Raw genomic sequence first — 56966 nt, forward strand, 5'->3', positions numbered from 1 at the left:
ATTGCCAAGGAAGGCAATCCTTTGGCGATCCGGTTCCCCAAGGCCAATTTCCATGAGGATACCCTGGACTTCTCCTTTTCCGGTCTGAAGTCTGCAGTACTCAATCACCTGAACTCCGAGAAACAGAAAGGCCATGAGATTCCCGTGGCCGATGTGGCGGCCTCCTTCCAGCATGCGGTGGTTTCCGTGCTCACGGAAAACGCCATGCGGACCATTCGAAGCCGAAACCTGGACAAGATCGCCGTGGCTGGCGGAGTGGCCGCCAACTCCAGCCTTCGGGCCAGTCTTATGGCCGCAGGAAAAGCGGAGAATGTGTCTATCCTCTTCCCGGAGATGATTCTTTGCACGGATAATGCAGCGATGATCGGCAGCGCTGCCTACTTCCAGTACATGAAGGGACAGTTCGCGGACAGTGCACTCAACGCCAAGCCGGGACTGGCTCTGGGGGCGAGGTGAGGGCATGAGTTTCTTCCCGGAGTCCAATTCCGTGGAACGGCATCAGTTCCGAAAAATCATCAACAAGAAAAATATTATTCGTCTGTTTCTTCTGGGCGTGGCCCTGCTCTTTCTCTTGGGCTATCTCTATGAGGAGACCCAAGCGAGAAATATCCAGGGGGGCCAGGACCTCAGCCGCATCACCATCAACCAGGTGAGCTACGGCTATGAGGTGGCGGGAAAAGGGAAGTACACGGTTATCGTGGACCGCATGGCCGGCGAAACCTACCAGCAGCGGGAAGCCCTCAAGGCAAAGTTCAGTGGCAACGCCCGTCTTTTTTTCTACGATCGGCCCGGCTATGGCGCTTCCACGGGACCGGAGAAGACCCCCAAGGAAATTGCGGAGGATCTCCATTTCATGTTCCGAAAGTTTGGCTGGCCCATGTCCTTTATCCTAGTGGGGGAGGAGTACGGTTCCTTAGTCATGCAGGAGTATCTCCACCTGTACCCCGAGGAAGTCATCGGGGCCATCTTTATTCAGCCCATGGGCGAAAGCCTGGGCAGCGGAGAGGTTCATCGCTACGCGGATCGGAAGAGCGCTTCCTTCTTCTCCCGGGAAATGCTGGGCACCTTCGGGATTCCCCGTCTTCTGCAGAATTCGGGGCTGCTGGATTTCTTCGAAGAAGTCCGCTTTGAGGAGCCCGAGGCCAAGGCAGCCTACGCCAACCTCTGGCTGTCCAAGGATTTTCTAAAACCGGTGAAAAAAGAGCTGACCACCATGGTGGAGAGCCAGCCCCTGCCGGTGAAACCAGGTCTCCTGGGGGAAAACCCTGTGTACCTCGTCACCAGCAACCGGAACCAGACCATGTTCAAGCAGGAGGAGTATCTGGCCTATTCCAGCGACGCCCAGGTGTTCACCGTGGCGGACTCGGTCCAGGATGTCCTTCTGGAGCGGCCCCAGGATATCAGCTCCCTCCTCAATGACATGATCAAGAAAATCGTTCGACTGGAAAATCGAAAATAGGGGTCAATGACCGAACTGAGAGCCAGGGAAGGAAAATCTTTCCCTGGTTTTGTTTTATGGTATGATGGAAAAAAGAACCGCAGGGCAAAGTTCATTGCCTTTTGCGAAGGAAAAGGAGAATGACCATGAATCAGGAAAAACTTCTGCAGATTTTGGAAGAGCGATTCGTGAAGCATCCCCATCGCCATGAGGGCCTGACCTGGGCCGCCGTGGCGGAGAAACTGGAGAAGCAGAAAGACAAGCTCCGCACTTTGGGGGAAATGGAAGAGACCGGGGGAGAACCCGATGTGGTGGGTAGAAATCCCGACACCGGGGAGTTTCTCTTCATGGACTGTTCCCCGGAGACCCCGGAAGGGCGTCGAAATGCCTGCTATGACGGGCCGGCGGAGGAAAGTCGGAAGAAGAAAGGGGTATTCCCCGAGGGAAATGCCGTGGACCGGGCCCAGGCCATGGGCATGGAACTTCTGACGGAGGATGACTATCGCCTCCTTCAGGAAAAGGGACCTGTGGACTTGAAAACCTCCAGCTGGCTAAAAACCCCGGAGAAAGTCCGGAAGCTGGGCGGTGCCATTTTTGGAGACTGCCGCTACGGCCGGGTCTTTGTGTACCATAATGGGGCTCCCTCCTTCTATGGTGTCCGGGGGTTTCGGGGGAAGCTCTGGGTATAGGCAAAACTAGTATTTTTAGGGACTCTCCGAGGATTCGGGGAGTCCCTTTCCCATAGCGGCAAAACCTCTCCTGAAGTTCAGGGTTTCTTAATCTTTTTCCGGTATGCTGAAGATCAGAAATGAAATGCTAAAAAAAGTTTCCCTGACACGTTTTTGTAACATTGACCGCCTAAGATAAAACCAGAACAACAGAGGAGGTATGGATATGGAACCGAGAAATGAACATGAATTTGATGTGGAAAAGAAGAATATTCCCCTGGAGCCGGAGAGCAGCCTTCCCGTGGATCCCGAGGAACCCATAGCCGTAAGCCCGGAGGAGCTGCAGGAAGCAGAAGACCGGGTGGAGGAAGCCAAAAGCGCTGAGCCGGAAGAATTGGCTGAAGAAAGCCAGCCGGAGGCTCCTGTAGGGGAAGAACCCGCCGCGCCGGTGGAAAAGCCTCCGTATCTCTATCGCGGGGGATCCGTTTACCAGGGCCAGCGGGAACCGGCCAAAAAGAGCCCCCGGGGCTTCAGCCGTCTCACGCTCATCGCCGTAGCCCTGGTGTTCACCCTTCTGGGCACATCCTTAGGCATTTACAGCGCCTATAACATTCTGCCGGGCACCGCCTTCTTCCAGAACTCGGAGCTTGGAAAACTCATCGCCAAGAGCCAGGCCGTGGAGCCGGTGAAGATCACCGTGCCGCAGCTGGCTTCGGAGAAACTTACCATTCCGGAAATCGTCAAAGCCGTTCAGCCTGCAGTGGTCACCGTATCGGTGAAAGCCCAGGTCCAGGGAAACTTCTTCAATCCGGGAACCCAGTATGCCGAGAGCATCGGTACAGGATTCATCCTCAATGAGGAAGGGCTCATCGCCACCAATTACCATGTGGTGGAAAGCGGCGGCGAAATCACCGTCATCCTCTACAACGGAGAAGAAGTCCCCGCCAAAGTGCTCAACTACGATCAGGCCAGTGACCTGGCCGTGATCCAGCTGACGAAGACCGTGGACATTCCGGGAACCGTCACCTTAGGAAATTCGGACAATCTCCAGGTGGGTGAGTCGGTCATCGCCATCGGAAATCCCCTGTCCAAGGAGTTTGCCGGCACCGTCACATCCGGAATCGTCTCCGCCACGGATCGCACCGTCTCCGTAGACGGGGCTGAGTATAAATATATCCAAACCGATGCCGCCATCAACGGCGGAAACTCCGGCGGTCCCCTGATCAATGCCCGGGGCGAGGTCATCGGCATCAACTCCGCCAAGATCTCCGATGCGTCGGTGGAAGGAATCGGCTTTGCCATCCCCATCAATGTCCTGAAGAATGATCTGGAGTCCCTCTCCAAAGCGCAGCTCTATATCGGCATCAGCGGACGAAGCCTCAATGCGGCCATGTCCCAGCAGTACAATCTGCCCCAGGGCGTCCTGGTGGTGGAAGTGATGAAGGATTCCCCGGCATACGTTTCTGCCCTGGCCGTGGGCGATGTCATCACCGAGTTTGATGGAAAGGCCGTGGCCAGTGTCGAGGAGATCAACACCATCAAAAACACCAAGGCTGCCGGCGATACGGTGAAGCTCAAAGTGTTCCGGGATGGCACAGCCTTGGAGCTCAGCCTCACCCTGGTGGAAAAGCCTTAAGTTTGCTGAATATTTTCCCCTAAATAATTCAGAACCCTCCGCATTGGCGGCACAAGACGAAGAGAACCGAAGCTTAGCTTGGGTTCTCTTTGTTTTGTGGCGGTTTATTTATGCGGAGCCCCCTAGGGGGAAGGGGCTAGAACCGCTCGAAGAGAATACTGTTTTCCAGGAAGATGTGGCGAAAAAGATCGCTCTCTAAGGCTTCCAGATGATGATAGGTGGCCTTGAAGGTATTGCAGGCCCAGTCGGGAAGGGTGTAGTCCGAAGTGATGCTTCGAAGGGTGGCTAACAGCTTTCCTGCAGCGTCGTGTTCCTCTTCCGTGGCTTCGAGGAGCACCCTGGCCTCCGCATACCGCTCCCCCAGGATCAGGGGGAAGAGCTCCTCTTCTTCCTTGATGAGGTGCTCCAGAAGCTCCATGCGAAGCCCCCCATAGAGGCGGTTCACCTGGAGGAGAAGCTCCGGGGCATGGCGGTAATGGGCCTTCAGGATGGCGCTGGTATAGACATCCAGCTCCTTCAGCACCTGACGGGTGAACATATGGTGGTTTAGCCGGATATGGGTGATGAGCTCCTCATTGGTCATGGCGTTGAAGAAATCCTCCTTGGCGCCTTTGGCATCCAGGGCCGCCTTATGGGCTTCCAGCCGCTGGAAGAACGCCTCCGGATCCAAAGCCTTTTCCGCCAGGACCTCCTGGAGCTGACGGTGGCCGTTGCAGCAGAAATCGATGTTCTCGTCCTGGAAGAATCCGGCAAGGCGGATGTCTTCCTTCACGATGTCGGCAATTTTCAGGTTTTCCAAGGTCATGGGAATCTCCTCCTAATAGCGGATAGCGTCGGCGAATACCGCCGAGGCGGCTTTGATCATGGGCAGGCTGTCTTCGGGATTGAACTTTACGCGAAGGGGGAACGTCACATTGTCCATGCCCGTGCTCTTGATGACATCAGAGGAGCGCAGGGCCTTCATGCCGGCCGCCAGGAGATAGTCCTGAATGACTTCCGCGGCTTCTCCGGACCAGCCGTAGGATCCGAAGGCCGCGGCGACTTTTCCTTCCACTTCCAGCTCCTTCAGCTCCTTCAGGATGGTTTCCAGATTGCCGGAAAGGTCGGCGTAGCGGGTGGAGCTGCCAAAGAGCACCCCATCGGCTTCCTGAATCTTGCGGAGGACTTCGTCTTTATCCGCCTTCTCCGTGTTGACGGACTCCACCTGGATGCCCTGAGCCGTGAGCTCCCCTTCCAGGATCCTCGCCATTTTCTTGGTGTTCCCGCTCATGGAGTTGAAGAGGATGAGGGCTTTTACATTATTCTTTCCCTCATGGGCGCTCTCTTCATAGAAGCCGATGTATTTCTCCAGATCCTGATCCAGGACGTAGCCATGGGAAGTGGCGATCATCGTCAGGGGCAGGTTCTTCACCACATCGATCATGGGCAGGATGTAGCGGCGATGGGGATCCATGATGAGCTTGTAGTATACTTTGAAATCCTCCAGCATGGTCTCGGCATCGGGAAGCTCCGAGATTTTCAGGACCCCTTCATCGGCCACATGGGTGGAGAAGATATCGCAGGTGAAGAGCACCTGGGTTTCCTTATGGTAGGTGACCATGGTTTCCTCCGTGTGGAGGAAGGGGGTCTCATGGAAGGAGAGGGTGGTTTCCCCCAGGCTCAGTTCATCGCCGGTGGTGACCACCAGGAAGCGGGAAGCCTCGATCTTGTACATGGCCATGAGCTCCGGTACAGCCTTGGCGGTGCAGACCACCTGGGCGTTGGGGGCTTTGCGGATGAGGGCGCCCAGGGCTCCCGAGTGGTCGGGTTCCGTATGGTTGATGACCACATAGCTTAGGGTGTCCAAAGGGAGAACTTCGGCCAGGTTTTCCACAAATTCGCGGCCAAAGAGAAGATCCACGGTATCGATGAGGGCGTTCTTCTCATCTTTAATCAAGTAGGCATTGTAGCTGGTGCCTTTTTCCAGAATGAGCCGATGGAAGGGAACCTTCCGGTCATCCACTTTTCCCACCCAGTATATGTTTTTTGCAATTTCTTTCATCTTGCATCCCTCCAAGGATTAATCAAATGTGGTGTTCCGATGAGTTAAGGATACGCCCCAGGCAGGAAAAACAATTTGACCGCTGTCAATTTTCAAAAAAGAATTGAGAATTCCTCTCAGTTCTTTAGATGGAATGAAAAAGCCGCCGGATTCCACCGGCGGCAGGAGCTTTGGTTATTCGAGGTTCAGCTGGTGATCCAGGAAGTAGTGGGTCAGGAAGTAGAGAAGGACATTCTTCACCAGGAGATAAACCAGGGAGAAGAGGAAAATCACGGTGAGGGAGTTGATGATGGTGGCGGCTTCCGCCGACTCCAGACTCTGCACCAGATTGTTCACCCAGGCGCTGCTGCGCAGGAAGAATCCGCTGACGGTGAAGATGACGGTCTCCACCACGTTGAAGATGATGGAAATGACGATGAAGACGATGGTCCCTCCCAGGATGCGGTTCCTCGTGATGGCCCGGGCCTGGGCCAGGGCCAGGGAAGCATAGACCATGAGGAGGAAGTTCAGGGCGCCCATGAGGATGTTGGCCAAGATGAGAAACACCATGGGGAAACGGTCGAGAAGAGCAGGGATCTCCCGGAGGATAAATCCTACGTTTTCCTCCCGCCAGATGAGGAGTCCAATGGAGAGGAGGAAGACGAAAGAGCTGGCGAGGATCCAGAGGAGCGACACCAAGGCCTTGGACTGGATGAGGGCATGGGTTTTCACCGGCAGGGTGAACATGAGGTAGCCTTCGTCACTGAGAAGATTGGCATCAAAGCGTTTCACCACCATGATGAGGGTCATGACAAAAAGTCCCACAAAGGCCAGGCCTAAGGCCGTGGGGAGAATGAACTCCAGAAAGGGCAGCCAGGACTTTTGGAAACCCCGTACGCCGATGATGGCCGAAAGCACCAGAATCGCCCCATAGAGGGGAAGGAAGTAGCGTGCCGTGGCTTTGACTTCGTATTTCATGAGTTTTCCTAACATTTGAACACCTCCCGGAACAGGGCATCAATGGATTTTTCGTTTTCCTCCCGGAGATGGTCCACCCGGTCATAGGCATAGACCTCTCCTTCTTTCAGGAGGATCACATCGTCGAAGATCTGTTCGATGTCGTGGATGAGATGGGTGGAAATGATCATGGTGGAATCCTCCATGTAGTTTCCCAGGATGGTCTTCAGGATAAAGTCCCGGGCTGCGGGATCTACGCCGCCGATGGGTTCATCCAGGAGATAGAGCTTGGACTTTCGGGACATGACGAGGATCAGCTGTACTTTTTCCTTGTTTCCCTTGGATAGGGTCTTCAGGGGATGGTTTTCCTCCAGGGAAAGGACTTTCAGTATTTCCTTGGCTTTGACCTCATCAAAGTCCGGATAGAAGTCCCGGAAGAAGGCCAAAAGATCGCGGATTTTCATCCATTCGTTGAGATAGGTTCGTTCCGGCAGATAGGAGATGATTTTCTTGCTCTCCATGCCGGGGGCCAGGCCGTTGATGAGGATCTCGCCTGACGTCGGGCGAAGCAGGCCGTTCATCAGCTTGAAGAGGGTGGATTTTCCGCTGCCGTTGGGCCCGAGAAGTCCGATGATCTTTCCCTCGGGAATCGTGAGACTCACTTGGGACAGGGCCGCTTTTCGGCCAAAGGTTTTGGTCAGGTTCTTTAATTCAATGAGTGCGGTCATGGGGTTTCCTCCTTGAAGTACTGCGCAGTGAGTTCACCGAGTTCCTCCGGGGTGACCCCCAGATCCTGAAGCTCCTGAAGTAAGGGGGCCAGCCGTTCCTGAAGATAATTCTTCCGAAGGGCAGCCAGCTTTTCCCCATCGCTGGTGATGAAGCGGCCCGCAGTGCGTTCCGTGTCCAGGAGGCCTTCGGCTTCCAGGTCCGCCAGAGCCTTCTGCATGGTGTTGGGATTGACGCCGGCCTCTTTGGCCAGGTCCCGCACCGAGGGGATTCGCTCTCCGGCGCTGAGCTCATGGCGGATCATCCGGCGTTTCATTTCCTGGATGATCTGGGCATAGATGGGCAAATTTGGATTAAAGTTCCATGCCATGGCAATGCTCCTTTCATGTATTATTGTATTAAGTGGTTAATACAATAATACAGAAGAGAAGGGGAGAATGCAAGGGACCCCGCATTAAAACGAGGTTAAAAAAAGGATGCCTGAGATTTTCAGGCATCCTGGGGCTATTCTTCTTCTTCCATGAGGAGGGTTTCCCATTCCTCGTAGAGCTCGGCGAGTTTGACTTCCGCTTCATGGAGGGTTTGGGACACTGCCATGGACTTCTTGATGTCGGAGTAGACTTCCTCGGTGGTCAGGGAATCCTGGAGCTGGAGCTTCTCCGCTTCCAGATCCTCAATGGTTTTTTCCAGGGTCTTGAGGGCTTTTTTCTTTTCCCGCTCCTCCTTGTCCTTGGATTTTCGTTTCTTCTTCTCCTCCGTGGCCTTGGTCCGGTTCTTTTCCGGCTGCTCCTCTTCCTGGAGGTACCGCTGGGGGTTATTCTTCTTTTCCACGTAATAGGAGTAGTTTCCCAGGTACTTGACGAGACCGTCAGCCTGGAGCTCAAAGATCGTGTTCACCACTTTATTGAGGAAGTAGCGGTCATGGCTGATGACAAAGAGGGTGCCGTCATAGTCCAGGAGCGCTTCCTCCAAGGCTTCCCGGGAGGGAATGTCCAGGTGGTTGGTGGGTTCGTCCAGGATGAGGAAGTTGGAACGTTTCAGCATGAGCTTCAGGAGGTTCACCCGGCATTTTTCGCCGCCGGAGAGATTCTCCACAGTCTTGAAGACTTCATCGCCCCGAAAGAGGAAGCTGCCCAGATAGGTTCGCACTTCCCGCTCCGTGAGCTGGGGGAAGTCGTCATGGATCTCGGAAAATACGGTTTTTTCCGGAGAGAGATCACTCTGCTCCTGATCGTAATACCCCACGGTGACGTTCTTTCCCAGGACGATGTCCCCTTTGTCGGGTTTCACTTCGCCCAGAATCATCTTGAAGAGGGTGGTTTTCCCCCGACCATTTTCTCCGATGAGGGCAATGCGTTCGCCCTTGCGTTGATGAAAAGACAGGTGATCGAAGAGCTCCGTCTCCCCGTAGGCCTTGGCCAGATTTTCGGCGATGAGTACGTCGGTGCCGCTTTCCACATCGTTGGTGAAGGCGATTTTGTAGGGGCTGTGGGCCTTGGGAGGCGCTTCCAGACGCTCCACCTTGTCCAGCATCTTCTGGCGGGATTCCGCCGCCCGGATGCTCTTTTCCCGGTTGAAGGATTTGTAGCGCTCGATGATTTTCTCCTGGCGCTGGATTTCCTCCTGCTGATGGCGGAAGGCCTTGAGCTTCACTTCATAGTCCTTTTCCTTCAGTTCCAGGGATTTGGTGTAGGGGGCGTTGTAGATCTGGATTTCCCCCTGGATCATCTCGAAGGTCCGGTTGGTGATGGAGTCCAGGAAGAACCGGTCATGGGAAATGATGAGGAGGGTGCCCTTGTAGTTTTTCAGGTACTCCTCCAGCCATTCGATGGCTGTAAGGTCCAGGTGGTTGGTGGGCTCATCCAGGAGGATGATTTCCGGATTGGACAGGAGAAGCTTGGCCAGGGCCACTCGGGTCTTCTGGCCCCCGGAAAGGATGGCCACGGATTTTTCAAATTCCTCTTCGGTGAATCCCAGTCCCCGGAGGACCTTGTGGACTTCACCCCGGTAGGTGTTGCCGCCGCGCATGGCGTACTGCTCCTGGAGGGTCACGTAGTCCGTGATGGCCTTCTCATGGGCCTCATGGTGGGCTTCGTCATAGGGACGTTTCATTTCCTCTTCCAGGAGGAGCATCTTCTCCTCCATCTCCATGAGGGAAGCGAAGACCGTCAGGGCCTCTTCATGGATGGTCTTGTCCGGGTCCAGGGTCATTTTCTGGGACAGGTAGCCCAGGGTCTTGCTTTTGTCGATGAAGACCTCCCCGGAAAAATCACGGATTTCTCGGGTGAGGATTTTGAACAGGGTGGACTTGCCCGCGCCGTTGGCGCCGATGAGGGCCACTTTGTCCCCTTCGTTGATATGCAGGGTCACGGAAGAGAGGATCACGTCGATCCCGTAACTCAGTTTCACTTGGTTTGCCGATATGACAATCATTTTCTCACCTCTTACTTAACCCCTTCATTATACGGGATGAGCGGAAATGCTGTAAAGGTCCAATCCTTAAGGAAAGTATAATCATTCTGTGTTTCAATGAATCTAAACGGCTCCGGAAGTTCAGGCGCTCCTGACCTTACCGGACATTTCTCCCTCAGCCATAAAGATGCTGGGACAAACAACAAGGAGTGGAATAAAATGAACGGTAAAAATAAACTTATCGCCGGTGTGGTCTTCCTGGCCCTGGCTGGAGCCATCGGCTACTCCATCTACAATTCCCGGAAGGTGAATCCCGTGACGGTGAATACCGCCGTCCTGGAAAAGGGGGAGGTCAGTAACCTGCTCCTTTCTACAGGCAAGATCACCTCCAATCAGGAAAAAAGCTGGCAGGGCGTGAACCTCCAGGTGAAGGCCGTCCATGTGGCGGTGGGCCAGCGGGTGAAGGCCGGGGATCTCCTGGTGGAGTTTGACCGGTCGGATTTGGAGACGGCGGTGAAGCAGGCGGAAATCGCCCTGGAAAATGCGAAGCTGAATCTGGAGCAGACCAAGAGCAGCATTGCGGCAGCCAAGAAAACCAAGTCCAGCCTGGAAGCCCAGGTGAAGACCCTCAATGGGAAGCTGGCCCAGTCCAAGGCTCGGCTGGAAGAAGCCCTGAAGGATCCCCTGACCCCGGAAAATATTGCCATCGTGGCTACGGAAACCCAGGCCATTGCCGGCTATGAGTCCGCCCTGACCCAGATTCAGCAGAGTCTGGTATCCATTCCCACGGTGAATACCGCCCAGACGAAGCTTCTGGAAAATACCGTGGCGTCGGCCCAGCTGGCGGTGGATACGGCGAAAAACCGCCTGCAGAGCACGCCAGGAACCCTGACGGCTTCCTTTGACGGCGTGGTCACGGAGGTCAATGCCACAGAGAACACCATCGCCACCATGGGCGTCACCCTGGTGACGGTGAAGGACGACCAGAATCTTGTGGTGTCTCTGAACCTGGGAAAATTTGATGCCGCCAAGGTGAAGCTGGGCCAGGAGGCCACGGTGATCTACGGGGCCAGCCGGTTCAGCGGGGCGGTGGTCTTCATCAATCCTGCCGCCAGCAGCGGCGGCTCTGCCCTGGGCGCTCTTGGCAGCGTCACCACCGTTGGAGAAAGCAGTCTGGGCGTCAAGGTTTCCATTGTGAACCCCAAGGATATTATTCTGGATTTTGATGCCGATGTGGAAATTCTCCTGGAGAAAAAGGCGGATGTCCTCAGAATCCCCGTGGAAAGCATCCTCTACAAGGCCAAGGACAAGCCCTATGTCTTTGTGGTGGAAAATGGCCTCCTGGTGGAAAAGGATGTGACCTTGGGCCTTATCTCTGACAGTTACCTGGAGTGCCTGGAGGGCCTGGCCCCGGGGGAAAAAGTTGTGCTGAACCCACAGGATACGCTGAAAGCGGGAGATCAGGTGATCGTCAATGATTGAGCTCCGGAACGTGACAAAGACCTATGAAACGGGAAAGATCAGTTTCCAGGCCCTCAAGGGCATTGATCTGAAGATCTCCGAAGGGGAGTTCACGGGGATCCTGGGGCCCTCGGGTTCTGGAAAGTCCACCCTCATGAATATTCTGGGGTGTCTGGATCGGGCCACCACGGGAACCTATGAAATGGACGGACGGGATATCTCCAAGCTCCGGGATCAGGAGCTGGCCCATATCCGGAACAAGAAAATCGGCTTTGTGTTTCAGTCCTTTAATCTGCTGCCTCGGCTCACCATCTTTGAGAATGTGGAGCTTCCCATGATCTATGCCGGCGTGCCCCTGGGGGAGCGAAAGCTTCGGGCGGCGGAAGCCCTGACCAAAGTGGGACTTCTGGACTGGGCCAAGCACCGGCCCAATGAGATTTCCGGCGGGCAGAAACAGCGGGTGGCCATTGCCCGGGCTATCTGCAACAATCCCCGAATCATCATGGCCGACGAGCCCACGGGAAACCTGGACAGCAAGTCTGCCCTGGACATTATGCGCATTTTTCAGTCCCTCAACGATGAGGGCCGCACCATCATCATGATCACCCACGAAAAGGAGAATATCCAGTACCTGAAACGGGTCATCACCTTCCGAGACGGATCCATCATTGAGGACAGGGAAGTCTATGACCGAAAGGTGCTCAATGTGCCGGAGGATCTTCCGGAGCACCGGGCGATCCATGAGGACTAAGGGGAAAGGAGACCGCTATGCAGATCAAAGAAAGCTTTAAAATTGCCCTGGACAGCATCCTGTCCAATAAAATGCGCTCCTTCCTCACCATGCTGGGCATCATCATCGGGATCTCCTCGGTGATCACCATCCTCGCCCTGGGCGAGGGGGGACGCAACTACATCACGGGGACCTTTGAGAACATCGGGGCCACCACCATTGAAGTCAGCGTCATGGGCGAAGATTTGCGGGCCTCGGATTACTTCACCAAGGAAGACATCGCCTTTCTCAAGAACCGTCTTCCGGACATCAAGTACACCACCCCCGTGGGGCAGGCTCGAGGAAGCATCGCCACGCCCAATGGGCAGATGACCGCCGTGTACAGTGCCGGCAGCGGGGATCTCAAGTACATCGTCAATGCCGAGTTTCTGGAAGGCCGCTTCTTCACGAACCTGGAAGCGGAGGAAGCCCGAAGCGTCGCCGTCATCGATGAAAACACCGCCCAGGAGCTTTTCGGCCGGCGGGACAACATCGTGGGGGAATCCGCCCAGATCAGTTTCCGGAACAGTGTGCGCCGGGTGAAGATCATCGGCGTCACCAAAACGCTGAATCCCTTAGCCGGGTCCTCGAACTTCGGGTCCAACTTCCCGGCCTTTGTCTATATTCCCTATAATGTCTACCTGTCCATGCTTCCCCAGGCGGAGCCCATCGAGAGTTTCTTTGTCTCCTCCGTGAGCCGGGAAACTACGGATCCTTTGGCCCGGAACATCGTGAACCTCTTAAAGGTCCGAAAGAACAACATGGACCGGGAGGTCTACCAGGCCAACTCCTTCATCCAGACCCTGGATCAGGTGAACAGCATCATCACGATCTTCACCACCTTCATCAGCGCCGTGGCGGCCATCAGCCTTCTGGTGGGCGGCATCGGGGTCATGAACATCATGCTGGTGTCCGTGACGGAACGGACCCGGGAAATCGGCATCCGTAAGGCCATCGGAGCCACCACCACGAATATTCTCTTTCAGTTCCTCACAGAGTCCGTCATCATTGCCCTCATCGGCGGTCTTCTGGGGATGACCCTGGGGATTCTTTTCTCCACGGTGGGGGGAAGTTATGTGGGGATCACCCCTGTGATTTCCCTGGCCCAGGTGCTGGGGGTGGCGCTATTCTCTTCGGCCATCGGCATCTTCTTTGGCATCTACCCCGCCCGCAAGGCGGCCCGGATGGATCCCATCGATGCCCTGCGCTATGAATAAGAAAACCTTGGCTTTTTTCTCCGGCAAGAATCCGGTATAATGGCTCTAGTTAACCGTGGAAAGGAAGGGCGGAACATGGGGATTTTCAGAAAAAAGAAATCAGGACTCCTTTCGGAGGGATATTTGTGGATGGCCATGGCGGCTCTCCTTTACGGATTTTCCCTCTGGACCCGGAGAAGTCCGGCGCTGTTGGAGCAAATCTATCCTGCCCGGATCAACCGATGGATCATCCGCCTTCTGAGCCAGCTCACGGGGATTTTCCCCTTTTCTGTGGGGGAGCTCTTTCTCTATGTCCACGTCTTTCTCGCTGTCTTTCTCCTCCTTCGCTTTGTGATGAAGCTCTTCGGCGAAGGGGCCTTTACCCTGCTGTACCGGACGGTGTCCTACGGGGCAATGCTCTATGTGGTCTTTATGCTGGTCTTTGGCCTCAACTACAACCGGGCATCCGTACGGGAGGCCGTGGGGCTGGAGAAGGCCTACTATACGGCGGTGGAGCTCAAGGAGCTGAACCGTGCCCTCATTGCCCGGGCCAATGCCCTGCGAGCTCAGGTGGCCGAGGATGAAAAGGGCGTATTCACCCTAAAGGAAAGCACCGAGGCGACGCTTAAAAAAGCCCAGGCTGGATATGACGCCCTGGGGGATTCCCTGAAGGTCTATCAGGGAACCTACGGAAGGCCCAAGGGGGTCTTCCTCTCGGAACCCATGAACTATACGGGGATCACCGGGGTCTTTATGCCCTTCACGGGAGAGGCCAATGTCAACGTCAAGGGACCGGATCTTCTCTATCCCGCCACCATTCTCCATGAGATGGCCCATCAGCGGGGCATCGCCTATGAGGATGAGGCCAACTATCTGTCCTTTGTGGTGAGTACTGCCCACCCCGAGGTGAACTTCCAGTATTCCGGTACGGTGCTGGCCCTCATGAGCAGCATGAATGCCCTTTACCGGGCGGACAACAAGGCTTTCACCGAGCTCTACGGCACCTATTCCGAAGGGCTTCGCCGGGACATGAAGGCCTACCGGGAGTTCTATATCCCCTATGAGGGGAAAGTGGAAAAGGCCGCCACCCAGGTCAATGACACGTACTTAAAGAGTAACGGCCAGACTTCAGGTGTAAGCAGCTATGGGGAGATGGTGAACCTTCTCCTGGAGCAGTTTGTCCAGAAGGGATCGCTGTAAATTAAAAACATCAGTCCTGGGGTCAGGCGTGACCTTTCAAAAAGCGCAAAATGAACCCGCGGTCAAGCTCTTTTAAAGAGCTAGCCGCGGGTTCATTTTTACCCGGAATAACCTGATCCTGCCCGAAAAGGGCAGAGCAGTTTAGCTCGGGGATAAGAAAGGGATGGCTAACGAAAAATTAGGAAGACCACCAGGAGAAGAGCCCCCAGGGCATAGGTGATCCAGCCTGTGGCCTTCTTTTTGGCAAAGACGTCCCGGGTTCCTTCCAGGAGGGTCCAGAGAATCAGGGTACCGTAGCGGAGCCCATCCAAGAGGGGAGCATAGGCGGAATCGGAAAGAAAGAGAGAGAGGGCGAGGAAAAGGATAAACAGGACGCGGACCAAAGGGATTCCCTTCTTGTAGATCGGAGCATCTTCCTGACGAAAATTCATGAAATCGACCTCCAAATAAATAATGGATATGCTTTGATTATAGCATATCCATCGTTTTATTGCGTCTTCTTTTCCCTGGGAAGGGAGAGGCTTAGAACAGAATTCTCACGGAGACGTCTTTTTTGCAGTGGGGACAAGTGGCCGTATGGCTGCCGCGTTTCACGGGGAGCCGAAGGACGGTTTTGCAGTGGGGGCAGGTTCGGAATCTGGCGGTTTTTCGCTCCCTCACCTTACGCTGGGAAAGGTGCCACTTTCTACGCAGAGGATTCCAAAGGCGCAGAAACTGCTGGTTTTCCTGAGCTCTCTTCACGTAGTTTCGGGAGAAGCTCCGGAAAAGCATGAGGATGAGAAGTCCCCACATGAGCAGGCTGAGGAAGGGGGAACGGACAAAGATGTTAAGAACAAGGAGCAGGGCGTAACCGCCGAAGAGGGCTTTGTAGAGGTCATCGGCGCCGTAGCGTCCGGCCATGAGCTGTTGCAGTTTGTATTTCCATTTAGACATGGTGTCCATCCTTTCGGTTTGATCTTCTTTGATTCTATCAGGGGAAAGTTAACTTTTGCTGAAAGGCGGACCCGGAAGAGAACGTCCGAAAAAGTGAAAACTGTAACCGTTTGGTGGTTTTTTCCCAAAGGAGGATTGCTATACTGAATCCGTACCCAGAATACAAGGATCCGCGTAGCGCGGCAGGAGGTGCCCCATGATTCTCATGCAGGTGAAGAAACTGATGATGATGGTCTTCATGGCCATTGGACTGACCCTTCTTTCCTCTGTGCTCTTTTGGGCCTGAGACGGATGAAAAGTGAAGTAGAAACCATGACGCCCGGGTTGCCCCGGGCGTTTTTCGTGTCCTTTTTTACAGAAGGTCGGGGAGGAATAGGGGGAGTCTTTCTTACGGACTATTTGAGTGGGTTAAATAATTAGATAATCATCTAATTATTTAGTTGACATCGTAAAAGTCGAGATCTATAATGGGGGTAAGAAAAAACACAGGAGGTTCCCCATGAAACTGGAGATCTTAAAAAACCGAAACTTTACTCTGCTCATGCTGGGCAAGGCTACTTCGCTCCTGGGGAGCGACATGCAGCAGTTTGCCCTGTCCCTCTATGTGCTGTCCGTCACGGGCTCGGCCACCATCTTTGCGTCCATGCTGGCCATCTCCATTCTGCCGCGGCTTCTCTTCTCTCCCATTGCCGGTGTTTTTGGCGACTGGTTTGACCGGAAGAAGAGCATTGTGGGCTTGGATCTCTTGAACAGCCTCCTCATCGGTGCCTTTGCCGTCTACTATATGGTCCAGGGTTCCCTGAGCATTCCCAGTATCTATGTTCTGGTCATGCTGCTGGAAACCACGGAGATCTTTTTCGGCTCTGCCATGGCGGCAGTGGTGCCCAGCATGGTGCCCCAGGAAAAGCTCTTTGATGCCAACGCCCTCCGGTCCATGCTCATGAGCCTCTGCACCATTATTGCACCGCTTCTTGCGGGTGTGCTCTACGGCAGTCTTGGTCTTCTGGGGGTTCTTCTCATCAATGCCGTGAGTTTCTTTCTTTCCGCCGTCAGCGAGATGTTCATCGTTATTCCCGCCTACCACAAGAAACCGGAGAAGATTAATCTGGGAAACTTCCGGAAGGATCTTCTTGAAGGGTGGAAGCTGGTGAAGTCCCATGCGGTGGTGCGTAACATTATCGGCCTGGGGATGATCTTAAACTTTTGCCTTGGCTCGCTCTTTAGTGTAGGATTATTGTATATCATCCGCGAAACCCTTCAGGGATCGGATCTGCAGTACGGATTTTTTGCCTCAGCCCTGTCCTTCGCCATGCTCATGGCCCCCATCCTCTTGGGCGGATTTGCCCGGAAGGTGAACCTGGGAAAACTCATGGTCTATACCTTCTTCGGCGTCTCCCTCATCATTCTTCTCATGGCAGGGATCCCGGCTCCGGGGTTCAGGAATGCCTTTGCCACCAATGAGGTGCCCTTCCTGCTTCTCACCTTCCTGAGTTTTCTGGTGGGGATGGGGGTCACCCTGGTGAACATCGCCATCGGCACTCTTTTTGACACCATCGTCCCGAAGCCTCTCATGGGGCGGACCTCTTCCATGATGAACCTAGCCGTCACCGTGGCCATGCCCCTGGGACAGCTTCTCTATGGGGTGGCCCTGGATCATCTGTCACCCAGCTGGCCCATGATCGCCGTGGGGGCCATCATGCTGGCAGCGGTGATGTACTACCGAAAAATATTTCTCAGTGAAGGGATGGCAGAACCCGAAAAAGCGGTAATTTAGGAGGATAACATGCGGTTTCAGTTTCACGAGAAAGCCAGCTACATCAATGACTTCCTGCTCTTTCCCCACTATGTCCACCACAAGAAAGAGGAGGAGGCTTCCGCCAAAGAGGAAAGCTATGCCGAGTTTATCGGCGAAGCCAGCAAAGAGCGGGCCAAGGCCATGCAGGAACTCCTTCTTCCCTATAAGGAGCGCCTGGATCCCTTCTATTTCGACATGACGGAGGATCTCAGCCTCATGGCGCTGATTTCCATCCGGTACACATTTTTGGAAGAGGAAGACGCGTTGACGTATCTTCGGAAAGTGCAGGCAAATAAGGATGAGGAGCTGGTGGAAGCGTTGCTTTATGGACTGGCCCTCTTTGAGAATCGGGAGGAAGACCGGAACCTGGAGGAGCTGAGAAGCCTGACCAAGAATCTGGCCCGTCATCCTGGGGACATCATGCCCTGGCTCAGCCGTCTGGGGATCACCAGCGATGCCAAGTGGCACCTCTATGCCTTCACCCAGAATCCCCGGGAACAGATCGAGGCTTATGTTCAGGTCATGACAGAGCTATATCCGGTGTTTGAAGCCTACTACCAGGAGTACCGGGCGGAGGTGGCCGCCTACGGCCGGGCCTTCGAGGAAAAACTCACCACATCCGGGGGAGAAGCCCTGGTGGCCATGTCCAACGGCATCGTGAAGGAAAGCCTGCTCCCGGGAGATGAAGGACACTTCCTGGTGAGCCGCATGAATCCCTATGCCATTAAAATCAACAGCAGCAGCACCCCGCCTTATCTGGAATGGGGACTGGAAATTGAAGCCTTCATCAGCGCCATTAAAAAGCAAAATGAAAATGCCCTTCAGGAACGGGTACAGCTCTTCAAGAACCTGGGGGACAAAACCCGCTATGAGGTGCTTCTCGCCATTGCCCAGGGAATCACCTCCACCAAAGTCATCGCCCAGCGCCTGGGGGTGACCTCAGCCACCATCTCCTACCACCTGAACAGCCTGGTGACCGTGAAGCTCATCCGGCTGGAGCAGCAGGAGGGAAAGTATTCCTATGTGGTGAATAGGGAGCTCCTTACCCAGGCGTTGGCGGATTTTCAGGAAGAGATGGGCCTTTCCTAAGCATTTTATGAACGAAGAACCTGCCGCGGCAGGTTCTTTTATCGTTAAAAAAAGATCTCATCCACTGTTTTTTCGGTGTGCAGAGGCTCCATCTCCAGGGCTCCATGGCTTATGATGAGAGAAGAGATCATGAAACCGTTCTTCAAGATAGATCGGTAATAACGGTTCTGAATTGACAGTCGGTAGAAAGGCAGGAAACAAGGATATGGGACCATTACTGATGACCCTTTTGGCAGGATTTTTGGGAGGAGCTTTGCTGCAGCGGCTTCGTGTCCCCGGGGGCATGATGCTGGGCAGTGTGGCCGTGGTGGCGCTGCTCAACATCAACACCTCCTGGGTGGACATCCCTTCGGGCTTCCGTTTTGTGGCCCAGTGCATCACGGGAGCCTACATTGGCATGACGGTGCAGAAGAAGGACCTGCCGCGGCTGAAGCATCTTTTTAAGCCTGTGCTGACGCTCCTTTGCGGGCTGCTTCTTGTGAATCTTCTGGTGGGCTATGCCATTTATCTCTTGAGTCCTCTGGATCTTCTCACGGCCATGCTCTGCGCCGTGCCGGGCGGCATCAGCGACATGCCCCTCATCGCCGTGGATCTGGGGGCCGATGCCCCGAAGGTGGCCGTGATGCAGTTTGTCCGGCTGATCTCCGGCCTGGCCATGATTCCCCTTCTCGTCCGGCAGCAAGGAGAGACTGTGGAGGCTACGGTAAAGACCAAGAGTGGGGATATTCTCCCGAAAACTCCAAAATTCAGCAAAAGTCTGGCTTTCGCCCTCCTGGTGGCGGTACTGGCGGGATACCTGGGAAAGGTGCTGGAGATTCCGGCGGGAACCCTTCTTTTCGCCATGCTCAGTGTGGTCCTCTTAAAGCTCTGCTCCCTGGAAGTGACCTTTCCTTTATGGTTCAAGCGGGTAGCCCAGCTTTTCTCCGGGGCTTACATCGGCAGCCACTTTGGTTATCGGGATTTCCAGGAGCTGAAGTTTCTCCTGATTCCTGCGGTTTTTCTTGTAGTGGTCAATGTCCTGGCCTGTCTCGCCATGGGGCATTTCCTCAGCAGGGCCTACCGCATGCCCCTATCCCAGGCCATCCTTTCCTCCTCTCCCGCAGGGGCTTCGGACATGGCCCTCATTGCCTCGGATCTGGGGGTATCCGGTTCTGATGTGGCTTTGGTCCAGATCTTTCGTCTTCTGGGCGCCGTGGCGCTTTTTCCCCAAATCATCCGGCTTCTGGTGGAGGCCCTGGTCTAGATTAATTGATGAGCCATTTCGCCAAGAATTTTTTCTTGGCGAAATGGTTTTTTTATGGAAATTACTGTTCCTCATGATGATCCAGAAGGTAAAATGAAAAAAAGACGGGATATCGAAGGAGAGCTGTACGCTTCTCTCCCGAGTTCCCGGAAGGAGCGATGAAATGAAATTTATGCTTCTGGTGAAGGCCTCGACAAAATCGGAAGAAGGGCACTTCCCGTCCCAAGGGCTGCAGGATGCCATGGGCCGGTTCAACGGGGAGCTTCGTGAGGCCGGGGTGCGGATCATGGCCCATGGGCTCTATCCCAGCTCCCGGGGATTAAGGATTTTCTTCCCCGGGGAGGGCCTGCCCCCAAGAATGGAAGAAGGGCCATTTGTCCCCGCCCGGGAAGTGGTGGCGGGTTTTATCCTCTTTGAGGCTGACAACTGGGAAGAAGCCGTGGCCTGGGCGAAGCGGATGCCGGACCCCCAAGGGTATGGCGAAGGGGAGATCGAGCTTCGTCAGCTCCATGAGTAGGAACGGTTCAAAAAAGGTTAATCCCGGAAAACGAAAAACAGAGAAAGGAGGCCCGGAGCCTTCTTTCTCTGTTTTCTGTTGTACATTTTCTTAGTAGCTGGGGGTGTCTGTCCAGCCAATGCCCCGATGATCCACGGGAGTGGAGAAGACGATCTGGGTTTCGGTGTTCCCGAAGCGCTGCAGGGCACCAATGAAGGTATCCAGCTCCATGGTGGTGTGGAAGGCCACCTTGAGGAGCATGGAGTATTTTCCCGTGACGCAATTGCATTCCAGCACATTGGGGCAGGCGGCGATGAAGGGGTAAAACTCGGGTTTTTGCTTAGGGGTCATTTCCAGATTGATGAAGGCTTTAATGTGGTAGCCCATGCGCATGAGGTCCACCTGGGCGCTGTAGCCTTTGATGAATCCTTCCTCCTCCAGCTTCAGAATCCGGGCGGAGACGGCGGGGGTGGAGAGGAAGACGGCTTCCGCCAGGCTTTTTAGGGAGTAGCGGGCATTTTTCTGCAAGAGCTCCAAGAGTTTCTGATCGATTTTATCCATGGAAATCATCCTTTCGGGGTCAGCCTAATGTTCATATCGTAAAGTCCCGGGAGCGGATTTGCAAGCTCTATTTTCTTCACGACTTAAAAAAGACAGTTCTGCATTGCCTGAACTTGAGAAAATAAAGAAAGGGCTTTTCTTCCGCTTTCGATTCGAAGGTGGAAAAGGGGGCCAAGGGGGGGCTGAAAAAGCTGAGCAACGTTTTCACCTTGGGTTTCTTCGGAGTTTCCTTCCGGTGATTTACAGCCAAAGGCTGGGGTGGTACGATTTCTCCCATGAAGAAGTCCATCAGGAAAGGAAGGGATACCATGGAGACACGTGTGGAGAGCGATTCGATCGGCAGAATGATGATTCCCCAGGAGGCTTATTATGGGGTACAGACCCAAAGGGGCTATGAGAATTTCCGGATCACCGGGCGCAGGATGCCGGCAGAGATGGTGGAAAGCCTGGTGGAGATCAAGAAGGCCGCAGCCCTCATGAATCAGAAGACCGGTCAGCTGGACAAGGAGGTGGCCGAGGCCATTGTGGCTGCCTGCGACGAGATTCTGGCCGGAGCCCTGCGGGATCAGTTTATCCTGGATCCCATCCAGGGAGGTGCCGGAACCTCGGCCAACATGAACGCCAACGAAGTCATCGCCAACCGGGCCTCGGAAATCCTGGGCGGTCCCCGGGGAGACTATGCCCGGGTGAGCCCCAACGACCAGGTGAACATGTCCCAGTCCACCAATGATGTGTTTCCCACCGCCGGCCGTATCATGCTCCTGAAGATGATTCCCCGGCTGGTCCACGAAGAGAAGCGGCTGTACCTGGCCCTGGAGCGAAAGGCCGAGGAGCTGGACGATGTGGTGAAGATGGGGCGAACCCAGCTCCAGGATGCGGTGCCCATCCGCATGGGGCAGACCTTCCATGCCTATGCCCAAGCTGTTCGTCGGGATATTATCCGCCTAAGCCGGGTGGAAAAGGAGCTCCTGTCCACCAACATGGGCGGCACCGCCGTGGGGACTTCCCTCAATGCCAAACCGGAGTACGTGGCAGGCATCCACCAGGAGCTGCAGCAGGTGACGGGACTGGAACTGGTTCCTGCCCGGGATCTCCTGGATGCCACCCAGAACCTGGACAGCTTTGTGAGTTTATCCGGAGCCCTGAAGATTCAGGCGGTGACCCTGTCTAAAATAGCCAATGACCTGCGGCTCCTCTCCAGCGGACCCAAGGCAGGCATGGGGGAAATCAGCCTGCCCGCTCGGCAGAATGGTTCCTCCATCATGCCGGGGAAGGTGAATCCGGTGATCCCCGAGGTGGTGAACCAGGTGGCCTTTGCCGTCATGGGCAATGATTTCACCGTCACCATGGCCGCGGAGGCCGGGCAGCTGGAACTCAATGCCTTTGAACCGGTGATCTTCGACCGGCTCTATGATTCCCTAAGTATGCTGACGGAAGGCCTGAAGACCTTCACCGATCACTGTATCCAGGGCATCACGGCCCATAAGGAGCGCTGCGCCAAACAGGTCCATGAGAGCATCGGCCTGGTCACTATCCTTTGTCCCGCCATCGGCTACAAGAAAGCCGCCGATCTGGCAAAGAAAGCCCTGGCCATGGGGATCAGCGTCAAGGATCTCGTCCTGGCGGAAGGGCTCATGGATTTCCGTACCCTGGAGAAAGCCCTGGATCCCCACGCCATGACAGGTCCTAAGCGGGAGAAACCTTCCATGATCCGGGCGGTCTAGGAAACGACAGTCAACCATCAGAATGAACGAGGAACCTTCCTTGGGCTGGCCGCCCATGGAAGGTTCCTCGTCTAACTTTTCCTTTAGGGAACTTGCTTTTTGGGGGTATCCAGACAGTCTTTGCAGATGCCTTTCAGCTCCAGGTGGTGCTCCGTGAGATGGAAGCCCGTTTCCCGGCTGATGAGGTCCTCAATCTGCTTCATGGGACAGTCCAGATCGATGACCTTGTGACAGGAGTCGCACTCCACCTGGTGATGGTGGCCGTGGCGAACCAGACTGAAGACGTATTTTTTCTCCCCCAGGTCATATTTAATGATGAGGCCCTTTTCCTCGAAGATTTCCAGGGTGCGGTAGACGGTGCTGAGATTTAAGGAGAGCTTGGCCTCCAGAGCGCGATGGTAGATTTTTTCCGCCTCGATGCCCTGGAGCTCTTGCTCCAGAATCTCATAGATGGCCACCCGGGGCTTGGTGACCTTTATGCCATGGTCCTTCAGGACCTTCATAGTTTCCATGGTTATCACTCCTTGTGGAAGAGGCTGCGTCATGGCGAGCCTTTTCTGGTCGTTTCTCCGCTGCTTTTTCCGGGAACTTCCCGGGAAAGCCATGGAGGAGCGGCGGATTTATGGTAGAATGGGATTGAAAAAACGAAACTGCGAGGTAATCCAATGAAAAATTGTGTTATTGCTCAATCCGGTGGACCCACGTCGGTCATCAATGCTTCCGTCATGGGGCTTCTTCGACGAAACAATGAAACCCGAGTATACGATAAAGTATTGGGAGGAATCAACGGCATTGAAGGAATCCTCCAGGAGGACTTTGTGGATCTTTCCCTCCTGACGGAGGAGGAAATTCATGCAGTGACCCATACCCCTTCAGCGGCCCTGGGCTCCTGCCGCTACAAGCTGAAGGATGCGGTCACCAGCAAGGAAGAATATGAGCGTCTGTTCCAGATTTTTGAAAAGCACGACATCCAGGCCTTCTTCTATGCCGGTGGCAATGATTCCCAGGATACGGTGCGAAAGCTCGCCGCCTATGCCAAGGATCATGGCATCGCCATGAACTTCATCGGCATTCCCAAAACCGTGGACAACGATCTTCAGGTCATCGACCATGCCCCGGGATTCGGCTCAGCCGCCCGCTACATCGCCGTCAGTGTCCTGGAGAGCTTCCTGGATGGGCTGGTGTACACGAACAACGGGATCTTCATCACGGAGACCATGGGTCGGGATGCCGGCTGGCTGGCTGCCTCGGGAGCCCTGGCCACCTACAATGGCCGCCGCTGCGCCGATATTGTGCTTCTTCCGGAAATCCCCTTCGAGGAAGAAAAATTCCTGAAGAAGGTGGAGGAAATCTACAAGACGAAGAATCAGGTGTACATTGTGGCTTCGGAAGGCGTTCGTCTTCCCGACGGGTCCTTCCTGGCGGCCACCAAGGCCCATGCCCATGACAGCTTTGGCCATGCCCAGCTGGGCGGGGCAGGCAATGCCCTGAAGGGCCTCATCGTGGATGCTGGCATCACCTCCCGGGTGAAGGTGCTGGAACTGTCCACCCTGCAGCGCTCTGCCTTCCATCTGGTCTCCCCGGTGGATTTGGAGGAAGCGGGAAAGCTGGGAGCTCAAGCCCTGGATTTGGCTGCCGCCGGTGAAACGGGCAAGGTGTCCATTTTGGTGCGCACCGCCGATGAACCCTATACGGTGGAGTATACCTCCACGGATGCAGCAAACATCGCCAATCATGTGAAGTACATGCCCCGGGACATGGTCACGGAGGACGGCATGAACATCACGGAGGAAGCCCTCCGCTATTTCCGGCCCCTCACGGGGGAGCTTCCCGTCTACCGGGTGCTCCACCACTTCCACGACGAGAAGAAATAAATTTATTCAAGGTCCGCAGGGAAAGCTTTTCCCCGCGGACTTTCTATTTGCTGAAGGGATTGAGCAGCAGGGAGCCCAGCATGGTGACGACACTCATGAGGGCGATGGTGCCGCCGGGGGCACTGTCAAAGGTATAGGAGAGAATGAGGCCCAGGAGCACATCCAGGAGACCGATGAGGACTCCCAGAAGGAGGGTGCTGCGAAAGCCCTTCTTGAACTGCATGGCCGAGGCCACGGGCAGTACAATGAGGGAGGAGATGACGAGGACACCGGTGATCCGGATGGAAACGGAAATGGCCAGTCCCATGAGGAGGGCGAAGATGTAGTTGATCCGCTTGACCTTCACCCGGGAAACCAGGGCACCGTCTTCATCAAAGGTGGTGTAGATGAGTTCGTGGTAAAAGACCTTCACTGCCAGGAGGGTCACCAAAGTGACGATAAGCACCAGAAGGAGATCCTGCCGGGTCACCGTGAGGATGCTGCCGAAGAGGTACTGGTTGATGTTGGTGTTGGCTTTTCCGCTGGAGACCAGCACGATGGCGATGCCCACGCTGAGGGTCATGACCACGGACATGAGGATTTCCGCGTAGCGCTTGAAGCGGTCCCGGAGAAACTCAATGAGAAAAGCAGCCAGGGTGGTGAAGAGGATGGAGGTGATGGTGGGGGTGACCCCGATGACGATGCCAATGGCCACGCCGGCCAAAGAGGCATGGGCCAAGGTATCGCCCATCATGGCGTAGCGCCGAAGCACCAGGAAGATTCCGATGACCGGGGCCAGGATGGCCACCATGGCCCCCGCCAGGAGGGCATTTTGCATGAAGGGATAGGCCAGCATCAGAATTCCCCCTTTCGGAAGACGAGCATATTGTCCACGTCCTCGTGCTGGATATTGGTCTTGAAGGTTTTAATGTCATAGAGGACCCCGATCTGGTCTCCCATGCGGATGATGTAGTCGGAACTGTGGATGGCGGCGGAAATATTATGTTCCACCGTGAGGATGGTGACATTCTTTTCCCGCAGCTGACGGAGAATGCCCCGCACTTCCTTCTGGCTGCGAAGATCCATGCCCGTGGAGGGCTCGTCTAGGATGATCACCTCGGGATCGCCCAAAAGGGCCCGGCCAATGAAGATCCGCTGGGTCTGTCCGCCGGACAGGTCGCCAATGAGGGTTTTTTTGAAGCCGGACATGGACACGTCGGCGAGGGCCTTGTCGATGCGGCCCTCATCGGGCATTCCCAGGGCTTTCAGGTGGATTTTATAGACTTCCTCCACGGTGATGGGGAACTGCTTGTTGAAGCTCTCCATCCGCTGGGGCACATAGGCCACACTGGGCGAGGCAATGGTGATGCTGCCTTTCAGGGGGGTCAGAAGACCCACCATGAGTTTCACCAAAGTAGATTTCGCGGAGCCGTTCTCTCCGATGATGGACACCAGCTGGCCTCCCGGAATGGACATGGACATATTCTCAATGAGGAAGGGCGGTTCTCCCGTGTAGGAGAAGGTCAGGTCTTTAATTTCGATCATGGTGTGCGCTCCAGTCCTCCCGTGGGACTGTACAATCCTTTTTGAAGTGTTGACAAATAAAATGACTTATCCTATTATACTCTTACATGCAAATGATTTGCAACAAGCAGGAGGAAGCATTTTGAAAAAGAGTTTAACATTCAGCATCGCCGCCCTGGCGGTGTCATTATTGGCCGCCGGATGCGCGGCAAAGGAAGCGCCGGAAACACCGGCAGAAGGCAAGTCCGTCATCACCGTGGCCACTTCCATCAATCCCGTGGATCAGGTGGTGAAGATCGTGGGTGGAGACCTGGTGAGCACCTGGAAGATTGTTCCCGAGGGCAGCGAAGCCCATGATTTCGAGCCCACGATCCAGGATATGGGCAAGCTTTCCCAGGTGAATCTTCTCTTCATCAACGGGCTGGACATGGAGCCCTGGGTGGAGAAGGCCGTGGAGAATTCCGGCAACGGAAAGCTTCAGCTGGTGGATCTTTCCACCGGAGCGGATCTCATCCCCTTGGAGGCCGAAGAGGGACATACCGTCGATGACGGCCACGATCACGGGGAGTTTGATCCCCATCTCTGGCTCAGCCTGGATGCCCTCATGGTCATGGCCGAGAATGCCGAAAAGGCCCTGGCCGAAGCCGCTCCAGACCACGCCGCGGAGTTTGCCGAAAATCTTCGGACTTTCCAGGAAACGGCCCAGGGGTTGAAAGCCGAATATCAGGAAAAGTTTGCCCCCTATGAAGGCAAAGCCTTTGTTACGGGCCATGCGGCCTTTGCCTACCTCACCCGGGAACTGGGTCTGGTCCAGAAAGCCGTGGAGGGTCCCTTCCAGGAGGGAGAACCTACCCCCAAAACTCTGGAAGAGCTCATCAGCTTTGTGAAGCAGGAAGGGATCAAGACGATTTTCCTGGAGGAACAGGCGTCCCCGAAAGTATCGGAGACCTTGGCCCGGGAAACGGGGAGCACCACCGTGGCCATCAACACCCTGGAGGCGGAGGGGGAGCTTCTCTCCACCCTAAAGGAAACCTATGAGAAAATCCTGAAGAGCGTTCAGCCTTAAGGCATATTTCGTTTCATCACCGGCAGAAAATCTGCCGGTTTTTTTTCGCTAATTTTCGAAAATTCAAGATTTATTTAGGGAACTTCCGCTATAATCAAACTATCGAGGGAAAGAGGGGGGATCGTGTTGCGCTATTATTCCAAACGAGACCGGTTTTATGCGGTGATGATCTGGGGCACAGCCCTCTTCACCCTATATGTGCTGGTGAAGATGCTGGCGGCCCGGGAGCCCATCGAACCCCTGGCGATCCTGGTCTTTCTCAGCGTTCTGCTCTTCCTCTTATCCATGTGGTTTGGCACCTACTATGTGTTCCGGGAAGAGGATATTCTGGCCCGCAGCGGCTGGATCCGGGACCGGTACCCCTATGGAGCCATCACGGAGATTCGGCGATCCCGTTCCCTCTATTCTTCCCTGGCCCTTTCCCGCCAGCGCATGGCGGTGTACATCCAGGGACGGCTGAAGGGCTATATCTCGCCTTTGGATGAACGGGGGTTTCTCCTGGAGCTGAAGAACCATGTGGACATCACCAAGTTCAGCATCACCGCCGAGGTGCTTCCGGAGCTTTCGGGAGTACAGAAGTTTCCCGATGAGGTATAGTTTACCCTGGGGAAACGGGGTAAAGGCCGATCATCTCGATTATAATGAAACCAAATGAACAAACGGAGGTTACTATGGAGAACAAAGTAAAACTGCGCAGTGAAATCGAAGACCGCTTCAAATGGCGTGTGGAGGACATTTTCCCGTCCAACGAAGCCTTTGAGGAAGAGCTGGCCAAACTCAAGGAAGAGGCCCCGGTGCTCCTGACCCACAAGAATAAGATCCAGGAGAAGGCGGGCCTTCTGGCGTACCTGAAGGATTTTGAAGTCTACACCCGACGGCTGGAGAAGCTCTATGTCTATGCCAGCATGAAGAGCCATGAAGACACGGCCAACAATGTTCAGCAGGTGATTCTGTCCAAGGTGGCCCAGTATGCCGCCGAATACAGCGCCATGGTGAGCTGGTTTGTGCCGGAACTACTGTCCCTGGATGATGCCATCATCGAAGGATACCTGGCCGATGAGGAGCTGGCGCTATACCGCTTCTACATCGCCTCCATCGTCAAGGAGAAGCCCCATGTCCTTTCCAAGGAAAAGGAAGAGCTTCTGGCCACGCTGTCCGATTCCCTCAATGCCCCGGATGACATCTTCTCCATCTTCACCAATGCGGACATGACTTTCCAGGATGTGGTGGATGAGGCCGGAGAAGCTCACCCCATGACCGAAGGAAGCTACAGCATGTATATTCAGTCCAAGGACCGAGTCCTTCGAAAAAATGCCTTCCTGGAGCTTTTCGGCACCTACGGCAAGTTCAAGAACACCCTGGGACAGACCCTGTCCTCCAATATGAAGACCTTCAACCTGAAGGCGAAGATTCGGAACTATGCCGGACCCATCGAGGCATCCCTAAGCCCCAACAATATTCCCGTGGCCGTCTATGACAACAGCCTCGAGACCATCAGCGAAGGGGTGAAGTCCCTTCACCGTTATGTGGACATTAAGAAGAAGCTCCTGAAGCTGGACGAGATCCACATGTACGACCTCTATGTGCCCATCATCGATGTGCCGGAGGAAAAGATCGAGTTCGAGGACGGCGTGGAGCTGGCCCTGAAAGGACTGGCCCCTTTGGGCGAGGAATATCTGGAGATCTTCCAGGCTGGCATCAGAGACGGCTGGATTGACATCTATGAGAACAAGGGAAAGCGCAGCGGCGCCTATTCCTCAGGAACCTATGACACCGCGCCCTATATCCTCCTGAACTACCACAAGGATCTACGGGATGTGTCCACACTGGTCCATGAAATGGGCCATTCCATCCATTCCTACTATTCCCGAAAGTATCAGCCCTACGTCTACGGCGATTATACCCTCTTCGTGGCAGAGGTGGCTTCCACCACCAATGAGAAGCTCCTCATCAACTACCAGATCGAGGCGGAGAAGGATCCCGTGAAGAAGCTTTACCTGGTGAATCAGGAACTGGAGCAGATCCGCACCACCGTGTTCCGTCAGCTCATGTTCGCCGAGTTTGAGAAGATCACCCATGAGACCATCCAGGCGGGCACCCCCATGACCGGGGATGACTTCAACGCCCTGTGGCTGGACCTCAACCGCAAGTACTTTGGAGAAGGCATCGTTCTTGACGAGGAAATCGCCATCGAGTGGGCCCGAATTCCCCACTTCTACAGCGACTTCTACGTGTATCAGTATGCCACCGGCTATGCCGCAGCCAGCGCCTTTGCCGAGGCCATTCTGGCCGAAGGCAAGAGTGCCGTGGACAAGTACCTGGGCTTCCTGAAGTCCGGAGGCAGCAATTACCCCGTGGAGACCCTGAAGATTGCCGGCGTGGACATGACGTCCAAGGCGCCCCTGGAAGCGACTCTGCGCCGCTTCGATCATCTTCTGGACCTTCTGGAGGAATACATCGGATAGGAAAAGGGCCGAAAGGCCTTTTTTCTTTTGTTCTTTGGCGAAATCAGGTAGAATCAGGATAAGGAAAGGAGGTGCTGTCATGGTGAATCGGATTTTGAAAGACATCATGCACCTGCTCATCGATGAAAAAGGTTTTTTTCTGGAGGAGTTCGCCTCCACGGAGGAGGATTTCTCCTTCTATCTCTATACCCCCATCCGCAACGGCGTCCTAGCGGTGATCTTTTCCAGCCTGGGACGGGAGGAAGACAATCTTCTGGCTTTTCGAAGCCATGCGAAAATCCATAACATTCCCGCCTATGTGGTGAACATCGTCTTCACCCAGGGACACGGCGTCCTCCCTAAAGCTCCCCAGGCCCAGTATTCCGAGGTCTATGTCAATGGGGAAGGGGAGTTCTTCGGCCACGATGATGTGACCCGCTCCGTGCTGGCGAAGCCCTTGCCGAAACCCCGTCCCCGGGCCGCCCTGAAGGATATGGCCCTGACCCTGGGAATTCTGGCGATGAATGTGGCGGTCTATGTGTACACGGCGCTGAAATCCCAAAGCCTGACCATTGATCTTCTGGTGCTTCTTACCACCGGGGCGAAGATTAATGAGCTCATCCTTCGGGGGCAGTACTGGCGGCTCCTCACCTCGGCATTTCTCCATGCGGATTTTCTCCACCTCCTCTTCAACATGTATGCCCTGGTGGTGTTGGGACGCTTTGTGGAAACCGCCCTGGGCAAGGGGCGATTTCTGGGCGTGTATCTTTTCTCCGCCCTCACCGGCGGGATCATGAGCTTTCTCTTCACCCCCAACGTGTCCGTGGGGGCTTCGGGGGCGATCTTTGGCCTCCTGGGCGCCATCTTCATGATGGCCCTCTTCGGGGAGAATAAAACCGTGCGCAGCCTGCTCCCCCGGGTGCTGGCCGTCATGGGCCTTAACCTCCTCCTGGGGATGAGCTCCTCGGGCATCGACAACTTTGGCCATGTGGGGGGCCTTTTGGGCGGCATTTTCCTCACGGGCATCTTTCTTCTGCTGGCAAAAATCCGCCGAAGAGGGGAAGAGGAACCCCCGCAATTGTAAAGTTACTAGAAATTCTTTTCCCGGCCAGGCGCGGGCGGGGAAAGAATTGGCTATAATGAGGTAAAGAGCTGAAAATCCGCGCTCCAAGGAGGAAAAGCAAAGATGAGAATCACATCGGTGACCACCACGCTCAGTGCAGAGGATATTCTGCATGATCTGAAAACTTTAGTGGAGCCCCAGGTTCCTGAACTGACCTTTCATGAGGTGGTGCTTCAGGAGAATTTTCTCGAAATCACCGGGACATTCCGGAAGTTCATTGGGATTCCCTTTCTCGCCCGGGTACGCATCCTCAGTGTCCTGAACAATGTGCTCACCCTGCGCATGGAACGGGTAAAGGTGCTGAAAATCGGCATTCCCAAGTTCGCTTTAAACCTGGCCAGCAAAACCCTGGCGAAAAAAGCGGAAGAAATGGGCCTCACCTATGCCGATAAAGCCCTGTCGGTGAATATCGATTCTGCCCTGCAGAAATCCCCCCATGTTCATCTGGTGGTGGACAATCTGGCCATGGCGGACGGGGTGCTGACCCTGGCCATAAAGGGCATTGAAGCCGATGTGGCCGCCCTTCAGGCGGAGGCGAACAAGGACAAGATCGCAGAGGAGGAAGCCAAGCGCCAGGCGGAGGAAGCCCGGCTCAAGGAGTTCAACCGGAAGCTGGGACTCATCCCTCGCACCGCAGATTCCTATTCCGATTTTCGAAAGAAACTCCTCAAAAAGATTCCCGCCGGACGGAAGAATCTGGGCGAGTACGCCTTCCTCCTGCCGGACCTCTATGTGCTGGCCTATCGCCTCATGAAGGACAAACGGGTGGCTAAACGGGACAAAGTGGTCCTGGGTGTGACCTTCGGGTATCCGCTCCTGCCCTTTGATCTTCTGCCGGACAAGATGCCCATTTTAGGGAAGGTGGATGATCTGGCCCTGATCTTCTTTGGTGCCAACCATATGCTGACGAAAATTCCCGTGCCCATCCTGGTGAAACACTGGCAGGGCGAACTGAAAACCCTGAAGCTTCTGCGGGACAATCTGGGAACCCTCGTGGGCTTTACCCCCGCCAAGACCCTGGATCAGGTCTATGGCATGGTGGACGGCTCCCTGGAGAAGAAGAAACCCTCTTATCTGCCCGATGAGGAGTATCTTCTGCCCGATGAGGTGAAGCCCCTGGATCTGGACCCCATTTTCCAGCCGGTGCTTCAGGCGAAGCCGGAGGAACCCGTAAAGCTTGGGAAAAATATCCCCGAAGAAAACCAAAAGAAATAAAGATCACAAAAGGAGCGTTTCGCTCCTTTTTCAAGGAGAGATTTAAGTTGAGTAAATTTTATGCCGTCATTGGCGGCCATTCCCAGGAGCCCCGGATCCTCACCACCTGGGCAGCCTGTCAAAAGGAAGTCACCGGCGCCAAAGGGGTGAAGTTCAAGAGCTTCCCCACGGAAGAGGGGGCCCGGGAGTTCCTCCGCCTCCACGGCGAAGAGGTGCCGGGAAAGCCCGCGTCCAAGGAAGCTGGGGCAGCCCCGGTGGTGCTCGGTGAGGAAGAAATCGTCGTTTATGTGGACGGCAGCTACGAGGAGAAGACCGGCCGGTATGCCTACGGTCTGGTGGCCGTGGTGGGGGACGAGGAGATCTACACCGATGCCAAAGCCTTCAAGAGCGAGTACAGCAGCATGCGCAATGTGGCGGGAGAGGTGCTGGGCGCCATCACCGCCATGAAGTACGCCAAGGCCAAGGGATTCCGCAAGCTTCACCTGCATTTTGACTATCAGGGCATTGAAAGCTGGGCCCTGGGGACCTGGAAGCGGAATAATCCCCTCACGGCCGGGTATCACACCTTTTTCCAGGACATGAAAAAGGACCTGCAGGTGAAATTCATCAAGGTCAAGGGCCACAGCGGAGATCGGTTCAATGACCGGGCGGATGAACTGGCCAAAAGTGCTTTTTTGGTCTGATTTTTTTAAGTAATGTGGAGCAAGTAGCGGGGGATTCTCAGGAATAACCCATGATTTGGAGGAGGGAGCACCGGAAGGTCCGGTTTTTCCCTCCTCCTTTTCTTGAAATCTGAACTTTTGCTTAAAAAATATGCAAAATTTGGCGATTCCCGTGATTTCCGGCATAATTCGAGTGAGATAATATGTTATAATAAAAATGCGATTATGCCGGAGGAGAGGGTTTTATGGAAGTATTGTCCTTAGGGGAAAAGGTAAAAAAACGAAGAAAAGAATTGAACATGACACTGAAAGATGTGGCAGGCAGTCGGGTAACCCCCGGACAGATCAGTCTGGTGGAGTCCAGCAAATCCAATCCTTCCATGGATCTTCTGGATTACCTTGCCCAAACCCTGGATGTATCGGTGGAATACTTTATGGAGTCGGAGTCCACGCAAGCGGAACGAATCTGTCAGTATTACAGCCGCATGGCGGAGATCAACATCGAGCTCGAGGAGTTCGAGAAGGCCCGGATGTACATCGAAAAAGGGGAACGCTACATCGAAAAATACAATCTGATTCTGCCTAAGGCGAAAAATCTCTACCTTCGGGGGTTCTACGAGATCAAGAAGAAGAACTATACCCCGGGGTATGACTATCTCTTTCAATGCAATGTAATTTACTCCATTCATAATATTAAGGGGGCGTACCTGGAGAACTTCATGCTGGTGGCAAAAACCTTCATGGATACAGGATCCCTCCCCATGGCCATCAGTTATTTCCATAAGTCCGAAGCGCTCTTCACCGAAGGGATTCTCACGGATGAAATCATGCTGGCCAAGGTCTACTTCTATCTGGCGCTGGCTTACAAGAAGCTGGGCCGCCTGGACCGGGCCAAGGAATATACCGGAAAGGCCAATGAGAAGTTTGCCATTTTATCGGACAAGGACTCCTACGCCATGTTCCTCTCCCGGGTGGCCGAGCGCCATGAGCTGGAAGGGAACCTGGAGGAGGCGGGCAAATATTCCGCCATGGCCCTGAATCTCTTCAAGAACTGCGAGGAAGAGATGGAGATGGGCAACATCGAGTTTAACCTGGGTAAGCTCTATGTGGACTTTGATGACTATCAGAGCGCCCTGGAGCATCTTCGAAAAGCCCAGACCATCTTCAGCAAGAATACGGAAAAGCTGGTGGAGGTGTACCTGGTCATCGCCGAGTGCTATGCCCACCTCAACCGAAAAGAGGCCTGCGCGGAGATTATCTCCTATCTGGACCGGATCATTGTGGAAGAGGACTTCCGGGGCAACATCAAGCTTTATCGCCTGAAGTCCAAGGTGGAGAGTCTCTTCAGCAACTCCCGCGATGCGCTGAATTACCTGATCCTGGCCCTCAATTTGGCCAGGGAGAAAAAAATGGCCGAGGAGGAGTCGGAAATTCTGATCCTCATGGCCAAGATCTATCTTGAAAAAGGAAAACAGGTGGATTCGTACAAGCTGCTTGAACAATCCCTGAAAATTACGGAAGACGGGGAGGGTGAACGCTGATGGAAATTCTGAGCACAGGCGAAAAGATCCGGCGGGCGCGGATTCAAAAAGGAATGACCCTAAAGGCTTTATGCGGAGAGGAAATCTCCGTGTCCAAGATGAGCACCATTGAAAATGACAAGGTGCAGGCGGAGGACTGGATCCTGGACCTGGTGGCCCAGCGTCTGGAGATCCCCCGGGAAGAGCTCCAGAAGGATATTCTGGAGGAGATCAGCGATGAACTGACGAGGCTTTCGGAGAATACCTTCTCCAAAACCTATGAAAAAGAGATCCTGGATCTCATTGAGCTCACAGAAGGCAGCGGCTTCCTCAAGGAAACCTTCCTGGCGAGGCTTCAGCTCATCGATCACTACATCGAGAAAAGCAAAATCGAGGAACTGAACTCCGAAATCTCCAATCTCTACAAGGTTCTCATCAAAATTGTGAGCAGCGAGACCCTGTACCTCTACTTCCTCAGCATGGCCAAATATCTCTACGCTACCAATGAGTACCGCAATGCGTTAGTGTTTCTGAACCACCTCATGCTGCGGCTGGATGAGCTGCCGGAGGGCTTCGGCGAGGATCGGAAGCTCTATGTGCCCTATCTCACGGCCACCTGCTATGTGTATCTTCAGGAGTATGAGGAGGCCCGGCGTCTTCTCCCCCAGATCGACCGATTGCTCTCCGCCACGGATAGCAATAAGATCCGGGGAAACATTCACCTGCTCCACTACCTCATCTCCTCCTCGGAAGATGAGGAGGACGCCTACCACAAGGTGTCGGATTATCTGGCGGAATATCCCGAGGTCCATGCCAAGGCCAAGTACCTCATTGCGGTGAAGCACCTGAGCCGCCATGACTATGAAGGGGCTTACCGGGAGATGAACGAAGCTTCCAAGATTTTCCCCCAGGACAAGTTCTCCGACAATGTGGAACTGATCCTCGACGCCATGGCCATGTTCGTCAACGCAGGGCATTATGAGGAAGCCTCCAAGTACATCGATCTCGTGGTGAACTCCGCCATCGAGAACAAAAATCCCGATACGGTGGAAAGAGCCTACTACTTTAAAGGCATCCTCCTGGCGGAAAGCGGAAGCTACGACATGGCGGAAACCTATATGAGCGTATCCCTGGACATGCTGCTGAAGCGGGGCAAATCCTGCGAGCTGGCCAAGCGCTACCGGGATATGGGGAATATCTACTACAAAATGGGCAAAAAGGACGAGGCGATCAAGTATTATGCGTTAGGCATCAACACCAAGTCCAACTGCAACTGATCCAAAACAAGCAAAAAAGACGGCATCTTCTTCAGGGAAGGGCCGTCTTTCGACATTCAGGCTAGATATTGCCAGACTTAAGGATAGAGAAGAGCAGCCAGAGACCCAGAAAACCAGCCAGGCCGAAACCCAGAAGCCCCACGACACTGACGCCGTTGATTTCCGGTCCGCCTCCGCTGCGGATGATGAGGGCCGAGGCGATGATGATGGCGGAGACCACCAGGGCAAAGACCACCCGGTTCACCATTTTGTTGAAGTCCTTCCACCGATGATCGAAGTTGATGATGTCCAGTTTCACCTTTCCCCGGCCGCTGATGAAGTTGTCGAGGATCGTGGAGAGGCTCACGGGGATCCGCAGGGAGTCCTGCAGGAGGGTGTAGCCGGAAAGCAGCAGCTGATCCAGGCTGATTTCCGGGCGGAAGGCCAGGGCTTTGTCTTCCTTCAGGTAATCCCGGGCAATCTCCAGAATGCTGATCTCCGGGGCCAGGTCGCTGATGACCCCCTCCAGAATGAGGAGGGCCTTGAGGAGCGTGGTATATTCCCGGGGAAGCTTCAGGTTGTTTTTCCGGGCGGCTTCAAAGAGATCCATGAAGAGCCGGGACACCTGGATGTGCTTTAAACTGGTCTGCAGGTAGGAGTGGATAATATTCTCCAGATCCTCATAGAGGAGGTTCTTGTTCACGGGGCCTTTCTGCACGGCCACATCCAACACCAGATTGACCAGATGGCCGATGTCCTTTCGCACCAGGGACAGGAGCAGGTCATTGATGGCGCTGCGGGCCTTGGGGCTGAGGCTGCCCATGATGCCAAAATCGATGTAGCAGATCTTCCGCTCACTGATGATGAGGTTACCCGGATGGGGATCCCCATGGAAAAACCCGTTGTGAAAGAGCTGGTAGAGAAAGGACAGTACCAGCTTCCGGCCGATATCCTCCAGGTCATAGCCTTCCTCCAGAAGGGCGGCCTTGTCGGAAATCTTGATCCCTCGGATTTCCTCCTGGACCACCACCCGGGCTGTGGACAGGGGCAGGATGACCTGGGGCGTCATGATGCAGGCGATGTCTTGGTTCTCCTTCTGGAACCGCTGGACAAAACGAACTTCATTGGTGAAATCCAGCTCCACCTTGGTGGTTTCGAGGATTTCTTCCAAAGCTTCCACCGGGTCCAGGAGCACATCCCGTAGGGTGTTGGGCGCTCTTTTTACGATGCGCAGCAGGATATCGATGTCCTCCAGGAGGCTTTTTTCAATGTCCGGCCGCTGGACCTTCACAATGACCGGAGTGCCGTTTTGGAGGACCGCCCGGTGGACCTGGGCCACGGAGGCGCAGGCAATGGGATCTTCCTCCAGGCTTAAGAAAATCTCGCCCGTGGGCCGGTGAAGCTCCTCCTCGATGATTCTGCGAACGGTGGCTGAAGAGAAGGGGGGAACCTTGTCCTGGAGCTTGGAAAGCTCGGCAATGTATTCCGCGGGAAGAACATCGGGGCGGGTGGACAGAATCTGGCCGATCTTAATAAAGGTCGGTCCCAGTTCCTCAAACACCAACCGCAGGTTTTCTGGATCATTCTTCATCTTCTCCGATTTCATTTTGGCATGGAGAATATGGCCAAAGCCATAGGAACTTAAGACCCGGACAATCTGCCGAAACCGCTTCTTCGAAGGTAAACTCTGCTTATCCGCCATACCTGCACCCTTTCCTGCTGCCTTTGCGCGTTACTTTGCGTCGAGATTTGCGATCTTTTCCTCCAAAATACGAACTCTTTCCTCCAGGACCTCCACTTCGCGACGGCCGGCGAAATTCAGCGACTCCAGTATTGAGTCCAGCTTTTCTGCCGTGAGGGTTTCCGGTTCAGCGTCTTTTTTTCGCTGGAGCAGCTCCTCCCGGAGCTCTTTGCCTTCCTTGACGCTGAGTTTTCCCCGTTCAATGAGGTCCTGCACCGTGGCATCCACCTTTTCCAGGGACAAGGTGGCGGCGCCCACGGTGGCCAGCAAGAGTTTTTTCAGTTCTTCCATTTTACTTCCCTCCCAAATTTTGAGGACGGGGAATCCATTCCCGAGTCCTTTTTGAAATATTCTGATATTATCTATTATAGCGCAATCGATTCGAATATTTGTGAAGAAAATATGAAAGGCGGGAAAAAAAGACCATCCTCCGCCCATGAAGGGAAGAGGATGGCGTCAGGAGTTTAAAATTAGGGGCGATCATTGGGGGTGTAGGACCCGCCGGACTTCTTGAAGCTGTCCTGGACTTCTTCAGGCTTGGGGTTTTCCTTGTACTGGACATCCTGATAGGGACGCTGGCCTTCCGGGTCACTTTTGGGGGTGCCGTAGCTGGTATAGCTGCCTTCCTGTCGGCGGTTTCGCTCTGGACGGTCCGCTTCGTGGATATCGGGCATGACGATGGCCAGGATGATGTAGAGGATGATGCCGGGGAAGCCTTGGATCATGAGGGAAACCAGGACGTAGAGGATGCGGATGACGGTGACATCCATATTGAAGTAATCGGCAAATCCAGCCAGTACACCGGAGATCATTTTCTTATCGGAATTTTTATAGAGTTTCTTCTCCATGGGATTACCTTCTTTCATCTGATTTTCTTCATTGTACTGAAGAACTATTAAAATGGAATTAAAGGGGGAAATATCTTTTCTTCGGATTTCGAATTTGCCCGGGAGGTTTCAGGGAAAGGTTTTGGTGCTACAATGGACATACGAGTATGATGAAAAGAGGGGATTGTTATGCTGCCATATCTGACGGATCCGCAAATAACCCGGTTCCACACCCGTGTGAAGAGCGTCGTGGAGGAGAAAGACAGGGTGATGGTTTCCCTTCAGAAAAGTTATTTTTATCCCGAAGGGGGCGGTCAGCCCTCGGACCAGGGAACCCTCAACGGCAAACCCGTGCTGCGGGTCTTCACCGAAGGGGAGGAAATCTGGCATGAGCTGGAGGCGTTCTCCGGCCTCACCATCAATATGCCCGTGGAAGGCATCATTGACCCGGAAAAGCGCCGGGACCACAGCGTTCAGCATACGGCGCAACATCTCTTCACCGCGGTCCTGAAAGACGGATTTGGGGTGGAAACCGTGGCCTTCCATTTGGGGGAACAGTATACCACCATCGACACGGATCGGGAGGTGGAGGAGGAAGTTCTCACGGCGGCGGAGAAGCGGGTCAATGATCTCATTGGCGAGGATCTTCCCGTCAGCGTCTACATTCGGGACAAGTGGAACCTGGGCAGTCTTCCTCTGCGCAAAGCCACAGACCTGGCCACTAACATCCGCATCGTCCAGATCGGCGAAGTGGACTACTGCGCCTGCGGCGGCACCCATGTGTCCAGTCTGAAAGATTTACGGCTCTTCCGGGTCATGCAGAGTGAAAAGCATAAAGGCGGCAGCCGGCTCTACTTCCTTGCCGGAAACCGGGCCTTCCGTTACCTCCGGGACATGGAGGATACGGTGCGTCTTCTCCAAAAAGAGGTTCAGGTCAATGTGGACGAACTGCCCTTCCGGGTGGTTCGGCTCCGGGAGGAGCGGGACGAGTACCGGAAAATGGTCCAGGAGCTGACCGCCCGGCTGGGCGTGGCCCTGGCCCAAGGCTACACCGAGGATACAGTGGTCCAGGAAGTGGATTTCGAGGATGAGCTCATGAAGGCCGTGGGGCTGGAAATGAACCGGAGAAAGAAGGTGGCGGTGTTTTATCGCCCCGACGGACGGATTTTTCTCTTCACCGGCGAGGCCAAGGATGCCCGAAAAATCTTTGAAAGCCTGAAGGCCCGCTTTGCCCTCCGGGGCGGCGGAAGCAGAAGCTTGGTCCAGGGAATCCTGGAAAAACCCGAGGAGATGGGAAGCCTGATCAGTCAAGTCTATTCGGCACTTCTGGACCTTGAGATTTGACTTTCATTGTGTTAAAGTATACCAGTGAAAACTATGGAAGGTGAGAATTTTGATGGAAGCCTATCTGGATAATGCGGCCACCACGCCCATGCATAAGCAGGCGGTGAGGGTCATGGCCGATGCCCTGGAAAATGAATATGGAAATCCGAACTCCCTGCATCAGGTGGGGCGAAGGGCGGAGGATGCCCTGGAAAGGGCACGGAAGACCCTGGCCCAGTCCATCGGCGCTGCTCCGGGGGAGATTATCTTCACCTCCGGTGCCACGGAAGGCAACAATCAGATTCTCCGCTCCTTTATTAAGGAAGGGGCGCACATCATCACCTCAGCCATTGAGCATCCCAGCGTGCTGCGCACTCTGGAGTATGCAAAAAGTCAGGGAGTCCGGGTGGACTTCCTCGGCGTGGATGCCTTGGGACGTATCGATCCCTTGGAACTGGAGGCGAAGATCACCAAGGACACAGTCCTCGTTTCCCTCATGATGGTGAACAATGAAATGGGGGCCATCCAGGATCTGGCGGCTCTTGCCCCCATCATCCGCAGGAAAAGCCGCCGGGCAAAGTTCCATTCCGACGCCGTTCAGGGGTATCTCAAGCTACCGCTGGAGGTGAAGAAAGCGGATCTGGACTTTCTCACGGTGTCCGCCCATAAGGTCCACGGCCCCAAGGGCTGCGGTTTTGTCTATGTCCGCAAGGGGCAGCGTCCCGCCTCCCTTCTTCTGGGGGGAGAGCAGGAACAGGGGCTCCGGGCGGGAACGGTGAACGTTCCGGCCATTGTGGGGTTTGAAGCGGCGGTGAACGCCTTGGCTCCCCATGTGGAAGAAAATGCCGCCCGGGTGAAAAACCTGAAGGCCGAGCTTCTCCGGGAACTAAGTTCCCTGGAGGGGATCCAGGTGAATTCTCCCCTGGAGGAAACCTCACCCTATATTCTCAGCATCGGTATCCCGGGTACCCGGGGTGAAGTCATGCTTCACTATCTCAGCGACAAGGGGGTCTATGTGTCCACAGGCTCTGCCTGCACATCCAAGGACACGAAGGACAGTCATGTGCTCCAGGCCCTGAAGCTTCCGGAGGCCGCCATCAAGGGTAGCATCCGGATCAGTCTCACCGAAACCACCACTTTAGACGAGGTGCGCCATGGCGCGGCCATGATCAAAGAAGCGGTGAACTTTCTAAGGAGGAAGTAGTTTGGAACTTTTACTCATTAAATACGCTTCGGAAATTTTTCTCAAGGGACTCAACCGGGGAAGATTTGAGAAGAAGCTGAAGGAAAATATGAAGAACGTCCTCAAGGACGAGGAATACCGTTTCTACGAGGACCAGAACCGCTGGTTCATTGCCGGGGAAAATCTGGAGACCATCCGGGAGAAGATCCGCAAGGTCTTCGGCGTCATCGAGGTCTGCACTGTGGTGCAGACGGAGCGGAATCTGGAAAAGATCCAGGAGCTGGCTCTTTCGGCCCTTCAGGCCTATCCGGCGGGAACCACCTTTAAAGTGGTGACCAAGCGGGCGGACAAGAACTTCCCCATGGATTCCATGGAGGTGTCCCGTCAGGTGGGCGCCTACCTGCTGAAGAATGCTCCGGGGTATTCCGTGGAGATCAAGTCCCCCCAGGCCTTCATTGATGTGGAGATCCGGGAGCATGCCTACGTCTATATGGCCCGGGTGAAGGGCATCGGCGGCATGCCTTACGGCATCAACGGCAGCACTATGCTCATGCTCTCCGGCGGCATCGATTCCCCCGTGGCAGGATTCCTCTTGGCCAAGCGCGGCATCGAGGTCCACGGGGTGTACTACCACAGCCATCCCTACACCTCCGAGCGGGCCAAGGATAAAGTGAAGGAGCTGGCCGCTATCTTGGCGGGGTATACCGGAAAGTTCCATCTCCATGTGGTGCCCTTTACGGAAATCCAGATGGCCATCATGGATCAGTGCCCAGAGAATGAGCTTACGATCATCATGCGCCGGTTCATGATGATGTGCGCCTGTGCCCTGGCCAAGAAGTACAACATCCACAGCGTCTCCACGGGAGAAAGTGTGGGTCAGGTGGCTTCCCAGACCATGGAAGCTCTGGTGGTGTCCGATGAGGCCTCCGACCGTCCCGTGTTCCGGCCTTTAGTGGCCATGGACAAGGTGGACATCATGGAAATCTCCCAGAACATCGGCACCTACGAGACGTCCATTCTCCCCTACGAGGACTGCTGCACGATTTTCGTGCCCAAGCATCCGGTGACCAAGCCCAAGCTGGAGTACATCAAGAAGCATGAAGCGGTGCTTCCGGTGGAGGAACTGGTGGAGAAGGCCATTGCAGGCGAGGAGGTTTTTGTCCTATGATGGAAGACCTGTTGAAAGACGGCTATGACTATGAAGAGTATACCGAAAACATCATGATGGAGAAGGGCGGATGCTGCAAAAATAACGGCGACGAAAAAAGCACATCCTGCGGTTGTCAGCATAAGGGAATTCCCATTTCGAAATGAGGAGACAGTCCATGAGAAGATCATCCCAGACCAGTATTTTCAGCAGTCAGTACCAAAAGAAGCAGCGCCGCAAAAGCTTTTTCAAGAAGCTTGCGGTGTTCCTTCTGCTTGCCGTCGCTTTGGTGATCATCTTCCGCAAGCCCATCCTGGCCAAGGTGGAAAAGGTCCGTCAGGACATTCTCCAGGAGGAGAAGCAGAAGGAAGAGCTCCTGGAGAATCTGCCGCCCACGCCGGTGGAAACTCCGGAAACGGCAGAAACCCCCGGGGAACCGGTGGTGGAGGAAAAAACCGTCACGCTGACGCTTCCCGGGGATGTGAGGCTGGCCCTTTCCCTGGAAGGCGAAGGAGAAGACCTGCATTTTGCTCCGTTGACGGAGCTTGTGGGTTATCAGGCGGATCTCTCTCCCTCGGGAAAACTCCTGGTCCTCCAGAAGGACGATGTCCAGGAGCTCTATGTGGCGGATCCCGCGGGCACGGTGACGGAAATCACCTACCGGATCTACAAAAGCTCCCGGGGCTACACCGAAACCAAAGAGAGCATCCTGGGGCGGCTTCCGGGCTTCGTCTGGAGCACCCAGCCACGATTTCTCGATGAGGACACCGTGGTGTACCTGTCCCAGCTGCCCTGGTTTGACAACCGGCGCTTCCTCTATGTGGTGGAGCTGAACCCGTTATCCCACAAGAGCTTCCAGAGCGTCAAAGGGGTGAATGTGACCCTGAAAGGGCGGACGGAAAAGGGCCTGGAATATGAGGCCGACGGGAAGACCCGCTACCTCACCCCTGACATGAAGATCATATCGCCCTAAGGCGAGAACCGGCGGTTAAAGAATTCATTGACCGTCGGTTTTTGGACGAAGGGTTCTTCGGTGGGGAGAACGAATGGCAAGGAAGGATGGTGCGTACATGGATATTGGAATCTCCACGGCAATATTTTATCCCGATGTGCTGACGGAAAATGCGGTGGAGCTCCTGGCGGCCCAAGGGTTCCGCACGGGGGAGGTATTTGCCAACAGCTTTTTCGAGTTTACCCCGGAATACGCCCTGGAGCTCCGGGAACGGGCGGACCGGGTGAATTTTCGCATCACCTCGGTTCATACGGTGAGCTCGGCCTTTGAGCCGTATCTCTTTGATGCCTACCCCAGGCGGCGGGAAGATTTCTTCCGAATCTACCAGAGCTTCGTGCGGTTTGCCGAAATTCTGGGGGCCAAGGCCTACACCTTCCATGGGCTGGTGAAACGGCCCCATCGGAACATGAGCTTCCAGGATGTGGTCTATATCTACGACCGGATGATCTACGAAGGTCTGGAGCATGGGGTGGCCCTGGCCCAGGAAAACGTGTCCTGGTGCCTATCGGGGGATCTGGAGTACCTGAAGCGCTTAAAAGATGCCGTGAAGGAGCCCCTGAAGTTCACCCTGGACATTAAACAGGCCGTGAAGGCGGGGAAACGGCCAGAGGAGTATCTTGAGCTTTATGGGAAGGATCTGGTGAATCTCCATCTCAACGACCATGACGCATCGGCCCCCTGCCTCCTTCCGGGAAAGGGCACCTATGACTTCCGGGGGCTCCGGGAAAAGCTCGCCGCTGTGGGCTATGAGGGCCCCGGGATCATCGAAGTGTACAAGGAAAACTACACCGCTTTGGAGGATCTGGCCGCCAGCCGGGTCTACCTGGAAAGAATCCTGGGATAAAGATTGAAATGACAAGTCGTATCATATATAATATTATAAGTTTGAAATGAACCCCTTGGGGTCTGAGGAGGAAACGAATTAAATGAATGTAACATTCGAGAAATTGGATTCGAAAAAAGTGAAACTGGAAGTGACTGTGGAGGCTGCTAAGCTCAGCGAGGCGATCCTGAAATCATACAAGAAAAATGTCAAGAACCTGAACGTCCAGGGATTCCGCAAGGGCAAGGCACCTTTGGCCATGATCAAGCGCTTCTACGGCGTGGAAGTTCTTTTTGACGATGCCAGCGATTTTATCCTGAGCGATACTTACGGCAAGGCTGTAGAAGAAACCGGCATCAAGCCTGTGGACTATCCCAAGGTCGACATCGTACAGATGGAAGAAGGCAAGGACTTCATTTACACTGCTGAGGTGGAAGTGTATCCGGAGTTCGACCTGCCCGAATACAAGGGCCTGGAAGTGGAAAAGCCCGTGTATGTGGTCACCGACCATGACATCGACCATGAGCTGAGCCACCTGGTGGAGAAGAACGGCCGCATTGAATCCAAGCCAGAAGGCGCGGAAGTGGCCAAGGGTGACGTCACCGTCATCAACTTCAACGGAAAAGTAGACGGCGTAGAATTTGAAGGCGGAAAGGGCGAGAACTTCGAGCTGGAGATCGGTTCCGGCATGTTCATCGGCAACTTCGAGGATCAGCTCATCGGCATGAAGGCCGGTGAAGCGAAAACCATCGAAGTAACCTTCCCCGAAGATTACGCCGCAGAAGAAGTAAAGGGCAAGGATGCCACCTTCGACGTGGAGATCCTGGACATCAAGACCAAGGAGTTCCCTGCACTGGACGATGAGTTCGCCTCCGAGGTGTCCGAGTTTGACACCCTGGACGAGCTGAAGGCCAGCATCCGGGAAGGGCTGGAGTCCGACGCCAATGAGCGTTCCAAGACCGATCTGAACAATAACCTCATCAAGGCCCTGGCTGACAAGACGGAAGTCGAAATTCCCCAGGCCATGATTGAGTCCGGCATTGACCGCATGATCCGTGACTTTGAGCAGAGACTGAACGCCCAGGGCATCAAGATGGAGATGTATCTCCAGATGACCGGCCAGGATGCCAACACCATCCGCGGCATGTTCCAGGAAAATGCCAAGACCATGGTGAAGAATGACCTGATCATCGACGCCCTGGTGGAGAAGGAAGGCATTACCGCTTCTGAAGAGGAACTGGAAGCCAAGGCTGATGAAATCGTGAAAATGTACGGCGATCAGAAGGGGGAACTGAAGGAGATGCTCCTGAAGTCCAACAAGAAGGAACTGGAGATGGAAGTGACCACCGCCAAGCTCTTCGCCCTGCTCACCGAAAATGCTGTAGTTACCGAGAAGGAAGTGGTCGTGGAGCACAACCACGCACACCACACCCACGAAGAGAGCGCAGAGTAAAACCCTTCGCGAAAGCGACAAGAAGATGGAGAATCTCAACTGAAGGATGTTGCCATATTGCCAGGGATGATTTCTCTGGCAATACTTGTCTAGAGGGGGAAGAAGTTCCTCTTGCATCCCGCAGAAATTAAGGATACAATTTAATTGTTTAAAATTGATGTCGACGACTTTAAGTGCAATTTAATGATTATCCGCTATACTATAAGGTACATCGATTCGAAAATGATTTAATGGAGGTTTTTCAAATGAGTTTAGTTCCAATTGTGGTAGAACAGACCAACCGAGGAGAACGATCCTACGATATTTTTTCCAGACTGCTGAAGGACAGAATCATCATGCTCTCCGGCGAGATCAATGATGTCACCGCCAATCTGGTGGTGGCTCAGCTACTCTTCCTGGAAAGCGAGGATCCCGATAAGGATATCTATATTTACATCAACAGCCCCGGAGGTTCCATCACGTCCGGCATGGCAATTTTTGATACCATGAACTACATCAAGCCTGATGTGGCCACCATCTGTGTCGGCATGGCCGCTTCCATGGGCGCGTTCCTCTTGACCGCTGGTGCCAAGGGCAAGCGTTTTGCCCTGCCCAATAGCGAAATCATGATTCATCAGCCTCTGGGCGGCTATCAGGGCCAGGCCACGGACATTGAGATTCATGCCCGCCGAATTCTCCAGATCAAGGAGAAGATGAACACCATCATGGCGGAGAGAACCGGACAGCCCCTGGATGTGATTAAAAAAGACGTGGAACGGGATAATTTCATGAACGTGGAGCAGGCCATTGCTTACGGCCTCATTGACAGTGTTCTGGAAAAACACTAATTCAGCCCTCCATGGAGCTTTTGACGTCGTAATGGTAGAATAGGGTTAGGACAATCCAAATTTAGACGCCCATGGAGTTCATTGGAAACGAGGACATGGAAGTGGGAAATTTCCGTCAGCAATGCGGAAACCGGGAAGATCCCGGTCGTTCAAGTAAAAGAGGTGAGAGAAATGGCAAAATTTGAAGAGAAGAACCTACTGAAATGCTCGTTTTGCGGGAAAAGCCAGGATCAGGTAAAACGGCTCATCGCCGGACCCGGAGTCTATATTTGCGATGAGTGTATTGAACTGTGTTCCGAAATCGTCGCAGAGGAACTGACCGAGCGTCATGACAAGGACTTCACGAAACTGCCGAAGCCCCAGGAAATCAAGGCCCATCTGGACCAGTATGTCATTGGTCAGGACAGTGCCAAGAAGTCTCTGGCGGTGGCGGTATACAACCACTACAAGCGCATTAACTATCCCAAGAAGAGCGATGTGGAGCTGCAGAAATCCAACATTCTTCTTCTGGGACCCACCGGATCCGGAAAAACCCTGCTGGCCCAGACGCTGGCCCGTTTCCTGGAGGTTCCCTTTGCCATCGCCGATGCCACTACGCTGACGGAAGCTGGCTATGTGGGTGAGGATGTGGAGAATATTCTCCTGAAGCTCATCCAGAATGCGGATTACGATGTGGAGAAGGCGGAGCGGGGCATTGTGTACATCGACGAAATCGACAAGATCGCACGCAAGTCGGAGAATCCCTCCATCACCCGCGATGTGTCGGGCGAAGGCGTGCAGCAGGCACTCTTGAAAATCCTGGAAGGCACCATCGCTTCTGTTCCTCCCCAGGGCGGACGCAAGCATCCCCACCAGGAGCTCCTCCAGATCAACACCACGAACATTCTGTTCATTGTGGGCGGTGCCTTTGACGGCATCGAAAAGATCATTGAGAAGCGCACACAGAAGTCCTCCATCGGTTTTGGCGCGGATATTCCCTCCAAGCACGAGAAAAATGTGGGACAGCTGCTGGAAAGCATTCTTCCCGGCGATCTTCTGAAATTCGGGCTTATCCCGGAGTTTGTCGGCCGTGTGCCCATTGTGGTCACCCTGAACAGCCTGGACAAGGCTGCCCTGGTGGACATCCTGAGCAAGCCCAAGAATTCTCTGGTGAAGCAGTACACCAAGCTCTTCGAAATGGACAACGTCAAGCTGGAGTTCTCTGAGGATTCCCTCCTGGCCATTGCCGAAGAAGCCATCAAGCGGAACACCGGAGCCCGCGGACTTCGCTCCATCCTGGAGGATGTCATGAAGGAAGTCATGTTCGATGTGCCTTCCGATGAAACCATCGAGAAGGTGCGCATCACTGGCGAGACCATTGCCACCAAGGCACCGGAGATTTCCTACCGTAAAGCGCTGAAAGACGCCATCGACGAAGAAACGGCATAACAAATACCATGGACAGACCGCAAGGTTTGTCCATTTTAAAAGAGAGGTAATCCCATGGCAAGAAAGCGTAAAACATTGCCCATGATCCCCTTGCGGGGAATCACGATCTTCCCGTACATGGTTCTCCACTTTGATGTGGGGCGGGATAAGTCCATCGCATCTTTGGATGAGGCGATGTTGAAGAACCAGGAAATTTTCCTTGTCCCCCAGAAGGACAGCAAAATTGAAAACCCCACCCGGGAGGATTTACTGGATATCGGAACCCTGTGCGTCATCCGGCAGCTGCTGAAGCTTCCGGGGAACACCGTGCGGGTTCTGGTGGAAGGCATTGCCCGGGGAAAGCTCACCTCGCTGAAAGAGGAAGAAAGCTTCCGCGCCGTGGTGGAGATCCTCGAGGATGAGGAGACCACCGTGGCCAATGTGGAAGAGGAAGCCCTCGTCCGCTCGGTGAAAGAGTCCCTGCAGTCTTACGTCCGCCATACGGGATACATGCCCCAGGAAGCCCTGGTTTCCCTGGAAGACATCCATGAGCCTGGACGATTCGCCGATACGGTGGCGTCCTATCTCATGCTGAAGCCCGAGGACAAGCAGGTCCTGTTGGAGAGCCTCAATATCATGGACCGTCTGGAGAAGCTCCTGGTCATCATCAACAAGGAACTGGAAATCGCCAAGATCGAGAAGCGCATCGGCACCAAGGTGAAGAGCAACATCGACAAGGTGCAGAAAGAGTACTACCTCCGGGAGCAGCTGAAGGCCATCCAGGAGGAACTGGGCGAGTACGATGAGGACGCCAAGGAGTTCTTCGCCTACAAGGAGAAGATCACCAAGGCCAAGATGCCCAAGGAAGCCAAGGAGAAGGCCCTCTATGAGCTGGATCGGCTCCGAAACAGCGGCAGCTACAGCGCCGAGGGCGGTATCATCCGCACCTACTTGGACTGGCTCATCGATCTGCCCTGGAGCAAGGAAACCAAGGACAATCTGGATATTATCAAAGCCCGGGAAATCCTGGAAGCGGATCATTACGGGCTGAAGGATGTGAAGGACCGCATCATTGAGTATTTAGCGGTGAAAAACACCTCCAAGACCATGAAAGGCCCCATCATCTGTCTCGTGGGCCCCCCTGGCGTGGGGAAGACCTCCATCGCTAAGTCCGTGGCCCGGGCCGTGAACCGCAACTTCGTCCGCATGTCCCTGGGTGGCGTGCGGGATGAAGCGGAAATCCGCGGACACCGCAGAACCTATGTGGGCAGTATCCCCGGACGCATCGTCTACGGCATGCGCCAGGCCAAGAGCAAGAATCCTCTGTTCCTCCTGGACGAAATCGACAAGATGGCCAATGACTTTCGAGGAGATCCGGCGGATGCCCTCCTGGAAGTGCTGGATGCGGAGCAGAATTCCACCTTCCGCGACCATTACCTGGAAGTGGAGCTGGACCTGTCCAAGGTCATGTTCATCACCACGGCGAACACCCTTGACACCGTGCCCCGTCCGCTCTTGGACCGCATGGAGGTCATTGAGATCAACGGATACACCTATGAGGAGAAGATGAACATCGCCAAGCGTCATCTAATTCCCAAGGTGCTGAAGGAGCACAGCGTGGCCCCCGATGCCATCCGATTCTCGGACAATGCCATCAAGTTCCTCATCGAGGGCTATACGGTGGAATCCGGCGTTCGTAATCTGGAGCGCAGCATTGCCAGCCTCACCCGCAAATCCATCGCCTATATGCTGGAAAAGAAAAAGACCAGCGTGGCGCTGACCCCCCAGATGATCCAGAAGTTTTTGGGTCACCCCAAGTTCATGTACGAGAAAGCGGAGAAGGAAGACCGCATTGGCGTGGTCACCGGCCTGGCCTGGACCATGTTCGGCGGAGATATCCTCCCCATCGAAGTCACCGTCATGGACGGCACCGGGAAGCTGGAACTCACCGGACAGCTGGGCGATGTGATGAAGGAATCGGCCAAGGCCGCTTACTCCTACGTCCGGGCCCACAGTGCAGAGCTGGGCATCACCTCCCTCTTCTATAAGGACAAGGACATCCATATCCATGTGCCAGAGGGTGCAGTGCCCAAGGATGGCCCTTCGGCAGGCGTTACCATGGCCACGGCCCTGACTTCCGCCCTCACGGGGAAGAAGGCCCGGCATAATGTGGCCATGACGGGAGAGATCACCCTCACGGGACGCGTGCTCCCCATCGGCGGGCTCAAGGAAAAATCCCTGGCTGCTGCCCGGGCAGGCATCAACACCATCATCATTCCGGAAAAGAACCGGTTTGATCTGGAGAAGCTGCCTCCTTCTATTCTTAGCAAGCTCACCTTCATTCCCGTGAAGGAAATCAATGAGGTGCTGGAAAAAGCCCTGGTGGAGGTGGAATCGTGATCCGGATCAAACAGGCGGAATTTGTCACCTCTGCGGTGAAGAAACACCAGTACCCGGAGCTGGGACTGCCGGAAGTGGCCTTCGTGGGCCGCTCCAACGTGGGCAAGTCCAGCATCATCAACGCCATCACCAATCGCCGAAAGCTGGCCAAGGTGTCCAACACCCCCGGCCGAACCCGGCTGGTGAACTTCTTCAACATCAATGGCGGAGCCATGCTGGTGGATCTTCCGGGATACGGCTATGCCAAGATCTCCAAGACCGAGCAGGCAGCCTGGGGAAAGATCATCGAGGACTATATTCTCCAGAGTCCTTTCCTCAAGCGGTTCGTTCTGCTGGTGGATGCCCGTCATAAGCCCACGGCCGATGATGTGGCCATGCTGGACTATTTCCGGTACTACCAGAAAGACGTCCTGGTGGTGGGCACAAAGCTGGACAAGCTGAAGCGCAATGACATCCGGAAAAACGAAAAGATCATCCGGGAAACCCTGGGCCTGGCCCCGGAGGAAAAGGTGATCTTCTACAGCGCCATGACCAGGGAGAATCTCCAGCAGGTCATCGACACGGTTTTTGCGGGAATTTTACCCGAGGATGAATAAGATTTTAGCGTAGAACCATAATGACAGTATCTCCATTCCATTACATTCCCAAGCCCCGGAAGCCAGTCTTCCGGGGTTCTTTTTTCGTGCGATGAACCGGAGCATGGTTATGCTCCGGTTTTGTGCATGAAAAAAGCATTACCCGATGGCAATGCTTAAAGTAGTTCAATTCGCCTGATCAGGCCTCTTTAGCCTGGCAGCTGCGGCAGACGCCGTAGAAGTACAGCTTGTTTCGCTGAATGGTGTAGTCGGTGTGCTTGTCAATCTCCTGATTGATGAGGGTCATAGGTACACCGAGGATATCCTCCACACGGCTGCAGATGGTGCACTGGATATGGGGGTGTTCCTCCACCAGGGCATCATAGCGGAAGTTGCCTTCGCCCAGATTCAGTTCCTGAACCAAGTGGGCATCACAGAGGACTTTCAAAGATTTGTAGACGGTGGCCAGACTCATGGAGGGGAACTCCTTGATGAGATCATGATATATGATTTCGGCGGAAGGGTGCTCTTTTGTACTCATAAGGTAATCGTAGACCGCGATTCGCTGAGGAGTGAGTTTAAGCCCCTTTTCCTTGAAAATTTTGGACAATCTATACATGGCACCCTCCTTAAGTAGGTTTCTATAAAAATGATAGCATAGGGAATTTGGTTGTTCAAATAAAATACAGTCCTTGAACCCTTAAATCCGGGAAAAGTACATAATCTTCACAATTAGCGCCGCCGTCCCTGGAGGTACCGGAGGCCAAAGGCTGCACTGCCCACAAAGCGAAGGATGCCCGTGAGGATGAGGGCGGCTTCGATGCCGTAGCGGGTGAGAACCGCATTTCCCACCAAGGGGGCCACAGCCAGGGTAATGCTGGTCAAGGTGGCGTGGATGGCCACACTGAGGGTTCGGTTGTTGTCGGGAACCACGTCCAGAAGATACCCCAGAATGGCAATGGTGGTGCCGGAGGTGAAGAAGCCGGTGAAGATCTGCATGAAGGTGAGTATGGGCAGGTTTTTGGAGAGGACATAGAGGATCGGGGTGGCCGCCATGCCGAAGGTGGCCAGGGTGGTGGCAAACCCATAGCCCATCTTCTTCACCATGCGGCTCCAAAGCCCAAAGGTGATGACCATGAAGAAGCTGGACACGGCATTGATGATGGTGAGCCAAAGCTCATTGGCCCCCAGGTTCCGAATCTGGTAGATGCTGTAGAGGGGCCAGCCCATCTGCCATCCGAAATGGAAGAGGAGCGAGCAGATGAGAAAATTACGGAAGGCCGGGGTCTTAAAAGGGGTAAGGAGACGCTCCGACAACGCTCCGGTGAGATCGGCTTTGGCCGAGGGGATATTTCGCGGCTCCATCTTGTACATATATTGGATTTCCTTGAGTCCAATGAGGAAACTCAGCACCAAGAATCCCTGATAGAGAAGGATCAGCGTGCCGTTGTCCGTGGACAGGGAAAGGATGAAGCCCACCAGGATGGACACGGAAATCTGGGAGATCTGGGAAAGCTGATTTCGGACGGATATGGCATCGCCTCGCTCCGAGGGGCTGAAGACGTCCCCCGTGTAGTCCTGGAGCGCTGTCACGGAGATGGACTCCGGAAAGTTCATCAGCCCGTAGATCATGACAAACACCAGGGGCTGCACGGATTTGGGAAGGAAAGGCACCGCAGCCAAGAGCAGCGGAAGGGAACGGGACAGATAGAAGAAAAGCCCCAGCATTTTCCGCTTGGACTTTCCCCGCTGAATGAGGAGGATCCCCGGAATGGTGGTGAAGATGGCCACAAAGCCCGGCAGGGCGTTGAAGAGACTGAAGTGGAGTTCAGTGCCTCCCACCCGGTCCAGGAACTTAATGGCATAGCTTCGGCTCAGGACGGAAACCATGGTGAATAAGATTCCGTTCATCGCGTAATATTTAATGTTTTTGCTGTTTCCGAACAGCAGACTCTCAAGCTTTCTTCGCATGGTGATCTCCTCGTCATGTCTTTATCTTTCTATTATAAGCGATTTTCTCCTTTTGCAACCCTCCAATGGGGGAAAAGTCCCTGCAGAGGGGAAGATGGGGGAAAAGTGGGATGAAAGTCCCCCCTTGACAAGCATCGGGAAAAGGAATATATTGTGACCAAGAAGTCATATGACCAGGTGGTCATAAAAGGAGGGGAGGAAATGCCCAAGGAAACCTTTTTCAATCTGCCGGAGGAGAAACGGGAGAAGATCATGGCGGAGGTGGTTCGGGAGTTTCGGGATTACCGTTATGACGAAGCCAGCATCAACCGCATCGTCCAGCGCAGCGGCATTGCCAAGGGGAGCTTCTACCAGTATTTCGAGAACAAGGAGGATGTGTATTTTTATCTGCTGGCCCTCATCGGGGAGAAGAAGATGGAGAATATCTCCCCCGCTTTGAAAAATCCCGGCAGTTTGGATTTTTTCAGTTTGCTGAAGGAAATCTATCGGGCAGGGATCGAGTTTGGGCTGAATCATCCCGATTATCTGGAGATCGGAAACAAGATGATGCGGGAGACATCCGGGACCATCTGGCCCAAAATTCTGGAGAAGTTTGGCCCCCAGGGACAGGATGCCTATCTGGGGATCCTGCAAAGGGCCCAGAATAATGGCGAGATCCGGAAGGATCTGGATCTTCGGCTTTTGGCGCGGATGATGATCAGTATGCAGATGACCCTCATGGAGCACTATTTTGAGAACCACGGGGATAAAGGATATTCCCTGGACATCCTGGAGGAACTGGACCAATTTTTCGTGATCCTGAAAACGGGGATCGCAGGAGGTAAGCCATGATAAACGTAGAGCATCTTAACTACTCCTACGCCCATAACAGCCAGTATGCATTAAAGGATGTGAGCTTCCACATCGAGAAGGGCGAAGTCTTCGGATTCTTAGGTCCTTCCGGTGCAGGGAAATCCACCACCCAGGGCATCCTCACGGGGCTTTTGCCCATCCAGGAAGGAGAGGGGACTGTGGCGGGTGTAGACCTTCGGCATATTTCCCGGGATATTTTCAATAAAATCGGGGTCTCCTTCGAACAGTCCAATGTCTATGGCAAACTGACGGCCCTGGAGAATCTGGAATTTTACCGGAAGCTCTTCGATGGACCCACCATGGAGCCTTTGGAGCTTTTAAAAATGGTGGGGCTGGATCAGGTGAAGAACAAACGGGCCAGCACCTTTTCCAAGGGAATGAAGCACCGGCTGACCTTTGCCCGGAGCATGCTGAACTATCCCGAAATCTGGTTTTTGGATGAACCCACCACGGGACTGGATCCCGGCATTGCCAGCACCATCAAGGACATCATCAAGCAGAAGAATCAGGAAGGGGCCACGGTGTTTCTCACCACCCACAACATGTTCATTGCCGATGAACTGTGCCATCGGGTGGGCTTCATTGTGGACGGTGTCCTGAAAGTGGTGGACAGTCCCCGAAACCTCAAGCTGAAGTACGGTCAGCCCATGGTGGAGGTGGAGTACGGGGATAACGGCCAGCTCCTCACCGCTTCGCTTTCTTTGGAGGAGGAGTCGGACAAGGAAAAGCTCACCGGGCTGATCCAGGGGGGAAAGATCCAGCGCATGCACACCAAGGAACCCACGTTGGAGGAGATCTTCATCCGGCTCACCGGAAGGGGGCTGGAGTAGATGAAACTCTGGATCACATTCCTTCGAGATCTGAAGGTGTCCTACCGGACATTCTATGTCTACATTGAGTTCGTCATGGCCCTTCTGGTGGTGGCGGTGCTTCTCTTTGTGGTTCCCGAGACCAGCAATGCAAAAATCCCTTTCTTTCTTCATCTGGGTCCAGGGGTTTCCCAGGAAATGGTCCTGGACTCCATGGGGAAGAATGAGGAGACCGAGATTGCCCTGGTGGATTCCCGGGAGGCCGTGATAGAGGCCCTGGAGAAGGACCGATCCGCCCAGGGGGCAGAGATTCTTCTAACGGGGCAAACCCTGGGATATGAGCTCATTCTCCAGGGCTATGAGGGGGATAAGGTCAAAAACATGCTCCAAAGCGCTTTGGAGGAGGGGCTGAAAACTGCCCTACCCGGCTATGAGGATGTGACGGTGGTGGAGGTTCTGGAACCCAACTCCGAAAGACTCCCGGGCCGAATCAGTTTTCTGCCCATGTATCTCCTCCTGAACTCCTCCTTCATGGGCCTCTTCATTGTGGCGGCTTATGTGTTTATGGACAAGGAGGAGGGCACCATCAAAGCCCTCACCGTGACGCCGGTCACGGTGAGGGACTATCTCCTGGCTAAGGTCCTGGTGATGCTGTTTACGGGGCTTCTGACGGGGCTCCTGGTTACGGTTCTGGTGGCGGGCGGAAAACCGCATTATGGCTATCTGCTTCTACTGCTCACCGTGACCAATCTCTTCGGGACGGCCCTGGGGCTCTACATCGCCAGCTTCTATGACTCCATCATTAAGTCCATGGGGGCCCTCTACATCGTCATCATGGTGCTGGCCTTCGCCGGAGTTTCCTACTATATGCCATCCTTCACGCCACTGATCATTCGGATCCTGCCGTCGTACCCCATGCTTTTCGCTTTCCGGGAAGCCTTCCTAAATGAGCCCCATGGGGCGTACATTCTGCAAACCAGTGGTTTCTTCTTCATCCTAAGCGTCGGGATCTTTTTCCTGGCGGCTCAGCGATACAAGAAGACCCTGACGATCTAAGGGGGGGATGACCGATGAAAAAAATCTGGGCAATTCTTCGGCGAGATCTTACGGCGGACCAGCGGGATGCCATGATCGTGTATATCCTGGTGATCCCCTTTGTCATCGCGCTGCTCTTAAACCTCCTCACCAGCTCCGTCACCAATGCCACCCTCCATGTGGCGGTGGAAGAGACGGTGGGCGCGGATATGATGAATACCTTGAAAAACTATGCCCAGGTGGAAACCGTTGCCACCCGGGAAGCCTTAAGGGAACGGATCAGCCGGCTGGATGATGTCTATGGCGTGGAAAAAACCGCTGAGGGGTATAAAATTCTTCGCCAGGGCAATGAGCAGCTGGACATGACAGAGCTCTTAAAGATTCTTCTCAATGCTCCGGCAAATGCCGAGCTCCCGTCCCCCCTCACGGTGAAAATCAGTGATGTGGGCTGGAAACTTTCCCCCATCAAGCAGTATGGCGGAAATCTCCTCTGTGTCTTCATCTCCGTCTTCGGGGCCATGGTGATCCTGATTAACCTGGTGGAGGAGAAGCAGGAGAACACCCTGGCGGCCATGAATGTGACGCCGGTGCGCCGATGGCAGTATGTGACGGGAAAAGCGATTCTCGGCTTTGTCCTGCCCATCCTCCATGGCCTGGGGATTCTGCTCATCCTGAATTACGGCAAGGTCAACTATCTCCAGGCGGCCCTGGTCATCTTCGCCATCGCCCTTACCAGCGTCACCGTGGGCTTTGCCATCGGGGTAGAGACGGACAATATCCTGGGAGCCATTTCCGGGATGAAGATGATGTTTGTCCCTATCCTGGGATCGGTCTTTGGCGCCATCTACCTTAAGGAAAGCCTCCAGGTGCTTCTTTACTGGTCGCCCTTTTACTGGGCCTTCAAGATCCTGGACAAGATCATCCTGCAAACGGCCACTTGGCCAGAGGTCTTCTCCGCTGTGGGAATTATTGTCGCACTGTCGGCAGCGGTGATGCTGCTGCTTTTGAAAAAAATCAGGCGCGGCCTGAATTAAAGGGGGAAGAAACATGAACGGTTGGGCACTTTTAGGAATAATTTTGATTCTCTATGCTGCGGTGCTGGTGTATTTTGCCGTGAAGAAACCCGAAGCCATTTGGAATATGGCGAAGATCAGGCTCTTTCGGAAGGTGCTGGGAGAACAGGGCACCGTGATCTTCTTCTACGTCTTTGCCGTCCTTTGCGCCGGCGTGGGCTTTTGGCTTCTTCTTCGCTAGCCTTTCTTTAAAAAATAAATGTCCGAAGCGCGAGCTTCGGACATTTTCTTCTCTTAGTTGAATCGGATTTTTTCCACCAGCCGGGGATCCTTAAGAATCCGCTGGAAGAGGACATAGCCCACCAGGGAAACCACTACAAATTCGCCCAGGAACACCTGGAAAATCGAGAGGAGCAGGGGGAGCTGAAGAAACTTGTAGAGCACAAAGCCAATGACGAGGCCATTGACGATGGCCGGCCAAAGAGTAGCCACAAAAAGATTCTTCGTCTTGATGATGAATAGACCGGTGAGCAGCGTGGCTGCTGTGCCGAAGACAATGTCCACCAGACCCAGGGGGCTGGCTAAGTTGGACAGCAACGTACCGACGACCAGGGCATAGATGTACCTATGATCCAGGAAGATGAGCAGGACCAGGATCTCGGAGATCCGGAACTGGATGTTGAGATAACTGAAGGGGAAAAGAACCGTAGTGACCACATATATGGCAGCGACGATGGCTGATTTGACCAGAAACTCCGTTTTGTTTAAGTTCTTAAAATCCATGTTTTTCCTCACTTTACGAATAAAATACCTCGGTAATTATAGCACAGTCCCTAGGACTTTGCACAGGTTCTGAAAAAAGTTGTTCACCGAGGAAATGGACGAAAGGAAGAGCAGTCAGGGAAACGGGATCCCCAGCCTAGGGGGAAAGGACGGAAAAAGGAGAGGACGAAGACGCCGCTCTCCCGAGGTGGGGGAGGATCTGGGTCTTCGTCCCTGGATCATGGAATATTCTTTAAGGGATTCAAAGGAGAGAGTATGGGCTATTTGCTGAGCTTTTTCTTCATCAGGCCTGCACCCGCCAGGGTCAGGAAACCGGCCAGGGCGAAGGGGAGAAGGCCTGCATCGCCGGTTTTGGGGATCACCGGATTGGGGGTGACGTCCTGGTAAACAAAGTTTGAAGGGACTAGCACCGTATCGATGACGTGGACCACGCCATTGCCGGCTTTCAGGTCTGCCGTGGTGACCGTGGAGGTGTTGATCTTCACGCCGCTGGTGAGATCAACCTTAATTTTCTCGCCATTCAATGTAGCAGCTTCCAGGCCGTTGGAGAGATCCGTGCTGAGAATGTTGCCGGGAACCACATGGTAGAGAAGAACTTTGGCCAGATCCGGCTGGAGGAGAAGCTCAGAGGCGGTAATATTCAGGTCCTTCAGAAGCTTTTCAAAAGCCGCGTTGGTGGGGGCAAAGACGGTGAAGGGGCCGGTGCCTTTCAGGGCATCCACCAGGTTGGCCTTTTGCAGCGCAGCCACCAGGATGCTGAAGTTGTCACTGGAGAGGGCAATGTCCACTACCGTGGCG

General features: G+C 54.4%; 57 protein-coding genes. 38 read left to right on the plus strand and 19 right to left on the minus strand.

The annotated features are described in order from the left end of the window. From KCG48_RS14745 to KCG48_RS05345, 4 genes are all read left to right on the plus strand, one after another. Positions 1–456, plus strand: a 456-nt coding sequence (locus KCG48_RS14745; protein WP_331000379.1) for a Kae1-like domain-containing protein, incomplete at its 5' end; no start/stop codon positions are given. 4 nt (positions 457–460) lie between these two features. After that, positions 461–1459, plus strand: a complete 999-nt coding sequence (locus KCG48_RS05335) for an alpha/beta hydrolase (RefSeq protein ID WP_211800369.1) — start codon at positions 461–463, stop codon at positions 1457–1459. A gap of 125 nt (positions 1460–1584) precedes the next feature. Continuing rightward, positions 1585–2127: a DUF4256 domain-containing protein gene (locus tag KCG48_RS05340; protein ID WP_211800370.1), complete on the plus strand. Its 543-nt coding sequence runs from the start codon at positions 1585–1587 to the stop codon at positions 2125–2127. 205 nt (positions 2128–2332) lie between these two features. Then, positions 2333–3742, plus strand: a complete 1410-nt coding sequence (locus KCG48_RS05345) for a S1C family serine protease (protein WP_211800371.1) — start codon at positions 2333–2335, stop codon at positions 3740–3742. Between the two features lie 136 nt (positions 3743–3878). Here the strand turns inward: KCG48_RS05345 and KCG48_RS05350 are convergent, their stop codons facing one another. From KCG48_RS05350 to KCG48_RS05375, 6 genes are all read right to left on the minus strand, one after another. Continuing rightward, entirely contained in the window at positions 3879–4547 is a 669-nt protein-coding gene (locus KCG48_RS05350; protein ID WP_211800372.1) for a DUF542 domain-containing protein, read from the minus strand. 12 nt (positions 4548–4559) lie between these two features. Then, positions 4560–5783 carry an FprA family A-type flavoprotein gene (locus tag KCG48_RS05355; protein ID WP_211800373.1) on the minus strand — a complete coding sequence of 408 codons (1224 nt, stop codon included), beginning with the start codon at positions 5781–5783 and terminating at the stop codon, positions 4560–4562. A gap of 174 nt (positions 5784–5957) precedes the next feature. Then, entirely contained in the window at positions 5958–6755 is a 798-nt protein-coding gene (locus tag KCG48_RS05360) for a hypothetical protein (protein ID WP_211800374.1), read from the minus strand. Continuing rightward, positions 6749–7447 carry an ABC transporter ATP-binding protein gene (locus tag KCG48_RS05365; RefSeq protein ID WP_211800376.1) on the minus strand — a complete coding sequence of 233 codons (699 nt, stop codon included), beginning with the start codon at positions 7445–7447 and terminating at the stop codon, positions 6749–6751. The genes KCG48_RS05360 and KCG48_RS05365 overlap by 7 nt, the downstream gene beginning before the upstream one ends. Further along, a complete protein-coding gene (locus tag KCG48_RS05370; protein WP_211800378.1) occupies positions 7444–7815 on the minus strand; it encodes a GntR family transcriptional regulator in 372 nt (123 codons plus the stop codon). Before KCG48_RS05370 ends, KCG48_RS05365 begins: the two co-directional genes overlap by 4 nt. A 134-nt stretch (positions 7816–7949) precedes the next feature. Beyond that, complete coding sequence (locus KCG48_RS05375; protein ID WP_211800379.1) at positions 7950–9878, minus strand: ABC-F family ATP-binding cassette domain-containing protein; 1929 nt, start codon at positions 9876–9878, stop codon at positions 7950–7952. A gap of 198 nt (positions 9879–10076) precedes the next feature. On the opposite strand from KCG48_RS05375, the gene KCG48_RS05380 reads away from it, so the two are divergent. The 4 genes from KCG48_RS05380 to KCG48_RS05395 all read left to right on the plus strand — a co-directional run bounded on the left by KCG48_RS05380 (position 10077) and on the right by KCG48_RS05395 (position 14483). Then, the gene (locus tag KCG48_RS05380; RefSeq protein WP_211800380.1) at positions 10077–11339 is read left to right on the plus strand and encodes an efflux RND transporter periplasmic adaptor subunit; all 1263 of its coding nucleotides are present in this window, start codon (positions 10077–10079) and stop codon (positions 11337–11339) included. Further along, positions 11332–12069, plus strand: a complete 738-nt coding sequence (locus KCG48_RS05385) for an ABC transporter ATP-binding protein (protein ID WP_211800381.1) — start codon at positions 11332–11334, stop codon at positions 12067–12069. The genes KCG48_RS05380 and KCG48_RS05385 overlap by 8 nt, the downstream gene beginning before the upstream one ends. Before the next feature lie 17 nt (positions 12070–12086). After that, entirely contained in the window at positions 12087–13304 is a 1218-nt protein-coding gene (locus tag KCG48_RS05390; protein WP_211800382.1) for an ABC transporter permease, read from the plus strand. Positions 13305–13379: 75 nt separating this feature from the next. Next, the gene (locus tag KCG48_RS05395; protein WP_211800383.1) at positions 13380–14483 is read left to right on the plus strand and encodes a DUF3810 domain-containing protein; all 1104 of its coding nucleotides are present in this window, start codon (positions 13380–13382) and stop codon (positions 14481–14483) included. A 167-nt stretch (positions 14484–14650) separates the two neighbouring features. Here the strand turns inward: KCG48_RS05395 and KCG48_RS05400 are convergent, their stop codons facing one another. Then, complete coding sequence (locus tag KCG48_RS05400) at positions 14651–14914, minus strand: hypothetical protein (RefSeq protein WP_211800384.1); 264 nt, start codon at positions 14912–14914, stop codon at positions 14651–14653. A gap of 91 nt (positions 14915–15005) precedes the next feature. Then, a complete protein-coding gene (locus tag KCG48_RS05405) occupies positions 15006–15416 on the minus strand; it encodes a hypothetical protein (protein ID WP_211800386.1) in 411 nt (136 codons plus the stop codon). Positions 15417–15915: 499 nt separating this feature from the next. Here KCG48_RS05405 and KCG48_RS05410 point away from each other — a divergent pair, with 499 nt between their 5' ends. The 4 genes from KCG48_RS05410 (at position 15916) to KCG48_RS05425 (ending at position 20060) form a co-directional block, all read left to right on the plus strand. Continuing rightward, positions 15916–17190 carry an MFS transporter gene (locus KCG48_RS05410; RefSeq protein ID WP_211800387.1) on the plus strand — a complete coding sequence of 425 codons (1275 nt, stop codon included), beginning with the start codon at positions 15916–15918 and terminating at the stop codon, positions 17188–17190. A gap of 9 nt (positions 17191–17199) precedes the next feature. After that, positions 17200–18300 (plus strand): ArsR/SmtB family transcription factor, encoded by a 1101-nt coding sequence (locus tag KCG48_RS05415; protein WP_211800388.1) that lies wholly within the window; start codon positions 17200–17202, stop codon positions 18298–18300. A gap of 205 nt (positions 18301–18505) precedes the next feature. Next, entirely contained in the window at positions 18506–19543 is a 1038-nt protein-coding gene (locus KCG48_RS05420; RefSeq protein ID WP_211800389.1) for an AbrB family transcriptional regulator, read from the plus strand. A 163-nt stretch (positions 19544–19706) separates the two neighbouring features. Then, positions 19707–20060, plus strand: coding sequence for a YciI family protein (locus tag KCG48_RS05425; protein WP_211800390.1), 354 nt, complete (start codon positions 19707–19709; stop codon positions 20058–20060). 90 nt (positions 20061–20150) lie between these two features. Here KCG48_RS05425 and KCG48_RS05430 read toward each other — a convergent pair whose 3' ends face one another. Beyond that, positions 20151–20600: an Lrp/AsnC family transcriptional regulator gene (locus tag KCG48_RS05430; RefSeq protein WP_211800391.1), complete on the minus strand. Its 450-nt coding sequence runs from the start codon at positions 20598–20600 to the stop codon at positions 20151–20153. Between the two features lie 308 nt (positions 20601–20908). Here KCG48_RS05430 and KCG48_RS05435 point away from each other — a divergent pair, with 308 nt between their 5' ends. Then, the gene (locus KCG48_RS05435; RefSeq protein WP_211800392.1) at positions 20909–22324 is read left to right on the plus strand and encodes an aspartate ammonia-lyase; all 1416 of its coding nucleotides are present in this window, start codon (positions 20909–20911) and stop codon (positions 22322–22324) included. An 83-nt stretch (positions 22325–22407) separates the two neighbouring features. On the opposite strand, the gene KCG48_RS05440 is transcribed toward KCG48_RS05435, so the two are convergent. Continuing rightward, positions 22408–22836 carry a Fur family transcriptional regulator gene (locus tag KCG48_RS05440; protein ID WP_211800393.1) on the minus strand — a complete coding sequence of 143 codons (429 nt, stop codon included), beginning with the start codon at positions 22834–22836 and terminating at the stop codon, positions 22408–22410. Between the two features lie 153 nt (positions 22837–22989). Between KCG48_RS05440 and KCG48_RS05445 the strand changes: the two genes are divergently transcribed. After that, complete coding sequence (locus KCG48_RS05445) at positions 22990–24198, plus strand: 6-phosphofructokinase (RefSeq protein WP_211800394.1); 1209 nt, start codon at positions 22990–22992, stop codon at positions 24196–24198. Positions 24199–24241: 43 nt separating this feature from the next. Here the strand turns inward: KCG48_RS05445 and KCG48_RS05450 are convergent, their stop codons facing one another. Beyond that, positions 24242–25033 (minus strand): metal ABC transporter permease, encoded by a 792-nt coding sequence (locus KCG48_RS05450; RefSeq protein ID WP_211800396.1) that lies wholly within the window; start codon positions 25031–25033, stop codon positions 24242–24244. Continuing rightward, positions 25033–25722, minus strand: a complete 690-nt coding sequence (locus KCG48_RS05455) for a metal ABC transporter ATP-binding protein (protein WP_211800398.1) — start codon at positions 25720–25722, stop codon at positions 25033–25035. The genes KCG48_RS05450 and KCG48_RS05455 overlap by 1 nt, the downstream gene beginning before the upstream one ends. A gap of 121 nt (positions 25723–25843) precedes the next feature. Between KCG48_RS05455 and KCG48_RS05460 the strand changes: the two genes are divergently transcribed. The 8 genes from KCG48_RS05460 to KCG48_RS05495 all read left to right on the plus strand — a co-directional run bounded on the left by KCG48_RS05460 (position 25844) and on the right by KCG48_RS05495 (position 35008). Further along, positions 25844–26767 carry a metal ABC transporter substrate-binding protein gene (locus KCG48_RS05460; protein ID WP_211800399.1) on the plus strand — a complete coding sequence of 308 codons (924 nt, stop codon included), beginning with the start codon at positions 25844–25846 and terminating at the stop codon, positions 26765–26767. 123 nt (positions 26768–26890) lie between these two features. Continuing rightward, on the plus strand, positions 26891–27364 hold the full coding sequence (locus tag KCG48_RS05465) for a PH domain-containing protein (protein ID WP_211800401.1): 474 nt from the start codon (positions 26891–26893) through the stop codon (positions 27362–27364). Positions 27365–27438: 74 nt separating this feature from the next. Further along, positions 27439–29232 (plus strand): oligoendopeptidase F, encoded by a 1794-nt coding sequence (gene pepF / locus KCG48_RS05470; protein ID WP_211800402.1) that lies wholly within the window; start codon positions 27439–27441, stop codon positions 29230–29232. A gap of 79 nt (positions 29233–29311) precedes the next feature. Continuing rightward, on the plus strand, positions 29312–30295 hold the full coding sequence (locus KCG48_RS05475) for a rhomboid family intramembrane serine protease (RefSeq protein WP_211800404.1): 984 nt from the start codon (positions 29312–29314) through the stop codon (positions 30293–30295). A 102-nt stretch (positions 30296–30397) separates the two neighbouring features. Further along, positions 30398–31549, plus strand: coding sequence for a YkvA family protein (locus tag KCG48_RS05480; protein ID WP_211800406.1), 1152 nt, complete (start codon positions 30398–30400; stop codon positions 31547–31549). 47 nt (positions 31550–31596) lie between these two features. Further along, a complete protein-coding gene (locus tag KCG48_RS05485) occupies positions 31597–32232 on the plus strand; it encodes a ribonuclease H1 domain-containing protein (RefSeq protein WP_211800408.1) in 636 nt (211 codons plus the stop codon). A gap of 224 nt (positions 32233–32456) precedes the next feature. After that, positions 32457–33752 carry a helix-turn-helix domain-containing protein gene (locus KCG48_RS05490; RefSeq protein WP_211800410.1) on the plus strand — a complete coding sequence of 432 codons (1296 nt, stop codon included), beginning with the start codon at positions 32457–32459 and terminating at the stop codon, positions 33750–33752. Further along, positions 33752–35008 (plus strand): helix-turn-helix domain-containing protein, encoded by a 1257-nt coding sequence (locus KCG48_RS05495; protein ID WP_211800412.1) that lies wholly within the window; start codon positions 33752–33754, stop codon positions 35006–35008. The genes KCG48_RS05490 and KCG48_RS05495 overlap by 1 nt, the downstream gene beginning before the upstream one ends. Before the next feature lie 61 nt (positions 35009–35069). Here KCG48_RS05495 and KCG48_RS05500 read toward each other — a convergent pair whose 3' ends face one another. The 3 genes from KCG48_RS05500 to KCG48_RS05510 all read right to left on the minus strand — a co-directional run bounded on the left by KCG48_RS05500 (position 35070) and on the right by KCG48_RS05510 (position 37576). Beyond that, the gene (locus KCG48_RS05500) at positions 35070–36689 is read right to left on the minus strand and encodes an ABC1 kinase family protein (protein ID WP_211800414.1); all 1620 of its coding nucleotides are present in this window, start codon (positions 36687–36689) and stop codon (positions 35070–35072) included. Between the two features lie 30 nt (positions 36690–36719). Then, positions 36720–37019 (minus strand): phasin family protein, encoded by a 300-nt coding sequence (locus tag KCG48_RS05505; RefSeq protein WP_211800416.1) that lies wholly within the window; start codon positions 37017–37019, stop codon positions 36720–36722. 179 nt (positions 37020–37198) lie between these two features. Beyond that, positions 37199–37576, minus strand: a complete 378-nt coding sequence (locus tag KCG48_RS05510; protein WP_211800418.1) for a PspC domain-containing protein — start codon at positions 37574–37576, stop codon at positions 37199–37201. Positions 37577–37744: 168 nt separating this feature from the next. Here KCG48_RS05510 and KCG48_RS05515 point away from each other — a divergent pair, with 168 nt between their 5' ends. The 11 genes from KCG48_RS05515 (at position 37745) to yihA (ending at position 49726) form a co-directional block, all read left to right on the plus strand. After that, complete coding sequence (locus KCG48_RS05515) at positions 37745–38899, plus strand: alanyl-tRNA editing protein (protein ID WP_211800420.1); 1155 nt, start codon at positions 37745–37747, stop codon at positions 38897–38899. A gap of 52 nt (positions 38900–38951) precedes the next feature. Then, entirely contained in the window at positions 38952–40082 is a 1131-nt protein-coding gene (locus KCG48_RS05520; RefSeq protein ID WP_211800422.1) for a cysteine desulfurase family protein, read from the plus strand. Between the two features lies 1 nt (position 40083). After that, positions 40084–41229, plus strand: coding sequence for a tRNA uracil 4-sulfurtransferase ThiI (gene thiI / locus KCG48_RS05525; protein ID WP_211800424.1), 1146 nt, complete (start codon positions 40084–40086; stop codon positions 41227–41229). Then, on the plus strand, positions 41226–41375 hold the full coding sequence (locus KCG48_RS05530; RefSeq protein ID WP_211800426.1) for a hypothetical protein: 150 nt from the start codon (positions 41226–41228) through the stop codon (positions 41373–41375). Before thiI ends, KCG48_RS05530 begins: the two co-directional genes overlap by 4 nt. A gap of 11 nt (positions 41376–41386) precedes the next feature. Continuing rightward, positions 41387–42181 carry a hypothetical protein gene (locus tag KCG48_RS05535; protein ID WP_211800427.1) on the plus strand — a complete coding sequence of 265 codons (795 nt, stop codon included), beginning with the start codon at positions 41387–41389 and terminating at the stop codon, positions 42179–42181. A 97-nt stretch (positions 42182–42278) separates the two neighbouring features. Further along, complete coding sequence (locus KCG48_RS05540; RefSeq protein WP_211800428.1) at positions 42279–43064, plus strand: sugar phosphate isomerase/epimerase family protein; 786 nt, start codon at positions 42279–42281, stop codon at positions 43062–43064. Positions 43065–43146: 82 nt separating this feature from the next. Then, complete coding sequence (gene tig, locus KCG48_RS05545; RefSeq protein WP_211800429.1) at positions 43147–44496, plus strand: trigger factor; 1350 nt, start codon at positions 43147–43149, stop codon at positions 44494–44496. A gap of 245 nt (positions 44497–44741) precedes the next feature. Further along, positions 44742–45323, plus strand: a complete 582-nt coding sequence (gene clpP, locus KCG48_RS05550) for an ATP-dependent Clp endopeptidase proteolytic subunit ClpP (protein WP_211800430.1) — start codon at positions 44742–44744, stop codon at positions 45321–45323. 171 nt (positions 45324–45494) lie between these two features. Next, the gene (gene clpX / locus KCG48_RS05555; protein WP_211800431.1) at positions 45495–46751 is read left to right on the plus strand and encodes an ATP-dependent Clp protease ATP-binding subunit ClpX; all 1257 of its coding nucleotides are present in this window, start codon (positions 45495–45497) and stop codon (positions 46749–46751) included. A gap of 54 nt (positions 46752–46805) precedes the next feature. Further along, entirely contained in the window at positions 46806–49130 is a 2325-nt protein-coding gene (lon, locus tag KCG48_RS05560; RefSeq protein ID WP_211800432.1) for an endopeptidase La, read from the plus strand. After that, entirely contained in the window at positions 49130–49726 is a 597-nt protein-coding gene (gene yihA / locus KCG48_RS05565) for a ribosome biogenesis GTP-binding protein YihA/YsxC (RefSeq protein WP_211800553.1), read from the plus strand. The genes lon and yihA overlap by 1 nt, the downstream gene beginning before the upstream one ends. 178 nt (positions 49727–49904) lie before the next feature. On the opposite strand, the gene KCG48_RS05570 is transcribed toward yihA, so the two are convergent. Further along, positions 49905–50324 carry a transcriptional regulator PerR gene (locus KCG48_RS05570; RefSeq protein WP_211800433.1) on the minus strand — a complete coding sequence of 140 codons (420 nt, stop codon included), beginning with the start codon at positions 50322–50324 and terminating at the stop codon, positions 49905–49907. 113 nt (positions 50325–50437) lie between these two features. Continuing rightward, positions 50438–51676, minus strand: coding sequence for an MFS transporter (locus tag KCG48_RS05575; protein WP_211800435.1), 1239 nt, complete (start codon positions 51674–51676; stop codon positions 50438–50440). A 201-nt stretch (positions 51677–51877) separates the two neighbouring features. Between KCG48_RS05575 and KCG48_RS05580 the strand changes: the two genes are divergently transcribed. Genes KCG48_RS05580 through KCG48_RS05600 form a run of 5 tightly spaced genes read left to right on the plus strand, consistent with a single transcriptional unit; the run spans position 51878 to position 55626 of the window. Next, positions 51878–52507: a TetR/AcrR family transcriptional regulator gene (locus tag KCG48_RS05580; RefSeq protein ID WP_211800437.1), complete on the plus strand. Its 630-nt coding sequence runs from the start codon at positions 51878–51880 to the stop codon at positions 52505–52507. Further along, positions 52504–53358 carry an ABC transporter ATP-binding protein gene (locus tag KCG48_RS05585; protein WP_211800439.1) on the plus strand — a complete coding sequence of 285 codons (855 nt, stop codon included), beginning with the start codon at positions 52504–52506 and terminating at the stop codon, positions 53356–53358. Before KCG48_RS05580 ends, KCG48_RS05585 begins: the two co-directional genes overlap by 4 nt. Further along, complete coding sequence (locus KCG48_RS05590; RefSeq protein ID WP_211800441.1) at positions 53359–54393, plus strand: ABC transporter permease; 1035 nt, start codon at positions 53359–53361, stop codon at positions 54391–54393. A gap of 14 nt (positions 54394–54407) precedes the next feature. After that, positions 54408–55406: an ABC transporter permease gene (locus KCG48_RS05595; protein WP_211800443.1), complete on the plus strand. Its 999-nt coding sequence runs from the start codon at positions 54408–54410 to the stop codon at positions 55404–55406. Positions 55407–55419: 13 nt separating this feature from the next. Further along, positions 55420–55626, plus strand: coding sequence for a hypothetical protein (locus KCG48_RS05600; RefSeq protein ID WP_211800445.1), 207 nt, complete (start codon positions 55420–55422; stop codon positions 55624–55626). Positions 55627–55679: 53 nt separating this feature from the next. Here the strand turns inward: KCG48_RS05600 and KCG48_RS05605 are convergent, their stop codons facing one another. Then, positions 55680–56168, minus strand: a complete 489-nt coding sequence (locus tag KCG48_RS05605) for a QueT transporter family protein (protein ID WP_211800447.1) — start codon at positions 56166–56168, stop codon at positions 55680–55682. A gap of 260 nt (positions 56169–56428) precedes the next feature. Next, a complete protein-coding gene (locus tag KCG48_RS15070) occupies positions 56429–56956 on the minus strand; it encodes a fasciclin domain-containing protein (protein WP_408004701.1) in 528 nt (175 codons plus the stop codon). Positions 56957–56966: the final 10 nt, after the last annotated feature.

It is taken from the genome of Proteiniclasticum sediminis, from assembly GCF_018128025.1.
Taxonomy (GTDB): Bacteria; Bacillota; Clostridia; order Clostridiales; family Clostridiaceae; genus Proteiniclasticum; species Proteiniclasticum sediminis.

Coding starts and splice junctions, on each gene's coding strand:
- KCG48_RS05415 (WP_211800388.1), top strand. CDS start 17,200: ATGCGGTTTCAGTTTCACGAGAAAGCCAGCTACATCAATGACTTCCTG.
- KCG48_RS05445 (WP_211800394.1), top strand. CDS start 22,990: ATGAAAAATTGTGTTATTGCTCAATCCGGTGGACCCACGTCGGTCATC.
- KCG48_RS05430 (WP_211800391.1), bottom strand. CDS start 20,600: ATGGATAAAATCGATCAGAAACTCTTGGAGCTCTTGCAGAAAAATGCC.
- KCG48_RS05600 (WP_211800445.1), top strand. CDS start 55,420: ATGAACGGTTGGGCACTTTTAGGAATAATTTTGATTCTCTATGCTGCG.
- KCG48_RS05365 (WP_211800376.1), bottom strand. CDS start 7,447: ATGACCGCACTCATTGAATTAAAGAACCTGACCAAAACCTTTGGCCGA.
- KCG48_RS05355 (WP_211800373.1), bottom strand. CDS start 5,783: ATGAAAGAAATTGCAAAAAACATATACTGGGTGGGAAAAGTGGATGAC.
- KCG48_RS05380 (WP_211800380.1), top strand. CDS start 10,077: ATGAACGGTAAAAATAAACTTATCGCCGGTGTGGTCTTCCTGGCCCTG.
- KCG48_RS05370 (WP_211800378.1), bottom strand. CDS start 7,815: ATGGCATGGAACTTTAATCCAAATTTGCCCATCTATGCCCAGATCATC.
- KCG48_RS05400 (WP_211800384.1), bottom strand. CDS start 14,914: ATGAATTTTCGTCAGGAAGATGCTCCGATCTACAAGAAGGGAATCCCT.
- KCG48_RS05425 (WP_211800390.1), top strand. CDS start 19,707: ATGAAATTTATGCTTCTGGTGAAGGCCTCGACAAAATCGGAAGAAGGG.
- KCG48_RS05490 (WP_211800410.1), top strand. CDS start 32,457: ATGGAAGTATTGTCCTTAGGGGAAAAGGTAAAAAAACGAAGAAAAGAA.
- clpP (WP_211800430.1), top strand. CDS start 44,742: ATGAGTTTAGTTCCAATTGTGGTAGAACAGACCAACCGAGGAGAACGA.
- KCG48_RS05500 (WP_211800414.1), bottom strand. CDS start 36,689: ATGGCGGATAAGCAGAGTTTACCTTCGAAGAAGCGGTTTCGGCAGATT.
- KCG48_RS05505 (WP_211800416.1), bottom strand. CDS start 37,019: ATGGAAGAACTGAAAAAACTCTTGCTGGCCACCGTGGGCGCCGCCACC.
- KCG48_RS05405 (WP_211800386.1), bottom strand. CDS start 15,416: ATGTCTAAATGGAAATACAAACTGCAACAGCTCATGGCCGGACGCTAC.
- KCG48_RS05535 (WP_211800427.1), top strand. CDS start 41,387: ATGAGAAGATCATCCCAGACCAGTATTTTCAGCAGTCAGTACCAAAAG.
- KCG48_RS05495 (WP_211800412.1), top strand. CDS start 33,752: ATGGAAATTCTGAGCACAGGCGAAAAGATCCGGCGGGCGCGGATTCAA.
- KCG48_RS05570 (WP_211800433.1), bottom strand. CDS start 50,324: ATGTATAGATTGTCCAAAATTTTCAAGGAAAAGGGGCTTAAACTCACT.
- KCG48_RS05375 (WP_211800379.1), bottom strand. CDS start 9,878: ATGATTGTCATATCGGCAAACCAAGTGAAACTGAGTTACGGGATCGAC.
- KCG48_RS05595 (WP_211800443.1), top strand. CDS start 54,408: ATGAAAAAAATCTGGGCAATTCTTCGGCGAGATCTTACGGCGGACCAG.
- KCG48_RS05605 (WP_211800447.1), bottom strand. CDS start 56,168: ATGGATTTTAAGAACTTAAACAAAACGGAGTTTCTGGTCAAATCAGCC.
- KCG48_RS05475 (WP_211800404.1), top strand. CDS start 29,312: ATGGTGAATCGGATTTTGAAAGACATCATGCACCTGCTCATCGATGAA.
- KCG48_RS05540 (WP_211800428.1), top strand. CDS start 42,279: ATGGATATTGGAATCTCCACGGCAATATTTTATCCCGATGTGCTGACG.
- KCG48_RS05590 (WP_211800441.1), top strand. CDS start 53,359: ATGAAACTCTGGATCACATTCCTTCGAGATCTGAAGGTGTCCTACCGG.
- KCG48_RS05450 (WP_211800396.1), bottom strand. CDS start 25,033: ATGCTGGCCTATCCCTTCATGCAAAATGCCCTCCTGGCGGGGGCCATG.
- KCG48_RS05420 (WP_211800389.1), top strand. CDS start 18,506: ATGGGACCATTACTGATGACCCTTTTGGCAGGATTTTTGGGAGGAGCT.
- lon (WP_211800432.1), top strand. CDS start 46,806: ATGGCAAGAAAGCGTAAAACATTGCCCATGATCCCCTTGCGGGGAATC.
- KCG48_RS05580 (WP_211800437.1), top strand. CDS start 51,878: ATGCCCAAGGAAACCTTTTTCAATCTGCCGGAGGAGAAACGGGAGAAG.
- pepF (WP_211800402.1), top strand. CDS start 27,439: ATGGAGAACAAAGTAAAACTGCGCAGTGAAATCGAAGACCGCTTCAAA.
- KCG48_RS05395 (WP_211800383.1), top strand. CDS start 13,380: ATGGGGATTTTCAGAAAAAAGAAATCAGGACTCCTTTCGGAGGGATAT.
- KCG48_RS05435 (WP_211800392.1), top strand. CDS start 20,909: ATGGAGACACGTGTGGAGAGCGATTCGATCGGCAGAATGATGATTCCC.
- KCG48_RS05520 (WP_211800422.1), top strand. CDS start 38,952: ATGGAAGCCTATCTGGATAATGCGGCCACCACGCCCATGCATAAGCAG.
- KCG48_RS05585 (WP_211800439.1), top strand. CDS start 52,504: ATGATAAACGTAGAGCATCTTAACTACTCCTACGCCCATAACAGCCAG.
- KCG48_RS05350 (WP_211800372.1), bottom strand. CDS start 4,547: ATGACCTTGGAAAACCTGAAAATTGCCGACATCGTGAAGGAAGACATC.
- clpX (WP_211800431.1), top strand. CDS start 45,495: ATGGCAAAATTTGAAGAGAAGAACCTACTGAAATGCTCGTTTTGCGGG.
- KCG48_RS05340 (WP_211800370.1), top strand. CDS start 1,585: ATGAATCAGGAAAAACTTCTGCAGATTTTGGAAGAGCGATTCGTGAAG.
- KCG48_RS05360 (WP_211800374.1), bottom strand. CDS start 6,755: ATGTTAGGAAAACTCATGAAATACGAAGTCAAAGCCACGGCACGCTAC.
- KCG48_RS05440 (WP_211800393.1), bottom strand. CDS start 22,836: ATGGAAACTATGAAGGTCCTGAAGGACCATGGCATAAAGGTCACCAAG.
- KCG48_RS05390 (WP_211800382.1), top strand. CDS start 12,087: ATGCAGATCAAAGAAAGCTTTAAAATTGCCCTGGACAGCATCCTGTCC.
- KCG48_RS05345 (WP_211800371.1), top strand. CDS start 2,333: ATGGAACCGAGAAATGAACATGAATTTGATGTGGAAAAGAAGAATATT.
- KCG48_RS05515 (WP_211800420.1), top strand. CDS start 37,745: ATGCTGCCATATCTGACGGATCCGCAAATAACCCGGTTCCACACCCGT.
- KCG48_RS05410 (WP_211800387.1), top strand. CDS start 15,916: ATGAAACTGGAGATCTTAAAAAACCGAAACTTTACTCTGCTCATGCTG.
- KCG48_RS05530 (WP_211800426.1), top strand. CDS start 41,226: ATGATGGAAGACCTGTTGAAAGACGGCTATGACTATGAAGAGTATACC.
- KCG48_RS05335 (WP_211800369.1), top strand. CDS start 461: ATGAGTTTCTTCCCGGAGTCCAATTCCGTGGAACGGCATCAGTTCCGA.
- KCG48_RS05385 (WP_211800381.1), top strand. CDS start 11,332: ATGATTGAGCTCCGGAACGTGACAAAGACCTATGAAACGGGAAAGATC.
- KCG48_RS05510 (WP_211800418.1), bottom strand. CDS start 37,576: ATGGAGAAGAAACTCTATAAAAATTCCGATAAGAAAATGATCTCCGGT.
- KCG48_RS05455 (WP_211800398.1), bottom strand. CDS start 25,722: ATGATCGAAATTAAAGACCTGACCTTCTCCTACACGGGAGAACCGCCC.
- KCG48_RS05575 (WP_211800435.1), bottom strand. CDS start 51,676: ATGCGAAGAAAGCTTGAGAGTCTGCTGTTCGGAAACAGCAAAAACATT.
- KCG48_RS05480 (WP_211800406.1), top strand. CDS start 30,398: ATGAGAATCACATCGGTGACCACCACGCTCAGTGCAGAGGATATTCTG.
- tig (WP_211800429.1), top strand. CDS start 43,147: ATGAATGTAACATTCGAGAAATTGGATTCGAAAAAAGTGAAACTGGAA.